General features: G+C 58.4%; 38 protein-coding genes (1 of these 38 running past the window's edge). 20 read left to right on the top strand and 18 right to left on the bottom strand.

The annotated features are described in order from the left end of the window. The 3 genes in view from ACUNV4_RS22555 to ACUNV4_RS22545 are tightly spaced (at most 30 nt apart) and all read right to left on the bottom strand, a layout consistent with a single transcriptional unit that may run on beyond the window. Positions 1–1201, bottom strand: partial view of an ATP-binding protein gene (locus ACUNV4_RS22555; RefSeq protein WP_430880890.1) — the 5' portion only. Its footprint begins 1556 nt before the window's first position; only the first 1201 of its 2757 coding nucleotides appear in the window; the start codon lies at positions 1199–1201; the stop codon falls past the left edge of the window. Further along, positions 1198–2184, bottom strand: coding sequence for a hypothetical protein (locus tag ACUNV4_RS22550; protein ID WP_430880889.1), 987 nt, complete (start codon positions 2182–2184; stop codon positions 1198–1200). The genes ACUNV4_RS22555 and ACUNV4_RS22550 overlap by 4 nt, the downstream gene beginning before the upstream one ends. A gap of 30 nt (positions 2185–2214) precedes the next feature. Next, on the bottom strand, positions 2215–4098 hold the full coding sequence (locus ACUNV4_RS22545; protein ID WP_430880888.1) for a TonB-dependent receptor plug domain-containing protein: 1884 nt from the start codon (positions 4096–4098) through the stop codon (positions 2215–2217). A gap of 512 nt (positions 4099–4610) precedes the next feature. Between ACUNV4_RS22545 and ACUNV4_RS22540 the strand changes: the two genes are divergently transcribed. From ACUNV4_RS22540 to ACUNV4_RS22530, 3 genes are all read left to right on the top strand, one after another. Next, positions 4611–5144: a molybdopterin-dependent oxidoreductase gene (locus tag ACUNV4_RS22540; protein ID WP_430880887.1), complete on the top strand. Its 534-nt coding sequence runs from the start codon at positions 4611–4613 to the stop codon at positions 5142–5144. A gap of 6 nt (positions 5145–5150) precedes the next feature. Continuing rightward, positions 5151–7208, top strand: a complete 2058-nt coding sequence (locus ACUNV4_RS22535; protein WP_430880886.1) for a putative bifunctional diguanylate cyclase/phosphodiesterase — start codon at positions 5151–5153, stop codon at positions 7206–7208. A 476-nt stretch (positions 7209–7684) separates the two neighbouring features. Further along, on the top strand, positions 7685–9181 hold the full coding sequence (locus ACUNV4_RS22530) for a DUF3179 domain-containing protein (RefSeq protein ID WP_430880885.1): 1497 nt from the start codon (positions 7685–7687) through the stop codon (positions 9179–9181). An 83-nt stretch (positions 9182–9264) separates the two neighbouring features. On the opposite strand, the gene ACUNV4_RS22525 is transcribed toward ACUNV4_RS22530, so the two are convergent. The 3 genes from ACUNV4_RS22525 to hisD all read right to left on the bottom strand — a co-directional run bounded on the left by ACUNV4_RS22525 (position 9265) and on the right by hisD (position 12402). Continuing rightward, complete coding sequence (locus ACUNV4_RS22525; RefSeq protein WP_430880884.1) at positions 9265–9771, bottom strand: CreA family protein; 507 nt, start codon at positions 9769–9771, stop codon at positions 9265–9267. A 99-nt stretch (positions 9772–9870) separates the two neighbouring features. Next, positions 9871–11070, bottom strand: a complete 1200-nt coding sequence (locus tag ACUNV4_RS22520) for a DegT/DnrJ/EryC1/StrS family aminotransferase (RefSeq protein ID WP_430880883.1) — start codon at positions 11068–11070, stop codon at positions 9871–9873. 24 nt (positions 11071–11094) lie between these two features. Next, a complete protein-coding gene (gene hisD, locus ACUNV4_RS22515) occupies positions 11095–12402 on the bottom strand; it encodes a histidinol dehydrogenase (RefSeq protein ID WP_430880882.1) in 1308 nt (435 codons plus the stop codon). Positions 12403–12653: 251 nt separating this feature from the next. Between hisD and ACUNV4_RS22510 the strand changes: the two genes are divergently transcribed. Both ACUNV4_RS22510 and ACUNV4_RS22505 read left to right on the top strand, forming a co-directional pair. Continuing rightward, on the top strand, positions 12654–13592 hold the full coding sequence (locus ACUNV4_RS22510) for a LysR family transcriptional regulator (RefSeq protein ID WP_430880881.1): 939 nt from the start codon (positions 12654–12656) through the stop codon (positions 13590–13592). A gap of 117 nt (positions 13593–13709) precedes the next feature. Then, positions 13710–15137 carry a pyridoxal phosphate-dependent decarboxylase family protein gene (locus ACUNV4_RS22505; RefSeq protein WP_430880880.1) on the top strand — a complete coding sequence of 476 codons (1428 nt, stop codon included), beginning with the start codon at positions 13710–13712 and terminating at the stop codon, positions 15135–15137. A 118-nt stretch (positions 15138–15255) separates the two neighbouring features. On the opposite strand, the gene ACUNV4_RS22500 is transcribed toward ACUNV4_RS22505, so the two are convergent. Next, positions 15256–16143, bottom strand: a complete 888-nt coding sequence (locus tag ACUNV4_RS22500; RefSeq protein ID WP_430880879.1) for an NAD-dependent epimerase/dehydratase family protein — start codon at positions 16141–16143, stop codon at positions 15256–15258. A 230-nt stretch (positions 16144–16373) separates the two neighbouring features. Between ACUNV4_RS22500 and ACUNV4_RS22495 the strand changes: the two genes are divergently transcribed. Together ACUNV4_RS22495 and hrpB are read left to right on the top strand one after the other, a co-directional pair. Beyond that, positions 16374–17171: a YdcF family protein gene (locus ACUNV4_RS22495; protein WP_430880878.1), complete on the top strand. Its 798-nt coding sequence runs from the start codon at positions 16374–16376 to the stop codon at positions 17169–17171. After that, entirely contained in the window at positions 17168–19633 is a 2466-nt protein-coding gene (hrpB, locus tag ACUNV4_RS22490; RefSeq protein ID WP_430880877.1) for an ATP-dependent helicase HrpB, read from the top strand. The genes ACUNV4_RS22495 and hrpB overlap by 4 nt, the downstream gene beginning before the upstream one ends. Before the next feature lie 11 nt (positions 19634–19644). Here hrpB and ACUNV4_RS22485 read toward each other — a convergent pair whose 3' ends face one another. After that, positions 19645–21456 carry an SLC13 family permease gene (locus ACUNV4_RS22485; protein WP_430880876.1) on the bottom strand — a complete coding sequence of 604 codons (1812 nt, stop codon included), beginning with the start codon at positions 21454–21456 and terminating at the stop codon, positions 19645–19647. Between the two features lie 286 nt (positions 21457–21742). Here ACUNV4_RS22485 and ACUNV4_RS22480 point away from each other — a divergent pair, with 286 nt between their 5' ends. Then, positions 21743–24892, top strand: a complete 3150-nt coding sequence (locus ACUNV4_RS22480) for an ABC transporter transmembrane domain-containing protein (RefSeq protein ID WP_430880875.1) — start codon at positions 21743–21745, stop codon at positions 24890–24892. A 66-nt stretch (positions 24893–24958) separates the two neighbouring features. Further along, positions 24959–25417 (top strand): Crp/Fnr family transcriptional regulator, encoded by a 459-nt coding sequence (locus ACUNV4_RS22475; protein ID WP_430880874.1) that lies wholly within the window; start codon positions 24959–24961, stop codon positions 25415–25417. 14 nt (positions 25418–25431) lie between these two features. Here ACUNV4_RS22475 and ACUNV4_RS22470 read toward each other — a convergent pair whose 3' ends face one another. Next, on the bottom strand, positions 25432–26781 hold the full coding sequence (locus ACUNV4_RS22470; RefSeq protein ID WP_430880873.1) for a SagB/ThcOx family dehydrogenase: 1350 nt from the start codon (positions 26779–26781) through the stop codon (positions 25432–25434). 59 nt (positions 26782–26840) lie between these two features. Here ACUNV4_RS22470 and ACUNV4_RS22465 point away from each other — a divergent pair, with 59 nt between their 5' ends. The 7 genes from ACUNV4_RS22465 (at position 26841) to ACUNV4_RS22435 (ending at position 39832) form a co-directional block, all read left to right on the top strand. Continuing rightward, on the top strand, positions 26841–28169 hold the full coding sequence (locus ACUNV4_RS22465; protein ID WP_430880872.1) for a cytochrome P450: 1329 nt from the start codon (positions 26841–26843) through the stop codon (positions 28167–28169). Positions 28170–28455: 286 nt separating this feature from the next. Then, positions 28456–28680: a hypothetical protein gene (locus ACUNV4_RS22460; RefSeq protein ID WP_430880871.1), complete on the top strand. Its 225-nt coding sequence runs from the start codon at positions 28456–28458 to the stop codon at positions 28678–28680. Positions 28681–28696: 16 nt separating this feature from the next. After that, positions 28697–30988 (top strand): TOMM precursor leader peptide-binding protein, encoded by a 2292-nt coding sequence (locus tag ACUNV4_RS22455; RefSeq protein ID WP_430880870.1) that lies wholly within the window; start codon positions 28697–28699, stop codon positions 30986–30988. Between the two features lie 30 nt (positions 30989–31018). After that, a complete protein-coding gene (locus tag ACUNV4_RS22450) occupies positions 31019–31597 on the top strand; it encodes a hypothetical protein (RefSeq protein ID WP_430880869.1) in 579 nt (192 codons plus the stop codon). Further along, positions 31594–32928 carry an NAD(P)/FAD-dependent oxidoreductase gene (locus ACUNV4_RS22445; protein WP_430880868.1) on the top strand — a complete coding sequence of 445 codons (1335 nt, stop codon included), beginning with the start codon at positions 31594–31596 and terminating at the stop codon, positions 32926–32928. The genes ACUNV4_RS22450 and ACUNV4_RS22445 overlap by 4 nt, the downstream gene beginning before the upstream one ends. Beyond that, entirely contained in the window at positions 32925–34235 is a 1311-nt protein-coding gene (locus ACUNV4_RS22440; protein WP_430880867.1) for a tryptophan 7-halogenase, read from the top strand. Before ACUNV4_RS22445 ends, ACUNV4_RS22440 begins: the two co-directional genes overlap by 4 nt. Before the next feature lie 2 nt (positions 34236–34237). After that, the gene (locus ACUNV4_RS22435) at positions 34238–39832 is read left to right on the top strand and encodes an AAA family ATPase (RefSeq protein ID WP_430880866.1); all 5595 of its coding nucleotides are present in this window, start codon (positions 34238–34240) and stop codon (positions 39830–39832) included. 119 nt (positions 39833–39951) lie between these two features. On the opposite strand, the gene ACUNV4_RS22430 is transcribed toward ACUNV4_RS22435, so the two are convergent. Then, complete coding sequence (locus ACUNV4_RS22430; protein WP_430880865.1) at positions 39952–41331, bottom strand: adenylate/guanylate cyclase domain-containing protein; 1380 nt, start codon at positions 41329–41331, stop codon at positions 39952–39954. A gap of 104 nt (positions 41332–41435) precedes the next feature. Continuing rightward, positions 41436–42647, bottom strand: coding sequence for a DUF3095 domain-containing protein (locus ACUNV4_RS22425; RefSeq protein ID WP_430880864.1), 1212 nt, complete (start codon positions 42645–42647; stop codon positions 41436–41438). 533 nt (positions 42648–43180) lie between these two features. On the opposite strand from ACUNV4_RS22425, the gene ACUNV4_RS22420 reads away from it, so the two are divergent. Then, entirely contained in the window at positions 43181–45418 is a 2238-nt protein-coding gene (locus ACUNV4_RS22420; RefSeq protein ID WP_430880863.1) for an NADP-dependent isocitrate dehydrogenase, read from the top strand. Between the two features lie 92 nt (positions 45419–45510). Here ACUNV4_RS22420 and ACUNV4_RS22415 read toward each other — a convergent pair whose 3' ends face one another. The 7 genes from ACUNV4_RS22415 to ACUNV4_RS22385 form a co-directional block, all read right to left on the bottom strand. After that, the gene (locus tag ACUNV4_RS22415; RefSeq protein ID WP_430880862.1) at positions 45511–46044 is read right to left on the bottom strand and encodes a carboxymuconolactone decarboxylase family protein; all 534 of its coding nucleotides are present in this window, start codon (positions 46042–46044) and stop codon (positions 45511–45513) included. A 256-nt stretch (positions 46045–46300) separates the two neighbouring features. Beyond that, positions 46301–47755 carry a catalase gene (locus ACUNV4_RS22410; protein WP_430880861.1) on the bottom strand — a complete coding sequence of 485 codons (1455 nt, stop codon included), beginning with the start codon at positions 47753–47755 and terminating at the stop codon, positions 46301–46303. Between the two features lie 252 nt (positions 47756–48007). After that, positions 48008–48955, bottom strand: coding sequence for a carbon-nitrogen hydrolase family protein (locus ACUNV4_RS22405; protein WP_430880860.1), 948 nt, complete (start codon positions 48953–48955; stop codon positions 48008–48010). Next, a complete protein-coding gene (locus ACUNV4_RS22400; protein ID WP_430880859.1) occupies positions 48952–49755 on the bottom strand; it encodes an ABC transporter permease in 804 nt (267 codons plus the stop codon). The genes ACUNV4_RS22405 and ACUNV4_RS22400 overlap by 4 nt, the downstream gene beginning before the upstream one ends. Continuing rightward, a complete protein-coding gene (locus ACUNV4_RS22395; protein WP_430880858.1) occupies positions 49752–50654 on the bottom strand; it encodes an ABC transporter permease in 903 nt (300 codons plus the stop codon). Before ACUNV4_RS22395 ends, ACUNV4_RS22400 begins: the two co-directional genes overlap by 4 nt. A 35-nt stretch (positions 50655–50689) precedes the next feature. Next, on the bottom strand, positions 50690–51778 hold the full coding sequence (locus ACUNV4_RS22390; RefSeq protein WP_430880857.1) for an ABC transporter ATP-binding protein: 1089 nt from the start codon (positions 51776–51778) through the stop codon (positions 50690–50692). Then, the gene (locus tag ACUNV4_RS22385; RefSeq protein ID WP_430880856.1) at positions 51779–52867 is read right to left on the bottom strand and encodes an ABC transporter substrate-binding protein; all 1089 of its coding nucleotides are present in this window, start codon (positions 52865–52867) and stop codon (positions 51779–51781) included. 926 nt (positions 52868–53793) lie between these two features. On the opposite strand from ACUNV4_RS22385, the gene ACUNV4_RS22380 reads away from it, so the two are divergent. From ACUNV4_RS22380 to ACUNV4_RS22370, 3 genes are all read left to right on the top strand, one after another. Then, entirely contained in the window at positions 53794–55770 is a 1977-nt protein-coding gene (locus tag ACUNV4_RS22380) for a hypothetical protein (RefSeq protein ID WP_430880855.1), read from the top strand. A gap of 362 nt (positions 55771–56132) precedes the next feature. Beyond that, positions 56133–56630, top strand: coding sequence for a hypothetical protein (locus tag ACUNV4_RS22375; protein ID WP_430880854.1), 498 nt, complete (start codon positions 56133–56135; stop codon positions 56628–56630). Between the two features lie 22 nt (positions 56631–56652). Further along, on the top strand, positions 56653–57261 hold the full coding sequence (locus ACUNV4_RS22370; protein WP_430880853.1) for a ferric reductase-like transmembrane domain-containing protein: 609 nt from the start codon (positions 56653–56655) through the stop codon (positions 57259–57261). Positions 57262–57671: the final 410 nt, after the last annotated feature.

Genomic DNA, 57671 nt, shown 5'->3' with positions numbered 1-57671 from the left:
AAAGGTCCGGAAGGGGGGACACGTACAACTCGATACCCCGTTCCACCGCCTGCAGAGCCGCATTGCTGTTCAGTTCGGCCAGTATGTTCTCCAGGTTGCAACTGATGGACTCGACCACCAGGTTGCCCGACTCGATCTTGGATATATCGAGGATGTCCTCGATCAGATAGAGCAAGGTATTCGCCGATTCCTCGATCATGCCAAACTGGTCAATCTGTGTGATATCCAGTCCGGTCTTGTTCATGACCGACAGGGTACCGATGATGGCGTTCAGTGGCGTTCTGATCTCATGGCTGACGTTGGCAACAAACTGCGACTTGAACGCACTGGCGGTTTCTGCGCTTTGTCGTGCCTGATCCAGTTCGGCATTCTTCGTTTCGAGCAGGGTCAGGGTTCTCTGCAGATCCATCGTTGCGAGACGGATTGCCTCGCTTTGCTGGGCGTGGAAACTCTGCAGCTCGCTGGATAGAAAATTGATTCCGCGTGCCAGTTCGTCGAGTTCACCACCGATGCCCACAGAGGGTACTTGGACATAGTCGTTTCTTGCCAGTGAACGAACGGAAGACGTCAGGGAGCGAACCGGCACGATGACGGATTGGGCCAGCCTGTAAACGGCTGCAAGCGTAATGGCCAGCACCAGCGCAACAAAGAGAAACGCCTGCTTGATGGCGTCGTATTGCTGTTTGTAGGCCAGTGACAGGTCGACATCCAGCTCGATCCGCCCGATGGGGTTACTCTTCACCGGGGACGGCGTGTTATCCAGAGGGGCGAACAAGGGATCTTCGTAAAGTGTCAGATCGGTACGCTGAATACTCGACTCTACCTGGCTGATCAACGGCTGTCGGGAGAGGAGATAGCGGGCGTAGGTTGCAAATGAGCTGATGTCGGCAATCTTGTGTTCCGGGTCGCTGACAAGCAGTATCAGTTCATTGTCACCGCCGAAGTATCGGACAGCGTAGATGGATGGCACATCCAGAATCGGTTGGGCGGCGTCTTCCAGAATGACCTGATTGTCGGTAGCCACGCCGAACTCGGTAGCACGCGACAGGCCACGGACCAGTGTCTGGGCGCGCTGCAGTTCCGTGAATTCACTGTGACGGACACTGTGAACAATGAAATAGAGGTTCATCAGGACACCGACCAGCAAGGCGGGGACGAAGGCGAGCAGTAGCAGGCGCGCTGAAAAGGACAGATTCTTCATGGTGTGAAGTCCTCATCGATCAGGGTCTGCCCATCGTCGTAATGCTTGTTGCGAATGAGGCCCAGTGATCTGGCTACGCTGGTATTGACGGTGACCGAGAAATACCTCGGATAACTGATGGTTGGCGCCTTCTCGGTTGGCACCGATGGCGAAGTCAACCTCTGTGCAACTTCACGCAGAATCTGGGAAGGCGTCGAGTAGGTGCTCATCAGAGCCCCGGCCTTGACATAGCCACGACTGAAGCCAATGACGGGCTTGTGGTATCCATAGGCCGTCAACAACACGGTAGACAATGTTGACGCGTTGAAGATACTGTTGTCCGATGTGGCAATCAGCGCGTCATGTGAGCTCAGTGCATCGCTCAGTTGAGAGGGGAGAGAGACTGACACATTGAACGGGAATCCGTCGACAGCCAGGGCATTCTCGCGCTCATCGTTGAAGAAGCCTGAGCTGGAGAAAACCGAGAATCGTGCAAGGGAAGGGTAGATCCGGTGGGCGACTCTGGCCTGGCGGATGACCGGTTGATCGATGACCAGCACGGATAGTTGCTCTTGTTCGAACCTGTCGGCCTGCAGACCCAGAAACCCTTCTTCAGTAAGCAGCGTGCACAGTATTCTGCGGTTCTCGAGTGCTTCCAGTGCGATACGACAGCCCGACGTTCCTGTTGCCAGATAGACGTCCGCCTCCGGCCATTGATAGTCGGCAGATGCGGCAACATCGGTATATACCGACTCCACCTCCATTTCACCCAGTTCCTCGAATACCGATATCCTGACCAGCAGGTTGGCTTCCTCCCTCAAGCCCAGTATCAGCAGAACCTTCTGCTTCTCGGCGCTCGGCGGCGAAGCGATCACCGTGGCGCTGCTCTCGGTGGCGGCCATCAGGACGTTCGCTGAAGCGGAACCATGAACGGAAATGCTTTGTAGCAGGCACAGAAGACCCAGACAGTAGAGAGTCAACGATGTGAGAGACTTGCCACTCATGGTTTCACGCCGGTGATTGTCGTGAATGTGCTACGGCAATTCGATATTGAGTCTGGCGAAGTACAGATCTTCTATCTTGTTTCTTTCCAGGTAATCAACAGTGCCGCCCAGATCCAGTTCGGCTTGCAATGCAAACGACGCCTTCAGATTGGCCAGTCTCAAGCGTTTTTCCACTCTCAGGTCGAGTCGATTGAGCGTGGACTTGTCTCTGACATCGTCCCAAATCCAGTGGCTTGTGTAATAGAACTCGCTACTGAGCGAAATATCATTGCGCAAGCTGACGCCGCCGAACAATGTCAGTGTATTCTTTGGCAGCAGGCCACGTGGCCCTAAAGTCGGATCTTCGTCGAATGTATAGGCGTAGGCCACCCGGAACTGGCTGTGCTCCGTTGGCTTGTGATCGATCTGCAGCTCCAGCGAACTGAAACTGTAATTGAAACGGTTGCGGTAGGACCGGGCTGTCTGGTCGAAGGTATCACCATCGGTTTCATCCAGCAGTTGTGTGCCAATCAGTTTTTTCATGTCGTGATAAGACAACTTGGCATCGATGCTGAGGTTCCGTTCCGGGTTGGTATGGTAATAGCCGATATCGATGACATCAATCGTCTCGCGCTTGATGTTGCCATTGTTGACGATGAACTGATCGGTGACGATATCGCCGTTGCTGATGACATACTCCAGCGTAACCTCCCCTTCTTCCTCCAGCAGTAGAGGCGTTCGGGTGCCGCGAGAATAGCCCAGTCGAAAGTGATGACCTGGCGCATGGCGGTAGGTCAGACTCAGACGCGGTGACGTGGACACATCGCTGAGCGAGTTGTTTTCCACCATCACTCCGGAATTGAACAGCCAGTCCGGATTGATGTTGTATTCCGAGTGCGCGAAAATCCGCTGTGTCGCGACATATCGGGTCATCAGGTCATTGAACAGGAATCGTCCCTTGACGGAATCCTGTCTGAGCGCGCCGCCGAACACGATTCGGTGATTGTCCTGCAGTCGTTTCGTTCTCTGGACTTCCAGCTCATGTCGCGTTGAACGCGAGTCGCGATTGACCGGGGCGTCGATGGTCAGTCCCGCGTGCTGTGGATTTCCCGTGACATCCGGCAGATCGAACGTGGTGGTTGTGTCGTCCCTGATGTCGAAGTAATTGTAATAATACTGCAATCTGAGAGAGTCATCCGCAGCTCTGGCGCGTTCCCAGACTAGCTGGGTGTAGGCATTGGTCGTGTCCGTATAACCGACAAGATCGTTTTCCCTGACGACAGTGTCCAGCTCGGTATGACCGCCGTGCACGCCACCCACATCAATCGCCAGACGGTCAACCGGATTTATCTGCCAATGCGATCTGATAGAGGCCAGCTTGCTGCGCTCCCTGTCAGGAATGTTCGAGAATCCTTCATCGCGCTCACTCTGCAGCGTGACTCGGTAATGGGAATTCTGGCGCGCGCCATGGTAGGTCAGGGTTCCGGTGCGGAACTCATTGCCACCGGCTTCGGTATTGGCAAACCAGCCTGATCGGGCGGCTGGGGCTCGTGTGATGATACTGACCACTGCCGCGAACGAATTGGGACCGAACGTGGCTGCATTGGGTGCCCGGGTAACTTCCACGCGATCGATGTCGGTCAGCGCGACTGGCAATTCACTCCACGGAATTCCGCCATACAGCGGCACATAGGTAGGGCGGCCATCGACGATGAGCTGCAGGCGCGGATTGTACCGTTCCGAGGTGCCATTGTAGGTAGCTATCGGGTTGCCGTTGACCAGCCGTCCAACCTGAAAGCCGGGAACAAGACGCAATATATCGACAATGGTTCTGGCGCCACTGAGTCTGATCATCTCAGCATCAATGACCGTGATGGAAGCTGGAGAACGGGACAGTGGTTGAATCAGTCGCGAAGCCGACAGAACAATGGGCATCTCTTCATCGAACAGGTCGAGTTCGTCCTGACCATATGCAATATGTAACAGGCTTGATGCAGCGAAGAGAATCGAAACTTGCGAGGCGTCACAGACCGTTCTAGAAAAAGAAGCAAAACGCACGTAGTTGGGTCTCCGTTGGAACTGTTCCAGACAAGTCAGGCGGGAATCATGTTGCAGTAACGCAGCTGCAATCATGCAAGCAGGGTGTGCCGTGACTGAGCGGATGGACGGTGGGTATTCTCAGTCTGCGCAACAGCATCTTCACAGACCTGAGCATAGTTTGCCACGTCCGCGTAGTCGTGGAAACCGAGGGCTCGCGCCAGCGTTGTCAGTGTTTGAAATGCATCTGTGAGAGTGTGCGCAGATTCGAAAGGATTCCGCACCTGATCTGCGCTCTCGCCGGCAGCGGCAATAGTGCCGATGGTTCAAGCATCAGTGTGTACAGGTCGCTAGAGCAGAAAGGAAGAGAATCCGCTGACTGCCTGTTTGACGTCCAGACCCAATCCCCTATGAAATACACACGTGAATATCTGCGCGGTATCGTTTCTGCCCTGCGACTCGCCATCGGTATCCTGTCATTCTGCGCAGCCACGGTCTCGGCAGGAGAGCTGGCACAGCCGGAAGGAGAGGTCATCCTGGTGGTCAAGGGAAGCATTGCTCATACCAATGCACCCGGACAGGCCCGTTTCGATTACGCCATGCTGGCCGATCTGGGACTGGTATCCGAGCAGATCGATACGGAGTGGACACCCGCCGGAGCGGTGTTCGAAGGGATCAGGGCTCACAAGCTGCTGGAGCTTGTGGGGGCAAGCGGCAAGCGAATCAGGGTGACCGCGGTGAACGACTACTCGGTGAGTATCCCTTTCGAGGATCTGGCGGATTACGCTACGCTGTTGGCAACCAGTCGTGACGGAAAACGGTTGCGATTGCGTGACCAGGGGCCCCTGTGGTTGATGTACGTGCCCTACGATCGACCAGACGAGATTCAGACGATACTGAACCACCGAATGGTCTGGCAGTTGCAGACCCTGGAATTCGAGTAGGTTTTCATGTTCACGGGGTGGCGACTTCGGGGCTTCACGCTCGCCTGTGTGACGGGTCTGGTGCTCATCGTGATCACCTATCAGAACACTCAGGTGTCAGTCAGAAACTGGCTGAGCGTCCTGTCTGTATCCCAGCAGGAGTGGAACTGGAAGGCAACGGCTCTGGTTCGCGAACACCTGCGGTTCGTGATCGAGCTGGATAGCTACATCAATCAGGCTTCCGATGACCCCCTGGCGTTGAAGCAGGTGATCGATCGATTCGATGTGTATTGGAGTCGCTATACGGCGATGAATTCGTTTTTCACGAACTCCGATGCCAGAACCATGGAGTTGCTGTCCCGAATCGCCAGTTCTCCGGAGGATGTCGAAGAGCGTGTCAATGCAATCGTTGATGTTCTCAATGACAATGGTATTGCAACTCTGGAGAGGCTGGAGCCCGTCGTGATGACGCTTGCACCGGGGGATCGTGATGCCCATGAGCAGATAATGAAGGCACTTCGTCCCTTGGGTGACAAGGTTGTCGAGTTGGAAACGGCTCTGTTCGAGCGCAGCCGATTGTTGCAGTTCACGCAGAATCACCTGACCGAGATGCTCAATACCCGTTTGCGCATTGCCTACATCGGTCTGTGCCTGGTCATCTTCATTCTGGTCGTGGCAATCTACTCGTATGTCGCGATCAAGAATCGTGCGTCGCGGTCTCTGGAGAGTGTCAACAGAAAGCTCTTGTCGAAGATCTCGGAGTCCGAAGAGTTGACCATGGAGCTGAAGAGAGCGGCCAGCCATGATTCATTGACGGGACTGTTGAACCGGCATGGCTTCGAGGTTCTGCTGGAGAGGCTCTTTCTGGAGAGCACGCAGACGCATGGTCTGTGTTTCGTCGACCTGGACATGTTCAAGGTCGTCAACGATACCGGTGGACATGCGGCGGGGGATCGCCTGATACAGGAAATTTCCCGCTTGTTTCTCAAGGAATTCGATGGTCATGGGCAGGTGGCGCGCTTTGGCGGTGACGAGTTCGTTCTTGTCTGGCCGAATTGTGATGCGGAAGAATTCAGACAGGGTATTCTGGTCATCGCCAGCCAGCTGTCGCCGTTTCGCTTTCAGTACGATCAACACAGCTTCGAGATCAGCGGCAGCTTTGGCGCTCTGCATTTCTCTGCTGCAGGGCATTCGAAGCAGTCGGTCATGGCCATTGCCGATGCGGCCTGCTATGAAGCGAAGAACAGCGGCGGTGGACGCGTTCACTTTCATGATGGTGATGACAGCATCATCGCCTCGCGAAAATCGGATCTCTTCTGGATCAGTGCCGTACAGCAGGCATTGAAGGAGGATCGGTTCGTGCTCTTCCATCAGCCCATTGTCGAAATCTGCGAGCAAGGGGTTCGTTCCCATGGCTGGGAGATTCTGGTTCGCATGAGCGATGAAGAGGGTTCTCTGGTAGCACCGGGACAGTTTCTCGAGGTTGCAGAGCGTTATGGACTGGCACCCCGAATCGATCGCTGGGTCGTGCAGCAGGCTTTCGACTGGCTCAATCATCATTCGCTCGATGATTTCGAGCTGGATTGCCTGAATGTCAATTTGTCAGGCCTTTCCGTGAGTGATCTCGAGTTTCTGAATTTCATCGAGGAACTGACAACGCAAGCCAGGTTCGATCCGCAGTGTATCTGCTTTGAGTTGACGGAAACCGCCGTGGCCGATCACCGCGCGCGTGAATTCCTGATGAGGTTGAAGAGCATGGGCTACCAGCTGGCGCTGGATGATTTTGGTAGCGGATTCTCTTCGTTCGGTTATCTGGAATCCTTGCCGGTGGACTACATCAAGATCGACGGACAATTTGTCAGGGATGTGGATACCAACTTCGTGCATCGGGAGTTCGTCAGGGCAATCGGCTCGATCGGACAGGCCATGGACAAGAAGGTCGTGGCGGAGTTCGTTGAAAACGAACGCTCATTGCAAATCCTGCGCGATCTGGGAGTCGATTTTGCACAAGGCTATCACCTCGCCAAACCGTCGAGCATACCGGATGACCGCAGCCGGGAAGAGCATCTGCGTTCCGCGGCCTGAAACCCGGAGTCAGGAGTCAGGAGTCAGGAGTCAGGAGTCGGAGTCGGAGTCGGAGTCGGAGTCGGAGTCGGAGTCGGAAGTCTAAAGCTGGAAGTCGGAAGTCGGAAGTCGGAAGTCGGAAGTCGGAAGTCGGAAGTCGGAAGCCGGAAGCCTGAAGCCTGAAGCCTGAAGCGTCATGCATCCTGCGTCATATCTGATGTCTGCACTTTCAGTGGTGACCCCGCTATCCACTGGTAATGGCATTCCCGGATAGGCAATGCAAACTGTGCGACGTGTCAGAGTATGGCGCAAGCAGAGCGTCGCTCGGCCAAAGGTGAATGCCAGTCGTGGGTTCATGCCTCATGGCGTTGAGTATCTGCCTTGCACTGAAGATTGACTCTTCCGAGTCCTCGGAGGTCGCGACTGATGACGCGAATCAGGGAACTCAAACCGGCGTCTGCATCTCGAACAAGGACAATCACCCCCGAACGAGAGTCATGTCGTCATCGTATATTCCTGCCCCCCGTTTCGTGAGCCTGCATCATCTCTGCCGATGTACCGTACCTGTATTGTATGTGGTGCTTCTGTTTGGTGCAGTCACTGGCCAGGTGCACGCTCTGACCAAGCCATCTGATGAGCGGCGGGTCTCCGCCTCCCGGCTGGGTGACAGCGATTCCCTCGACAAGGAAGCATTGACCCCGGGGCCGGCTGATGCCGAGATTCCCGGAATTTTCGTCGGACTGGTGACAGGTGAATCAGGTGACGTGCAGGAGGATCTGCAGGCATTGCGTAGCCGCTGGCACCCCGGCATGGTTCCGATGGCGCTGGAATCCTTGCGATTCAGTCGTCATGGAGGCGTCAGCGCGGGACTGGTGGAGCTTCTGGAGGACAAGACAGGCCAGCGTTTCGGACGGGATCTGGACAGCTGGTATGTGTGGCTCTGGAAGCGAGAGGAGCAGGCTCATCCACACTATGCCGATTTCAAATCGATGCTGTACCGTAATCTGGATCCGCTGTTTGCAGGCTATTTCAGCAATGAGCGCAAGAGCACGATCCGGCTCGATGAAGTGCGCTGGGGCGGTGTGAGACAGGATGGTATTCCTCCGCTGCGTTCTCCCTTGATGATCGATGCGAGCGATGCCGACTATCTGGATGATGACAATGTGGTGTTCGGTATCGAGATCAACGGTGATGCACGAGCCTATCCGAAGCGGATTCTGGCATGGCATGAGATGTTCACCGATACCATTGGTGGAATCGACTACGCCGGAGTCTACTGTACCTTGTGCGGAGCCGTGATCCTGTACGAGACCGTGCACAAGGGTGTCCATCATGAACTGGGCACAAGTGGCTTTCTCTACCGATCCAACAAGGTCATGTACGACAAGGCCACCCAGTCGTTGTGGAATACCACCTGGGGGCAACCGGTGTCGGGGCCTCTGGTCGGCAAGGGTATTCAGCTCGAACGCAGCTACGTCGTGACCACTACCTGGGGTGAGTGGCGTCGCCGGCATCCGGATACCACAGTACTCTCGCTCGATACGGGCCATCGCCGCGACTATCGTGAAGGGGCGGCCTATGAAGACTATTTCGCGACCGATAGACTGATGTTCACCGTAGCCCACCGCGACGATCGATTGAGAAACAAGGCAGAGATACTGGCCTTGCAGTTTCCCGACAAGACGGACAAGAGGTTGGCGATCAGCGCGGATTTTCTGAGTGAAAATCCGGTGTATCACCACGAGCTGGGTGGTCAGGGGCTGGTGGTGCTGACGGACGGCAGCGGAGCCAACCGCGTCTATGACCCCGGGAATGTCACGCTGGTGGAATATGATGGTCAGGAATCAGTGACGGACGATCAGGGGCGCGTCTGGCGGTTGAGTGAAGATGCCTTGCAACTGGCAGGGCAGCCGCCTCTGGTTCGCTTGCCGGCACACAGGGCGTTCTGGTTTGGCTGGGTGGCAGTCTGGAACGATACCGAGCTGGTCATGTAGTGTGTCCACGCCTGTCTGCGCGGCATATCGTTCATCGTGCCTGCACCACCCCGCTTCGTGGTGGTGTCAGGTCACAGGGTCTGTCAGTCCTCCCAGGTCACGTCCTGACCGAACAGGGGGACCGTCGAGAGGGCCATCTTGGCAGAGCCATCCTTCACCTGGCTGGCGTGTGACAGGTAGATCAGCGTCTGCCGCTCTTCGTCATAGATGCGTGTGACCTGCAGTGACTTCCAGACCAGTGAGGTGCGCTTGGAGAAGACGTTCTCCCCGCCTTCGTCCCTGTCGATGTCCCCGATGACGATGGGACCGGTTTGCCGACAGGCGATCGAGGAGTTGGACGGGTCGCTGAATATCTCACCATTTCTTACCCGATCGATCAGACCCCGGTCGAAATAGGAAATATGGCAGGTGACACCCTTGACCTTGGGGTCCTCGACAGCTTCTATCTTGATGTCACCCCCCATCCAGTCCACATTCACGTCGCCGACCTCGTCAGCCTGAGTCGCTGACGTCAGAACGGCCGTGCTCAACAGGGTGGCAGCGACAATCGGTCGAGTGAAGCTGGCAGCGATGGTATTGATCAGGCGCATGTTGGAAGGCTTCAACGCAGGTGAATTCGAGCCCACAGCATAGCAACGATCGATGCCATCGCGCACGATCGTTGCGAGTTTACACAGCAGGCGCTCCGCTTACCCGTTCTTCTGCAGGGATTCGATCACCTCGACAATGACTTCCCCGATCAGCCGGCAATCGTCCGTGGTGAAGGTCAGGGGAATTCGCATGTCCAGCAAGGTCGAGAGAATGGCCTCGGTTCTGGGAAGCTGTGGCATATCGGCGATATAGCGCCAGCTGTCATAGCGACTGGTATAACCTTCCGGCTCTGCGCCACCAAACCACTTCAGAGCCACACCCTGGTCTGCACAGCGTCGCACCACCTGCTGTAGCTGTTCGGCACTCTGGCCGGGCAATGAGAACTGGATGGAACTGGCGACGAATTCCTCGGCATCGGGTCGCTCCGGAACCTGAATGAGCGAGCTTTTGCCCAGTTCCGTTTCCAGTATGCGATAGCGCTCGTTCCAGCGTTGGCACTGCCGGTCGAGATCCACCAACTGGGGACGCAGAATGGCGGCCCGCAGATTGTCCATGCGCCCGCTGTAGTTGGGTGTCTCGTAGCGGATCTGATCGAAAGTCTCGGCGGGTGGTGCCGCGTGGTGCCGGTCGAACAGCATGTAGGAGCCACTGTGCATGATGGCGCGCGCCATGACATCGGCGTGGCGTGTCGTCAGAAACCCTCCCTCACCGGAATTGATGTGCTTGTAGGTCTGTGCGCTGAAGCAGGCAATATCACCGAAGGTGCCGCTTTTGGTGCCGTTCCAGCTGGCCCCCATGGTATGTGCACAGTCCTCGATCAGAAACAGCTGGTGACGTTGGCAGATGTCCATGATCCGTTCCATATCGGCAATGTGCCCTCGCATGTGTGACAACATGAAGAAGCGGGCACCGCTACTGGCAGCCTTGGCCTCCAGATCGTTCAGGTCGATGCAGTAATCCTCGGCAACATCGACAAGGACGGGCACGGCGCCACTGTTGTGAATGGCACCGGGTACCGGTGCCAGGGTGAAGGCATTGCACAGGACCTGGTCACCGCGTTGCACGCCGGCCGCCTGCATGGCCACATGCAAGGCATAGCCACCGGAAGAGCATGCCAGGCAATACGGCACACCCAGGTAGGTCGCGAACTCGATCTCCAGCAGATCGGTTTCGCCTTTTTCATCGGGCAAGGTGTTGTACCTGTGCAACCGCCCCGAACGCATGACTTCGATGGCGGCATCGATGCCGGCTTCCGGGATGGCTTCCTGTTGGGTAAAGGACTTGCTGAATGATTTCATGACGTCTGTTCGTACTCCCGCTCGCTACTCGTAACGCGTCTGATCGTACACCTGAAAGTCCCACTGCCTTTCGGGAAAATACTTCCGCAGTCGCCAGTCACAGGCGCGGGCATGGCCTTCCATGCCTTCGACGCGTGAAATACGCGAGCCCACGGCACTGAACTCCAGATTGGCCTCCTCGCTGATTTCCTGATAGGTGAGAATCTTGAGGAACTTGTGCACGTTGAGACCACCGCTGTAGCGAGCCACGCGTCGCGTCGGCAGAATGTGATTGGTGCCGGAGCATTTGTCACCGTGAGTCACGGTAGCGCCTTCGCCAAGAAACAGTGAACCGTAGTTCTTGAGATTGTCGCGCCACCAATCGGTGTCCTCTGTGAGTACCTGCAAGTGTTCCGAAGCATACTCGTCACTGACGCGTACGCACTCTTCACGGCTGTCACACAGGATGATCTCCCCGTGTACATCCCAGGCTGATTGCACCACGTCGCGGTTGGGCATATCGGCGGCGACCTTCGGCATCAGCTCGGCGACCATCTCGCCAATGCGACGACTGGTGGTGAACAGCCAGACCGGCGAGTCATAGCCATGCTCCGCCTGTGACACGAGATCCACCGCAATGGTCATGGGATCGGCACTGTCATCGGCAATGATGGCTGACTCGGTGGGACCGGCAAAGACATCGATACCGACTTCACCGAACAACAGTCGCTTGGCTTCTGCCACGTAACCGTTGCCAGGGCCGACGAGTATGTCGGCGGCAACGCCGGTGAACAGACCCTTGGCCATGGTGGCGACCGCGTGAACACCGCCCATTTCCAGAATGATGTCAGCACCGGCAAGATCCATGGCAAAGACGATGGCCGGATGGATGTGGCCATCCTTCGGAGGTGAGCAGGCGATGATGGTTTCCACGCCGGCCACCTTGGCGGTGGCAATGCTCATCAGCGCCGAGGCCGCATGTGAATAGCGACCGCCAGGCACATAGCAGCCCGCGCAATTCACGGGAATCACTTTCTGACCGAGTCTGACACCCGGTGCCGATTCGATCTCGAATTCGGTCAGACTGGCGCGTTGTGCCTCGGCAAAGGTCTTGATCTGCTGATAGGCAAACCGGATATCCTCACGGGTCTGCTCCGGCACCCGGGCAATCAGTTCTGCGCGTTTCGCGTCGTCGAGAATGAAGTCCCCCTGCCAGTTGTCGAATTGCGCGGCATAGTCACGAACCGCGCTTTCTCCATCGGCCTCGATGCGCGCCAGCATGGTCTTGACGGTGTCCTGTATTCGCTCATCATTGGCGGCAACAGGGGCATTGGATTTTTTCAGGTATTCCATGAGTTCACCTTGAAGAAGGAGGGTGGCGCAGGTTGTTTCAGGCGGTGGATTGGTGCCGGTTTCGCCATCAGACCCTGCGGGCCGCAAGCTTGAATCTCCGCAGTCCGGTGGTTCGAGCGTGACGCCGATCATAGAAGCCACCGGGTTCCGTTGACCAATGCCATTTCCGATGCGACCGGTTACTTTTCGGTATAGGCTGAGCCGAGGCGATGGCTGCAGCGCCGCTGATGCAGATGAGTGACAGGTAAACGATGGAACTGAAATGGCTGGATGACTATATTGCGCTGGTTGATCTCGGGAGTTTCTCGAAGGCGGCCGAAGCACGCTTCGTCACGCAACCGGCATTCAGTCGACGCATTCGCTCGCTGGAAGACTGGCTGGGCGTCAGTCTGGTTGATCGCAAGCAATTTCCCACGGCGCTGACGCCGGCCGGCCAGGCCTTCGCGGAGCAGGCGCGTCTGTTGTCCGGCCAGATCCTGGCGGTGCGCCATCAGATGCAGGATATCAATGCCGCGCGCGCGCAGTTGGTCATCATCTCCCAGCAGGCCTTGGCCGTGTCGTTCTTTCCAGGCTGGATGCAGACACTCGAGGCCCTCTCAGGTGGGGCTCTGCTCAAGGTGGAAACCGGCCATCTGCCTGACAATATCGAGAATTTTCTGGCTGGCGATGGGGATTTCCTGCTGTGCTATGGCTCGGCAGACATCGCCTCCCGGCTACAGCGGGATGACGTTGAAAGCCTGCAGGTCGGGGTGGATCAGTTCATCCCGGTGTCAGCGCTGACTGCCGGGGGGCAGCCTCGCTTTGCCGGTTCGGCCGGTTCGGCCGGTTCGGCCGGTGATCCACTGAAGCTGCTGGCGCATCCGGCAGAGAGCTTCTTCGGGCAGATTCTGCAGCGTGACTGTCTGCCATTGCTGAACGAGCATCAGAGGGTTGAAGTGGCCTGTGAAAATGCGCTGTCGGAGGCCTTGAAAGCGCTGGTGCTCGAAGGCTATGGCATGGCCTGGCTGCCACGCAGCCTGGTTCGTCGAGAGCTGGATCGTGGTGACCTGGTCGTGCTGGATGAGGCGTTTCCCCGGGTGCATCTGGCGGTGAGCCTGTATCGTCTGCGTCAGCCACGCAGTCAATCGGCCAGGCAATTCTGGGATTATCTGCAGGACATGTACAACCAGAACCTGTCGACCGTGGGGTAGACGGTTCACGTCATGCCCAAAAGTAACTGATACCCAATAAATCAGCATTGGCCGTCGACCGATACGCATCCCTATACTGCGACATCTTCAGACAACAGGTCGACAGAGGCCAATACCATGCAAGATCAGCTGGATATCCTGACACGAGCCGTGAACGAATGGATGCCTGCAGAACGTCCGGTTTCCCAGGCACCGTCAGCGGCGGAACTCGAACGGATACTGGATGTCAGCCTCGGCAAGGAAGGTGCCGATCAGCAGAGCCTGGAGGAAGCCCTGAAGGCCTATCTGCATTACAACCCGGCGGTCTACAAGAGCGATTTCCACAAATTGCTGTATTCGGGGCAGAACAAGCCGGCCTTGCTGGGTGACTGGATCACCAGCCTGAGCAACGCCACCATGCATACCTATCAGGTGGGTCCTGTGCCGACTCTGATGGAGCTCGAGCTCATCCGTCAATGGAATGCACTGGTCGGTTTCGATCGTGATGGCAATCAGCCGGAAGGCGTCATGGTGGCCGGTGGTAGCCAGGCAAACCTGATCGGCATGATGCTGGCACGCCATCATGCCTGCCCGGATTACAAGACCCGAGGGGCCGGTGGTCGTACACTGGTGGCCTACGTTTCCGACCAAGCGCATTACTCCGGACAGAAGGCCGCCAATGTGCTGGGCATCGGTACCGATAATCTGGTGGCCGTTGCCTCCGATGATACCGGTCGTATCTGCCCGGTGGCTTTGCAGAGGGAAATCGACAGCAGTCTGGCAAAGGGGCATGTGCCGTTCTATATCGGCATCACGGCAGGCACCACGGTAACGGGCGCATTCGATTCCGTCGCCGATTGCAGCAGGATTGCCCGCCAGCACGGTATCTGGCTGCACATCGATGGTGCATGGGGCGCCCCGGTGCTGTTTTCGGAGGAGCACCGGCATCTGCTGGCCGATAGTCATCTGGCCGATTCCTTCGCCTGGGATGCGCACAAGATGATGAATGTGCCGCTGACTGCCGCCGTGATTCTGGTGAAGCAGCCGGGGGCCCTGAAATCCTGTTGTTCCGGTGGAGGTGGCGAGTACCTGTTTCATGCCGACGAGAATGCAGACTACAACCTGGGTGAGCGCTCGATCCAGTGCGGAAGACGCGCCGATTCCCTGAAAGTCTGGTTGAGCTGGAAGGCCATGGGCAATCAGGGCTTTGCCGCCAAGATCGATGATCTGCAAGCGCTGAAAACCACCTGCGTGAACCTGATCGAGGACAGCGAATCGCTGGAGATGCTGGCACCGGCTGCCTATGTGAATGTGCTGTTCCGCTATCATCCGGCGCAGCTGACCGACGAAGACGAGCTGCGGCAGCTGAACATCGCCATCTGCAAGCAGATGATGAACAATGGCGGCCCCTATGTGGACTACGCACAATACAAGGGGCGATACGGCATTCGTCTGATACTGGCCAATGACGAAGTGAGCGAGACTCAGCTGTCGTCGCTGCTGGCGCTGTGCGAGCAGACGGGAAGAGAGATGCTCGAGCTGCATCGACAAGTGGTCAACGGATGATCAAGTTGGGCCGGGAAAGCGAATCCCGGCCCGGCTTGCAGCAACGGATCCCGAGGTTCCGGGAGGGAGTTCGGGCAGCTTGTGAATGGCCCACCGAGCACCGCGTGACAGGGGGCGATCAGGAGGTCACATATTGTCGCCAGTTGTGTTCCTCGACGAATCCCAATACGTCACGAATCTTCCTGTTCGAGAACAGGGCTTCATGACCGACCAGCTCTCGCGTGAGTGCTACCCCGGGAAAATACTCGGCGGCCAGTTCAGCGGCGGACTGGTTTGCCACATTGGTGTCATTCCCGGCATTGAACACCTGATAGCCGAGTCCGTCGGCCTGCAGACAACGGTTCACGATCTGCCCCAGGTCACGAGCATCGATGTAGCCGAAGAAGCTGCGGCGACGCTGCCCGGGGTCTTGCAGAAAATCGGCAAAGCGGGCGTAATCATGCGGCTCCATCACATTGCTGATGCGCAGTGCATAGATATCGGCACCTGAGCGACGCTGGAAGGCACGGGCAGTCTGCTCGTTCAGGACTTTCGACAGGCCATAGCTGTCCATGGGGTTGACGTCGTAGTCTTCGTCGAGCGGCAGGCAATGAGGATCCGCTCGGCCATCGGCAAAGCAGACGCCATAGGTAGTCTCCGATGAGGCAATGATGATCTTGCGAATACCCATCTTCACCGCGGCCTCGATGACGTTGTAGGTTCCCATGGTGTTGACCCGGAAGGTCTCGTTGTCCGGGTTGATCAGAATGCGTGGTACTGCGGCAAAGTGGACCACGGCATCGTAAACCGGTACGCCGGTGCCAGGCTCCAGTTCGTCGAAGTTGGCGTAGGCGGACATGGCATTGAACATCTGTCCCGAGTCCGTGATATCCGCAATCAGATTGTCAACACCGGGCAGCTCCAGCGCGACCTTGTCGACATTGACGACTCGGTGGCCATTGTTCATCAGGTAGGGTACGACATGGCGTCCGGCCTTGCCGGCACCGCCCGTGAAGAGAATTCGCATGGTCTGATTGCTCTCGTATCTGTTCTCAAGGAAATCCAGCTGGCTGTGGTTCTGTGTCAGCGAGCCACAAAGGGGGCAGCCTGCCTGACTGCACCGTCAGGATAGTGTACCGGGGAAGAGTTCGTGACACAGGCCGGCAGACGCCGCCGGAGCGCAGGCGGCAGGCAGGCAGCCGCAGTGCCTGTGCACGGCTGACAGGCATCGTCTGTCGGGATTCCAGGCGTTGATGATTGCCGTACAATCACGCCCTTACCGCCAGCCAGTCCGGATTCACCATGGATGCCTTTCTGCTGAAGAAGGTCCTCAGCAATGTCGTACACATCATTCCCGGCGCCTTCGTGGCCCTGTTGATCGGCGTGGCATTGCTGGGACGGTGGCCACGCCTGGCTCGCCTGGGCATACTGCTGATCACCCTGTCGCTGCTGGCACTGTCCTCGGCGCCGGTGTCCAATACCATTCTGGGGTCGCTGGAAAACCGGTATCCGGTCATGCAGAGCCTGCCCGAGGATACCGAACTGGTTCTGGTGCTAGGCTCCGGTCATCACTGGGTACCGGATCGACCGCCCAACAGCATACTGATGGCGTCCGCTCTGTCGCGACTGAGTGAAGCAGTACGATTGTGGAAAACCCGGCCGCAGGCGATGTTGATGACCAGCGGTGCCAGATTCCGTAGCGAGCTCTCGCACGCACGCACCATGGGCAATATGGCGCTGGCTCTGGGTATGGATGAATCGCGGCTGGTTCTCTCCGAGGAGGCCCGCGATACCGACGATGAGATCGCGGCCGCTCTGCAGTGGATGCAGCACAACGGCACCGCGAGTGGTCGTCTGGTGGTGGTCAGCAGTGCCATGCATCTGCCCAGGGCGGCCATGCTGTTGAGTGGTCAGCCTGTGGCCTACAGCATGGCCCCGACCGATTTCCGCGTGGTCGATGCGCCTTGGTATCGATTCAACTCCCTGCACCTGTCGGATGCGGACTGGGCGGTGCACGAGTACGTCGGCATGCTGTGGTACCGCCTGTCACGATGAGCAAGACCTTGCCCAGTGCGTTGAGTTCGCTACCGGTTCTGGCACTGGCCGATGAGGTTGCGCAGGCTCTGTCCACTGGCAATGTGCTGCTGCGCGCTGAACCTGGCGCCGGCAAGAGTACCGGCCTGCCGCTGGCATTGCTGCTGCAGGGGGCGGTGGGTGGCAGGATCATTCTGCTGGAGCCCAGACGCCTGGCGGCGCGTTCGGTGGCAGAGCGTCTGGCTTTTCATCTGGGTGAGCCGCTGGGGCAACGTATCGGTCTGCGCATGCGTGGCGAGACGCGTGTGTCTGCTCAGACACAGCTGGAGGTGGTGACCGAGGGTGTATTGACGCGCCTGCTGCAGGAAGACCCGTCGCTGGACGGGATCGCCCTGGTGATCTTCGATGAATTTCACGAACGCAGTCTGCACGCCGATGTCGGTCTGGCACTGTGCCTGGAAGTGCAACAGGCACTGCGTGACGATCTGCGCCTGCTCTTGATGTCGGCAACTCTGCAGACCGATGACATCCAGACGCATCTGGGAGCTGCCAGACAGTTTCACTGCTCGGTACGCCAGCACCCGGTCGACATCATCTGGGTGGGGGAGCAGCGTGACCCATTGCCGCAGCGTATCGTCGGTACCGTGCTGCGTGCGCTGGCTGAACAGGAGGGCGATGTCCTGGCCTTCTTGCCCGGCGTGGCGGAAATCAATCGCACGGCCAATCTGCTGCAGGGCAGGTTCGACGAGGGGACGGTCCTGCATTGTCTTCACAGTGGGGTGAGTGCGGGCGAGCAGCGCAAGGCCACGGCACCGGCGACAGCGGGAGTTCGTCGGGTCATTCTGGCGACCAGTCTGGCCGAGACTTCCATCACGATAGACGGGGTTCGGGTTGTCGTGGATTCCGGGCTCGAGCGGCGCGGTCGTCTGGACAGCAGCACAGGCGCCCAGCGTCTGGAAACCGTCATGGCCAGTCAGGCCAGTGCCACGCAGCGAGCCGGGCGTGCGGGTCGGACCACGGCGGGTTGCTGCTACCGCCTGTGGAGCGAAGAAGGACACGCTCGGCGTGCCCAACACTGGCAACCGGAAATCCTGCGGGCCGACCTGGCGCCCCTGTTGCTGGAACTGGGATTGTGGGGTGCCGCGGTTGCCGATGAGCTGCCCTGGCTGGAACCACCACCGGCGGCGGCCCTGTCCAGAGCCGAGGATCTGCTGGTCAGCCTGGGGCTTTGGGACAGTGGCCAGTTGACACCACAGGGGCGTGCTGCGGTTGCCTTGCCAGTGCATCCTCGCCTGGCACACATGCTGTTGTGGGCGGCGTCAGCGGGTGGACTCGAGCAGGCCTGTCGACTGGCCGTGTGGCTGGAAGAGCCGCCGCGTGGTGCCAGCGGTGTGGATCTGGAAGCGGTACTCAAGCGCCGGCTGTCTGCCACGCAGCAGCGACGGGTGAGCCAGCTTGTGCAGAGACTGGCACCGTCGAGCACCGCAGCGACGTCGTCGGCACCCTCGTTGGCCGTGTTGTTGGCGCAGGCCTACCCGGACTGGATCGCGCAACGTCGCCCTGGCACACCGGGCAGGCTGCTGCTGGCCTGTGGCGCAGGCGCCGTTATCGACAGCGAGGATCCGCTGGCACACAGTCACTGGCTGGTGGTCGCGCAGCTGGGCGGCGCCGGTAGTCAGGCACGTGTGTTCAAGGCCGTGTCGCTGGACATGGATGAACTGCAGCGTTGCTGCCCGGAACTATTTGCGTCCGTATCGCATCTGGACTGGGATGAGCGGCAACAGCGAGTCCTGGCCGAGCGCCGCATCATGTTGGGCAAGTTGCTGATCGACTCACGTCCCATGAGTCAAATCAGCCCCGACGACCGCGCGGCAGCCCTGCTGGCCGGGGTCCGTTCGCAGGGCCTGGACTGCCTGCCGTGGACGGATGACTGCCGGGAATGGCAGGCACGGGTGCTGCGCATGCGTGAGCTCGGGCCTGCGGGAGCGGTGAATGAATTTCCGGCCGTGGACGATGAATCACTGTTACAGCAGCTGGAGAGCTGGCTGCTGCCCTGGTTGACGGGCCTGGGCACCATGATGTCACTGCGTCAGCTGGACCTGTCGAGAATTCTGCACAGTCTGCTGGAATATCCCCAGCAAGTCATGATGGATGAATGGCTGCCACGGCGCTACACGGTACCCAGCGGGTCGAAGATCAGTCTGAGCTATGTGCAAGCGGGCAATCCGGTATTGTCGGTACGCCTGCAGGAGATGCTCGGTTGTGCCGAAAATCCGACCGTGGCCAAGGGACGTATTCCGCTCAAGGTCGAACTGCTGTCACCGGCCAGACGTCCCGTGCAGATTACCGAGGATCTGGCCAATTTCTGGACGAGCAGCTACCCGGCTGTCAGGAAGGAGATGGCTGGACGCTACCCCAGACACGTCTGGCCGGATGACCCGCTGGCCGCCAAGCCGACGACTCACGCCAAACGTCGCAAGTAGCCAGCCGGTTGCTACAGGGGGAAGAACACGCTGATGGCCAGCAGTGCCACGACACCCACCACGATATTCATGGGGATACCGACTTTCAGATAATCACTGAAGCGATAGTTTCCCGCACCATAAACCAGGGTGTTGGTCTGATAGCCGATGGGGGTGGCGAAGCTGGCACTGGCGCCGATCATCACGGCGACGACCAGACTGCGGGCATCCACGCCGGACTGTTCGGCCAGACCGATGGCGATGGGGGTCAGAACCACGGCAACGGCATTGTTGGTGACCAGCTCGGTCAGAATCGATGCCATGACATAGATCAGTACCAGTGTGGCAAACGGTGGCAGGGTGGATAGCAGCGGCGCGACGGCATCGACGATCAGATTGACCGCTCCCGTGTTCTGCAGTCCCAGTCCGACCACCAGCATGGCACAGATGAGCACCAGCACGGACAGGTCCATCGAGGCCCAGGCTTCATCGTTGTCGATGCAGCGCATCAGCAGCAGAACCGACACCGCCAGCATGGCCAGAATGCTGATGCTCATGATATCGAAGGCTGCGAGCAATACGACGGCCATCAGGATCAGGAAGGCGGCCGGAGCATGATGGCGTCTGAAGGCGCGCTCATTGGTACGCGATATGGATGCCAGATCGCCTTTCATGGCCAGCGAGTCGAAGCCTGCCGGCGGACCTTCCATCAGCAGTCTGTCGGCGGCCTGCAGGCGTATCGTTGACAGGTCAGGGCCGGCGGCCTCGCCGTGGCGGTAGACCCCCAGAACACGCAGCCCATGGCGACGGCCGAGTGCCAGGTTCACGATGCGCTCGCCGCGAGCCGATCGCAGCGGTGTCACGATCGCCTCGGCAATCACGGGCTTTTCCGAGGACTCGTTGTCCTGAGTATGGCGCATGCCGACCCTCAGTCCTGCCTTGTTGCGCAGTGTCAGCAACTCGGAGGTTGAGGCGGTCAGGATGATTCGGTCGCCCGCGGCCACCAGGTGCTCGTTGTAGTGGCTGCGCATGATGAGACCGCCGCTGCGAACGCCCTTGATCTGTATGCCGGGTCGTTTGAGATCCGCCAGCTGGGACAGGGCCTTGCCCAGGTCCGGATGGTTTTCCAGTATTGTCACTTCCGACAGGAATTCGGATTCACTGATGTCCGATCCCTTCTTCCCCGCTGGTCTGTTGGGTAGCAGAATGGGACCAAGCAGCAGCAGCAACAGCCCGCCGGCAATGGCCACGGAGATGCCGACGGGCGCGATCTCGAACAGCGTGAAAGGCCGCAGGCCCGCTTCCCTGACCACACCGTCGACCAGCAGATTGGTCGAGGTGCCTATGAGGGTGCAGGTACCGCCCAGAACGGCAGCATAGGAGAGTGGAATCAGAAGCCGCGTCGACGCGATGTCCATGGATTGCGCCAGACGGATGACCACCGGAATGAGAATGAGCACGATCGGTGTATTGTTGATGAAGGCTGAACTTGCCATCGTGGCCAGCAGGAACAAGGCAATCGTGGGCAATGGTCGGTGGCGGGCGTGGTGGATGAACACGGTGGCAAGCGCATCGAGCAGTCCGGTTCTGACCAGGGCGCCGGAAATGACGAACATGGCAGCGATGGTGATGGGCGCGGGATTGGAGAAGACACTCAGGACGTCGTCCGTCGAGACAAAGCCCAGCAGCACGAAGACACTGGCGGCGGCCATGGCCGTGACTTCCGCCGGGTAGCGCTCCACGAAGAAGGCCACCAGCAGCACGATCAGTAGCAGCAGCGCGATGGCTGCCTGATGTGCGGCTATCCAGTTGCCGGGATGAAAAACGGGATCGAGATTCGACATGACCGATTGAGCGTCCTATACCGGACCTGGGAAATCGGCCAATGCTGCGCGGAAGCGGGTGGAATCGCAAGCGAAAAAGAGCAGACGAACCGAATTTCGTTTCTTGGTCAGCCCGCGGCAGACGGCTCATGCCTCCGGCAGGCCGAGACGGTCAATGATACAGGCTTGCGAGGGTCTGGTATGGTTGTGCGGCATGCCGTCTTGCCAGAGACGCGCGTGTCGCGGATGCAATGGTCGGTCTGAGTGCTGGCTGAATCGTACCAGGTCACTACAAGGGTTGTACTAGATGGAAGACGGCTTGTTTGCCTACATTCTCCGTTACAGCAAACGGCAGCAGATCATTCTGGTTCTGATGACCGCATTGTCGTTCCCCTTCTATTACCTGAGCCTGGACCTTCCCAAGACAATCATCAACGATGCCATCAGTGGCTCCGATTTTCCCGTTGATATCGCACTCGAGTTTGCCGGCTACACGTTCACCTTCGGATCGCTGGAGCAGGTGCCCTATCTGCTGTTCCTCTGTTTTCTGTTCCTCTTTCTGGTACTGGTCAACAGCGGCTTCAAACTGGTCATCAACATCTATCGCGGCACGCTGGGAGAGCGCATGCTCAGGCGAATGCGCCTGCAGTTGATCGAACGCATCATGCGATTTCCGCTGGCCAGGTTTCGCAGCACCAGTCAGGGGGAGCTGGTGTCCATGGTGAATCAGGAAACCGAACCTCTTGGCGGCTTCATCGGTGAAGCCTACTCGCTGCCACTGTATCAGGGCGGCATGTTGCTGACCATTCTGGTCTTCATGTTCGTGCAGGACTGGAAGCTGGGACTGGCTGCCATTGCACTGTACCCGCTGCAAGCCTGGTTGATCCCCAAGCTGCAGAAGAGAGTGAACCTCCTGAATCGCCAGCGCACGGTGCGACTGCGCAATCTGGCCGAGAACCTCGGAGAGGTTGTTGCCGGCATCAACGAAATTCACATCAACGACAACAGCAGTTTCTACAAGGATCACTTCTCCAAGCTGCTGGGCGGGATCTTCAACATCCGGGTGAAGATCTATCGGATGAAGTTCTTCATCAAGTTTCTCAACAACTCCATCGCCCAGTTGACACCGTTTCTCTTCTTTCTCATCGGCGGCCTGCTGGTCATCCGCGGAGAAATGACCATTGGCGCCCTGGTGGCCGCCGTTGCTGCCTACAAGGACCTCTCGCCGCCCTGGAAGGAGCTGCTGGCCTGGTATCAGGGACAGGCCGATGCACGCATGCGTTACACCATTCTCACCGAGCAATTCGCACTCGATGACGAACCGGTTGCCAGCGAAGAATCGTTCAGTCCGCAATGGCTGGAAGAGCTGAAGGAGCTGCCGGTTGCAGCAAGCAATGTCAGCCTCAAGCGGCATGACGGCATACGGGAGATCAACAATGTCTCGCTGTCCATGAACAGCGGAGACTGGATCAGTCTGGTGGGTACCGGCAACAGTGGCAAGAATGGCCTGGCACAGATGTTTGCCAGGCTGACCTACCCTTCCAGTGGCAAGATCCTGCTGGCCGATCAGGATGTCACCCGAATTCCGAGGGTCACCACGGGGCGTGCGGTGAGCTATGTCGGTCATGACTCCTATCTGTTTTCCGGATCGATCAGAGACAATGTACTGCTCAGCCTGAAATATCAGCCACAGGAAGGGCTGATCGATGACATGGTGATCGATGACGATATCTGTTTCAAGAACTGGCAGGAAGAGGCTCGCCTGTCGGGAAACAGCGACGTGGCCATCAACGCGGACTGGGTGGATCATCGCAGTGCTGGTGTCGATAACGCGGACCTGCTGACACAACGGCTCGATGAAATACTGCAGACCGTGGAAGTCGAGGAGGACCTGGTACGCTACGCCCTCGAGCGCACGATCGAGCCTGATCGGTTTCCGGAATTGACAGACCGGGTCATCGAGGCCAGACAACTGTTCAAGGAACGAGTGCAGAGTGACGGACTGGAGTCGCTGGTCGAATTTCTCGATCCCGAGCAGTACAACGACAACGCATCTCTGGCAGACAACATCCTGTTCGGGGCTTCCTGTGACGACAAGTTCTCGGCAGAGGGGCTGGCAGAGCATCCCGTCTTGCGTGCTCTGCTGGACGAATATGGCCTCAGCCAGACGCTGGATGAGGCCGCGGTCACGTCGGCGACCACCATCGTGGAGCTGTTCTCCGACCTGCCCCCGGGTCATGAATTCTTTGACCGTTACAACTTCATCGAAGCCGAGGACCTGCCCAGGCTCAAGCGCATTCTCGGGGTCATGGAAAAGAAAGGGGATATCGGTCGCCTGGATGCCGCTGATCGCAAGCTGCTGCGTTCTCTGCCCTACAATCTGATTCGTGGCCGTCACAGACTTGGCATTCTCGATGAAGCGGCCAAGGAAAAGGTTCTGATCTTGCGGCAACGGTTTGCCGGGGAGCTGGATGAGGCGTCGCGACAGCAGATCGATTTCTTCGCGCCCGATCGATACAACGCCAACGCGCCACTGGTGGAAAACATCATCTTCGGGCGTGTGGTATTCGGCCGTCTCGGGGCGGAAAACAAGGTGTATCAGCTCATCGTGGATGTACTGAGACACCTGAATCTGATTTCGCCGATCCTGGATATCGGTCTCTCTGCACCGGCGGGACTTGCCGGCGGATTGCTGCCGGTCTCGCAGCGACAGAAGCTGTTGCTGGCCAGAGCGTTACTGAAAAAGCCCAGAGTGCTCATCGTCAACGAAGGACTGGGCGGACTGGATAGCGAGGAGATGGAGCGAATTCTGGGGAATGTGAAACGACAGTACCCGACGCTGAGTCTGTTCTGGGTCGACAATCAGGCACGGTTTCTGCCCCTGTTTGATCGAGTAGCCTATCTGAAGTCCGGCAAGATCGACAAGATCGAGGAGGTGGGGACACAGAGCGACGATGAGCCAGTCGCCAGCGAGGAAGCCAATGCAGAGACGGCACGTCAGCCATTCACGGTCGAGGAGGACAAGAAGCTGGCCTTGCTCAAGAGCATTCCACTGTTTCGTCTGATGGATGATCCGCATCTGATGATTCTGGCTCGCCATTGTGATGCGATCGGGTTTTCCCGGGAAGAATACCTTTTCCGGCAGGGGGATGAAGCCGATTGTCTCTATGTCATCATGGAGGGCAAGGCGAAAATCCTGATTGCACAGGGCAGTTCGCACAGAGTGGTCAGGGAATGTGGCGAAGATGAGGTGATCGGGGAGCTTGCCATGCTCTCGGACGAACCCCGTACTGCCTCGGTACAGGCCGTGACCGATCTGGGTGTTCTGAGGCTGGAAAAGGACGCCTTCATGGATATGCTGCAGTCCAACAGTGCGATGGGGTATCAGGTATTGCAAGTCGTTGCGCAACGCCTGGTGAGTACGAACCGGGAATTGACCAACGTTCTCGCATCATGACAGACCGTCGAGGTACAGATAACCGGGTGACACCGGGCAGCAAGTCGACAACAGCAGGGTATTGCCATGAGTATTGATGACGAATATGAACTTCTCAGAAGCATCGAGCTTTTTGAAAGTCTCGATCCCATTCAGCTCAAGCGTCTGATCTTCGTCAGCCAACGCTATCAGCTGAAGGCTGGGGAGTATCTGTTCCATCAGGGAGACAACTCGGATAACGTGTTTGCCATCGTGCACGGCGAATGCGCGGTGCTGGTGGACTCCAGCAGCGGCGAGATATCCATTGCCCTGCAAGGCAGTGGCGAGCTGGTGGGTGAGATGGCCGTCATAACCGGTGAACCGCGCAATGCCTCCATTCGTGCTACCACCGATTGCGAAGTGATCGGTTTCGAAAGCGATCTGTTCATCAGCACGGTCATCAATGATCCGCAAACGGCTCTGTCGATGATGAGACTGTTGTCTGCCCGCCTGGTCAATCTGCGCAATCAGGTGGAAGCGTTGTCCAGGGACCGGATGAAACCCTGACACAGACGCCAGGCTCAGTCCCGATGGTCTGGCATCGACCCGAGCATCAGCTCGCCAATGGACGTCTCGATCTGCGAGTCGACCCCCAGCAGTTCGCTGAACAACAGGGAGTCACCACAGCCGAGCGGGCAACTGGCAAGCTCCATGGCGGCTGCGTTCGACATGGCCAGCTGGTAGATTGCTCCGACTTCCTTCAGCGCCAGCGCATAGCCCAGTTCCGGGTACCTGCCGTGCACCAGCGAGAAATCACAGGCAAGCACCAGCAGTACCTGAGGTGGTATGGTGATATCTGCGGTACGCGCAGCTCCTGCCAGCAGGCGCGTCAGTGAGGTGCCGGGGTGTGCGATGCTCACAAGTTCATGACGAAACGGTTCGTACAGGTAAAGACCTGCCCGAATGCCCCGGCATTGGCGTATGGCCACATAGGTCTTGATCGAATAGCAGCTGCCACCACTGGGGTAATTGCGTCGACCCTGTTGCTCGCCGACCGTGCGAAACAGAAACTCTGCCAGGCAGCCGCTGGTGATGGGAGCCTTACCTTGCTCTCGGATGGAACGGCGCTGGCTGATGACCGTGGCGTAGTCCGTAGTGGCCTTGTTGCAAGATTTCCTGGCGGGCCTGTCAAGCCTGGTGATCGGGGCACTCTCGAGGCGTTCATCGAGCGTGTCCGAGCGGAATGGTGTCGGGCCCGCCGTTGTGGATCGGCCGGGGAAACGCTGTGTATAGCCGGCGCGGGTTCGTGTATGAAACAAGCGCTCGTGAGCCGCCCCGGGGGGTTCCTGTGCGGCATGCAGCAGGCCGCACCAGTCGAACAGTCTGAGGATGGCTTGCATGGCCTGTGCGGAAAGGTCCTGCATCCGGGTGATGATCTGCTGAGCGCTCAGGCCGACCGACAGGTCATGCAGCAGACCGGACAGCGCTCTGTCATGCAGCTCCAGGTTGGCCCATTGCCCGGGATTTTCCAGACACAGGCAACCTCCGGTGCGATGCGCGATCGTGTAGCGCGAAAGCCTCAATCTGCCCTCGGGCAGGCACTGCGGCCATGGCGACGGCGCCGCTCGCAGCGCCAGGCAGCTGGCAAGCTGCCGGTCGGATTCACTCAGGTGCCTGTCGAGCGCTCCGAGGCGGTCCAGCTGATAGAGTATCGAGGCCGCACTTCCGGCATCGCCGCCAGCCGACAGTACCGATTGAAGTTGCTCTTCGCTGATGCGCTCGTCGACGAGCAGATCTCGTATGTGCGTGTTGCCCCCGGTGGCCACGCGGTGTTGGCCTGCGCTTGTTTGCAGAACAATACCGTGCGCATCCTCGCGGCTCGCAATATCCCGTGTCAGGGAGTATTGCCAGCACAGTGTCGAGGTGCTCATGTCTCGCTGAACTCGACACGCAGCGGGCGATACCTTGCGCGACGTTTCGGGCAGAGCGCATGACGCGCGGTTTGCCGGGCCCTGTCGGAGACGATGCCGGTGCTTTCAATTATCGTCTGTGGCAAGCGGATGCCTTCACCTTCCTGTCGGATCTTGCCAGGGCTTATGGGGACGTTGTCGGCTTTCATCTGGGGGACTCGGCTTGCGTTCTGGTCAACGGTGCGCCGGAGGTCCGTGAACTTCTGAAACGACAGGAAACGCATCTCTGCAAGCCCGAGTTCGTCAGTGAGTCCCATCGCGCAGACTGGGGAGATGGTCTGACATCGCTCGAGGCCGAGTCATGGCGCAGACGACGACAGGCTCTGCGCCCCTGTTTCACATCAGCCATGGTGTCGGCAGCCGCAGTATCGGTGACTCAGTGTACAACACAGATGCTGGATACCTGGCGTAATGATGCGGTGCTGGACCTGCGGCAGGAACTGCGATTGCTGGTTGCCCGCATAGCACTGAGGACAGTGCTGGATGCCGATATCGAAGGTATGCCGGATTGCCATGAACGTTCCGGGCTGGTGTCACGCACACAGGCCCTGGGCGAGGATCGCAGAAGCATTGATGGCGGTGATCCGTCAGCCCCCTTGTGGCAAGTACGGCCAAGGGCACCCTCGAACATGGATGCAATTGTATGCATCGTGGATGAAAGACTGTGCAGTGGTGAGACACGGGGTGATCTGTTGTCTTTGTTGCTGGCTGGCAGGGAAACGACTGAGCCGGGATGGGGGCGTGAGGCACTCATTGGCGAAATCATGCAGATGCTGTACGCCGGGCATCTGACGATTCCAGCCAGTCTGATGGCTTTCTGGCGAGAAGTATCGAACCACGTGGGGCGCGAAATATTGCTGGCTGAGGCCAGGCGTTTTTCCTCCGCTTCCTGCGGAGACGCAGTTGCAAGGCATGGGCCTCACTGCCTTGCCATGCTGAAGGAGAGCCTGCGGCTTCATCCACCGGCACCACTTCTGTTTCGTGAAGTCACGTCGGCCTTCGAACTGCGCGGCCATGCGCTGGATCGACAGATGCTGGTTCTGGTGAGCCCGCAGTTGCTGCATCGTGATTCGCGTTATTTTGCACAGCCGGAGCAGTTCATTCCCGCGCGTTTTCTCGGGAATGACAAGGACCCGATGGCGACGCAGTCGCAGGGCGGCAAGCCTCTGCAGGCAGTGTCCGGAAGTGCTGCGCCCTATCTGCCATTCGGCATGGGGCCACGCAGTTGCATTGCCAGCCACCTGGCCATGCAGCAGATGGCGCGGATTATCCTGCTGGTTGCCGACAGATTCATTGTGCAGCCCGTCAGGGGCGATAGCACTCGATTTATAGTGCAGGCAAGGCACTGATGGGAAGGGTGGTGTCGGCCGCACGGTTGCCAGAACTGGTCATGCGGGCGCCCATTCCTATACAAAAGCATCGTTTTCATCCTGAATAATACAATTCGGTCACATTGCGTGTCATTCTGACTCGGCACTGTCGCAGGTTTTTCACTTGCCTTGTGAGACTGTGCGCACGGAAAGCCGACTCGGCTTGCCGCCAGGTGGTTCGGGTCGAGAGCAAGAAGACAAGCCGTATCGTCAGAATGTTCATGCCGATGACGGTCTCACTCAGCGTTGTACAGGAGTAAGAAACATGGCTGCACCGACCAGGGAACAATGGAGTCACATCCATGCAAAAGCATGGAAGGAGCCGGAATTCAGGGCCCTGCTGGAGAGCGATCCATCCGCTGCTCTGGCGCAATATGGCGAGCAGACGGGTAACGAGTTCGACAAGGTTGTCGACATCGGGCCTCGACCAGAGGGCGTCGAGGATGAAGACCTGCACAAGCACCACAAGATTCCGCCCGCCTGCTGCTAGTTGCTGATACGTACACGTGGATGCCGAGGCGACCGCCTACCCCCGCTTCAAGTCCAGTGTAAACGCCATCGTCGATCCGGACGATGGTCTGTTTCTTCTTTGTGAAGGTCGGTACGCATGGATGCCCGAGCGCATATTCAAGGCACTGGCCCCCATGCTCAATGGCAATCACCCGGTCGAGTCCATTTTCAGCAAGCTGGCTGATACCCATGCAGCCCGCGATGTACTGGGCGCGCTGGATCGACTTCGCAAGGGTGGTTATCTGGCGGAGGATGCCACCGTTCTGGAGGCAGCGAACAGAGCCTTCTGGGAATTGTCAGGCACAGCGCCATCCCGGGCACTACACAATCTGCAGCAGTCCAGCCTCTCGATTCGATTGATCGGCACCACGATGGACCCTGCCACGGTCTCCATCCTGACGGAATGCCTGGCAGAGGAGGGCATCACCGTGCAGCAGGATGCCGATTGCAGCATCGTGATCACCGATGATTATCTGCACCCTGAATTGCAGAGCTGGAACGCCCAATCGCTGGAGAGCGGACATTCCTGGATCCTGGTCAAGCCGCGCGGACTGCAGTCCTGGATGGGACCTGCCTTCATGCCTGGCCGGTCTGCCTGCTGGCAGTGCCTGGCACAGCGCCTGCGCTGGCATCGGCGAGTGGACTGTTACCTCGGGGCTGCAGCGGAAACGCCGCCGGGCGCACCTGCCGCGGGCCTGAATTCCTCACTGCTCGCGCAATTGCTGGAAGTTGCCGCCGAGGTGACGCGCTGGTTGGCAACGGATCATTCCGCGCTGCTCGATCGTGTGGTGAGCACGAACCTTCTGACGCTGGAGCGCCGGCATCACATCCTGGTACGCCGGCCTCAGTGTCAGGCTTGTGGAAATGGTTTGGCAGATCTCGATCGCGAAGACGCCATGCCGCGCATTCGTTCGCAGCGCAAGGTGAGCAAACTGGACGGCGGTGGTTATCGTGTCATGAGCGCGGAAGCCATGGCCGCACAGCTGGAACACCATGTCAGTCCCATCACCGGCATTGTCGGCAATCTGGAAGTGGGCCGTCGGTCCGGGCCGACGACGCCGGTAGATCACTGGATGACTCCCACCTACTCTGCCGATCACAATTTCAACGACATGCACGATGGCGACTTCATGCTGTACGAAGGACTGCGTCGCCGTTCTGGCGGCAAGGGCAAGCATGCAGCCCAGGCCAGGGCCAGCGCAGTCGGCGAGTCTCTGGAGCGCTACAGCGGTGTGTTCGATGGTACCGAGGTCCGGCAGCGAGCCAGCTTCGATGCGCTGGCCGGCGAGGCCATCCATCCGAATGTCTGCATGGGCTACAGCCAGGAACAATATCGGAACAGGCAGTTGCACAATCAACGGCAACACAAGGCACACTGGGTGCCAGAGCCATTTGACAGCAGTGCGCAGATCGACTGGAGTCCGCTGTGGTCACTGACGACAGGGCGCCGCCGCTTTCTGCCGACATCATACTGCTACTTTGGCTACCGCAGTAGTGACTCCTTGTTTGCGCGGGCCGATTCCAACGGTTGTGCGGCGGGAGCGGTGCTCGAGGAGGCCATGCTGCAAGGGGTTCTCGAATTGATCGAGCGTGATGCCGTGGCCATCTGGTGGTACAACCGCATCGAAAGGCCAGCAGTGGATCTGCAGGCCTTGAAAGATGAATATGGTCGCGAACTTCAGAAACACTATCAGAGCCTGGGACGGGACTTGTGGGTTCTGGATGTCACCAGCGATATCGGTATTCCCGTCTACGCGGCATTGTCCCGACGCACCGACAAGCCGCAAGAGGACATCATCTACGGTTTCGGTTGCCATCTCGACCCGGAAATCGCACTGCTACGCTCCCTGACCGAACTCAATCAGTCACTGGAAGCCGTACCGATGGCGGCAGGCGAGGCGTCTTCACAAGAGTACCTTGGCACGGACGAAGCAATTCACTGGTGGCAAACCGTTCGGCTTGATGAGAACCCCTATCTTGGAATGCCTCGAGCATCGAGCGTGCGATCGCCAGGCTGCAGGCCGCATGAGAATCTGGCGTCCGGTGATCTCTCTCGGGATCTCCGGACCTGTGTGGATGCACTGGCGCACCATGGTCTGGACACACTGGTGCTGGACCAGACCCGGCCCGATGTCGGATTGCCCGTGACAAGAATCGTGGTCCCCGGGCTACGGCATTTCTGGGCGCGTTTCGCAGAAGGACGTCTCTACGATGTGCCGGTTCAACAGGGCTGGTTGCGCGAACCCCTGACGGAGAATCAGTTGAATCCGTTTGTCATTCAGTTCTAACCGCTGCCTGCGGCAGCAGAGGATACGCAGATGAGTGTCAGCAACGCCAATACCGGTTTTTCGATTCCGTTCGACATCATGGTGGGAGTCTGGACAGGGCATTCCATCATGTATGACGAAAAGGGTCAGTACCTGTATACCGGCCCGAGTCTGTGTGCCATCTACTGGAAGACGCCGGGCAAGCTGTTGCATTACTGGCAGAATGATCTGGGGAATCTGGATGAGGTTCTGGCGCATCCTGCCAGATCCGATCTTCGGAACGTGGTGGTCATTCGCGACTTCGACCTGCTGGTCGATGGCAAGTCATGTCAATCGGTCAAGACCCGACCGGCAGTCTCCGGAGTAGAGAGCATACCCGGCACCTACCTGTTCGATCTGGCACTCGAAGGTGGCCATTACTACAACAATCAGTATTTTCACAGCCCCAATGAGCGACACATCATCGGACCTTATGTCAAGGACGGTGATACCGGCATCAGTGCCGTGGTGGCTCAGACATTCACCCGGATATCCTATGATGTACCTCAACACTATCGGAGCATGCCGGGGGTGGGAAAGGCGTCGGAGGCGATCGCCCGGGAACACGAGAAGGCATCGGAGCCGGCGTGAGGCAGCACGCACTCATCATTGGTGGCGGTATCGGCGGATTGCTGGCGGCGCTTGCCCTGGAAGGGCAGTTTCAGCGTATCAGTGTGCTGGAACGCGGTGAGTATCCGGACTTGCAGACCGAAGGCAGCCCTGCCATGCGCCCGAGTGCTCCACAGAGTCGCTGTCTGCACGTGATGATGGCAGCTGGCGCCAGTGCGATGGACGAACTGCTGCCCGGCTGGCGCGCGCAGCTGCAGTCTCTGGGAGCTGTGCCGTTCGATGCCTCGAGAGATGCGGTGATGCGTCTGTCTGCCGGTTGCTTGCCACGTTCCTGCTCTGGCATCACATTGTATGCCTGTTCTCGCTCCCTGCTGGAACACATGCTGCGACTGCGGATCGGTTCCGCTCCGGGCATCAGCCTGTATACCCGACAAGAGGTGCGGGGTCTGGCCCATGATCGCTCTCGGCAGGCAGTCAAGGGTGTGTGGCTGCAGCAGCCTGCCACCGCTCAGTGCGATCTGATCGAGGCCGATCTGGTGGTCGATGCCAGCGGGGCTGCATCACGTCTGCCTCAATGGCTGGCGCAAGGGGCGAATGTCGCGGCAGGCACCGACAGTCCCGATTCGTCCGCTCATGGGTCCGTAGTACCTGTTCGTGAAACAGTCGTGTCACCCGGTCGTCGTCAGGTGTCCTGCTGGTTTCATATCGATCCCGAGGAGGCACCCGATTGGCACTGTCTGGCGTTGGCGCCGGACCCGTGCAATGCCTGGCGATCGCTGATGATGCTGCGAGCAGAACATGATCGCTGGGGGCTTGTCCTGGTGGACCCGACGCGGGAATCCCTGCCCAGAACGCCAGCCGCATTGAGGGAACTGGTCGCCCGGTTCAACGAGTGCCAGCTCAGCGGCATGCTGCAGCGAGCCACACCGGTATCGCCGGTACACCGCCTGTCGCCTTCGATCAATCGCTGGCGACATCATGAAGAGTCGGCGTTCTGGCCGAATGGTCTGGTTGCCCTGGGTGACTCGGCTTGCACACTCGATCCTTATGCAGGGCTGGGCATGAGCCTCGCGGCTCGAGCATCACTGCTGCTCAGGGACGAGATCTCCAAGAATCGCGAAAGCGCTCCGGAGTGCCGGCGATTTCAACAGGCTCTGGCTGAGCAGAACCGACCTGCCTGGGAGCAGACGACGGGCTGTGATGTTGAAGGTCATGCGCTGCGCGAAGACAGCCTGCATCTACGGCAGCTGTATGAGGCAGCGCCAGGCAGTCAGGCCATTACGCATGCCTTGCTGGCAGTGCAGAACCTGCTCAGCCCGCGCCAGTCACTGTCGAGCAGGGAATTCGCATGAGAATCGCTGTTCTGGGTGGTGGTACCGCCGGGTACATAGCCGCGGCTCATGTCAGTCACACTTTGCCTGATGCGCAGTTGCTGCATGTGTTCGATTCCAGCATACCGACCATTGGCGTCGGAGAGGGGACCACCCCACGATTTCCTATGTGGCTGAAGGAGATTGCGGGCCTGGACTTCGTCGATCTGGCACAACGCTGTAATGCAACCCTGAAGACAGGTGTGCTGTTCGAAGGCTGGGGGAGGGCCGGAAAGCCGTTCTTCAATCGGTTTCAGCCGTCGACCCTGATCGGCTATCACATCGATGCGAGTGAAATCGTGCAGATCATTGCCGAGCACGTCAAGGCCTGTCAGATCGATGGATTCGTTGAAGCAATCGAACACGCGGAGGACGAGGTGACTTTGCGTCTGGCAGGGGGGAGTTGCATGGCCTGCGACTTTGTCTTCGACGCCCGGGGATTCCCCCGAGAGGAAATCAACACGGCGCAGAAGGCTGGAGATATCGTGAGCCTGAACTGGATCCCGGTCAACCGCGCGCGGCTGCGCTGGCTTGCTCCGAGCCCGGAATGTACCGAGTCTCGAGCCATCGCCAGAGCGCATGGCTGGATATTCCAGCTGCCACTGCGTGATCGAATCAACTGTGGCTACGTATTCAATTCGACGATCAGCTCCGAAGAGTCCGTGGAACAGGATTTCGCGGCCTTTCTCGGTGATGAGGGCGTAACCGATTGGCAGGAGCGAGGCGCGCTGGATTTTCCGAATTTCATGCGGCGAACCCTGTGTGATGGGCGGGTCTTCCGGATCGGCAACACCGCCTCGTTCATCGAACCGCTGGAGGCGACCGCCATCGGTACTGCCATCGTCCAGGTTCGGGCGGCGATGGAGCTGATCGGTCATTGCCCTCCTGCCACTGCAATCGAGCGGGTACTGGTGGATGATTACAATGCGTCGATGTGCGCCTATACCGCGCGCAATTCACTGTTTGTCGGCTGGCATTACAGCTGTGGTTCACAGTGGCAGAGTCCATTCTGGGATCACGCTGTGGAGGGCTTGCAACGCGCCGCCGGCAATCCTCTGGTAGCGAGCGATCTCCAGCTGATGTGTGATTACATCGACTCGGCACGATGTCTACCGGTGGACAGGCTGACGGCATGTCACGATCAGGCGCAGTGGAACCGGGACGTCTTTCCGTTGATGTCCCGGTATCTGCCCTTCGGCAATTTCTCCGAACTCAATTTTGCGCAAGTCGGGCACGGTCTCGGGTACTACCCATCGAGTCCGGTCACACACAGCGCATACTCGAATTGATCATGTCATTCATACCCGGATTCCAGGCAGGAGAACGACTATACGAGAGCAGGAACTCCCTGATTGTTCGCGCCAGTCGAGACAGCGACGGACTGCCGGTGGTCATCAAGATATTGAAGAACGACTATCCGTCGCCGGAGGAGCTGGCGCGCTATCGTCGGGAATTCGAGATTACTCGCAGTCTGGATCTGCCGGGAGTCATTCACAGTTACGAGCTGCGACGCCACGAAAAGACCTTGCTGATGGTGCTGGAGGACTTCGACGGTATGTCCCTTGCCGATCTCATGGCCAATCGATCACTGTCGCTCGATGAATTTCTGGATGCTGCCATTCAGCTGGTCGAGGCATTGAAGCACATTCACCAGGCCGGCATCGTCCACAAGGATATCTGTCCGGCCAATCTTGTCATCAATCCGGGCACCGGCGAGATCAAGTTCATCGATTTCGGGATAGCCACGCGATTTTCCAGTGAACAGCCGGTGTTGAGTAGCCCGGAGGTTCTCGAAGGAACGCTGGCCTACATGTCGCCGGAGCAGACCGGCCGCATGAACCGGACGCTGGATTATCGCAGCGACTTCTATTCGCTGGGAGCCACTTTTCATGAAATGCTGACGGGCGTTCGCCCTTTCGAAAACGTCGACTTCATGGAACTGGTGCACAGTCACATTGCCCGGGAACCGGTACCGGCACACCGATGCAAGGCGGATGTGCCCCTGCCGCTGTCCAAGATCGTCAGCAAGCTGATGAGCAAGAAGGCCGAGAACCGCTATCAGAGCGCCATGGGTCTGCTGGCAGATCTGGAAACGGTCAGGGAGGGTGAATCACTGGAACGGTTCGAGGCTGGTCGCAGTGACTACTCGGCGCATTTCCACATCCCCGAGAGGCTCTATGGTCGGGACAAGGAAGTGAAGGAGCTGCTGGCAGCGTTCGACAGAGCCAGCGACGGGCGTGCCGAGATGATACTGGTCGGTGGGTATTCGGGCGTTGGCAAGTCTGCACTGGTTCGCGAGATACACAAACCGGTGACTGCCGCTCGGGGCTATTTCATCGCCGGGAAATTCGATCAGATGCAGAGCAATACGCCGTACTCGGGAATGGTGGCCGCGCTGCGAGATCTGGTCAGACAGATTTTGACAGAGAGCGTCGATGGGCTGGAGCAATGGCGCGCGGACCTGCAGGCAGCGTTGTCGCCCAACGCCCAGCTCATTCTGGATGTGCTCCCGGAACTGGAACTGGTCATCGGGCCCCAGCCGACGTTGCCCGAGCTGGAGTTTGCGGAAACCACCAATCGCTTCAAGCGAACCATCAGGCAGTTCCTGCTGACGCTGTGCAGTCGGGAGCGCATGATCGTTCTGTTTCTGGATGATCTGCAGTGGGCGGATTCGGCGACGCTGAGCCTGTTGGAGGCAGTCCTTTGCGATGAGGCACTCAGGCATTTGCTGTTGATAGGCGCCTACCGAGACAACGAAGTGGATGGACAGCACCCGTTGAGTCTGGCCTTGCAAGACATACAACAGGGCGGCGGTCACCTGCAGTTCATGACCGTGGCACCGCTGACACTGACGGATATCGTGCGCCTGCTGGCGGACACCTTGTCTGCCGACAGAGGCCAGCTGACGTCACTGGCCAGACTGATCGTGCAGAAAACGCATGGCAACCCCTTGTTCGTGCGTCAGTTTCTACTGGATCTCGAGCGTGCCGGATTGCTGACTCAGGAGGCCTCCAGTGTCTCTGAGCGGGCACGTTGGCAGTGGGACCTTAACGCGATCAAGGCAGCTGGCATTACCGACAACGTCATCGACCTGCTGCTGGGTAAATTGCAGCGCCTGCCGCTGGAGGCTCAGGAAGCCCTGCAACTGGCGGCGTGTATCGGTAACCAGTTCGATATCGATACGCTGGCGTTGATACAGCATTCAACGCGTGAGATGGCGTTCGAGAGTCTTCGTCCGGCCTTGCACGAAGAGCTGATCCGGCCACTGACGCAGTTGACCACCTCTGATGAGGACGATGTGCTGTCACCGCTGGTGGTACGCGACTGGTGTTTTCAGCACGATCGCATTCAACAGGCTGCCTACAGTCTGATCGAGAAGAACCGGCAGAAACAGGTACATCTGGCCATTGGCCGACGCCTGCAGCAGACCCTGTCGCCGACGGCACTGAAGGAACGAGTGTTCGAGGTGGTGGATCACCTGAACTACGGCTGCGAACTGATCGGGGACGAACAGGAAAAACTGGCACTGGCAGAACTCGACCTGATGGCCGCAGGCAAGGCGGCCGATGCGACTGCCTATCAGTCGGCGCTGGCCTTGATCGTGACAGCCCAGGATCTGGTCAATGACCCGGACTGGACGCGGCACTACGAGCTGACCTCGGAGATCGTTCGCCAGCGGGCTAAGCTGGAATACCTGAACGGTCACTTCAATCAGTGTTCCAGGCTGGTTCTTGAATCATTGGAGAAATCGCGCAGCGATCTGGAGAAGGCGGAGGTCTGTTTCACGCGTATTGCGCAGCATACCTTGCTCACCGAATACCAGGAGGCTCTGGAAGCTGGCTGCCGGGCCCTGCAGTTGGTGGGCGTGGAGTTGCCGCTGGACGATGTACAGACGGCCGGTGAACAGGCCATCGCTCGAGTCGTGCAGCTGATGGAAGGTGTGGATATCGATTCCCTGATAGACAGGCCGGTCGTGGACAGCGCCGAGATGGCCCTGGCGCAGCGCTGCCTTCGCCATCTGACCATTGCAGCCTTTCTGTCCAATCAGCAGCTGTTTCCGCTGATCGTCGGTACTTCGGTCGGCATATCACTGGAACATGGGAATGCGCCGACCTCAGCCTTGTCATTTTCCAACTATGGTCTGATCATCGGTGCCTATATGGGTCGATTCCGTGAGGGCTATCAGTTTGGAGAGCTGGCCTTGCGTCTGTGTGACAAGTTCCCGGGGAAGGCACCGACTGCCACAGTCTGCCTGGTACATGGCATCGAGCTGATGCCGTGGGTCAGACACATCCGGCACTCCAGGCCGGTGATCGACCGAGGCTATCGCGCAGGGCTGGATTCCGGCGACATTCTCTGGGCCGGTTATCTGGTCATGTATCGAGTCATGCTGGATTCCTTCGCCGGCAAGCCCCTGGACGATATCATCGATGGCATACCCGATCAGCTGGCTTTCAACGCCCGCACCAGAAACCCGGGGGCGACCGCCTGCATCGTTGCTCATCAGATCGTTCTGTCCACACTGGCGGGTCGTAGCCGATCCAGTGCAGACTTTTCGGCCGGCGAGATCGACGAGAGCGCTTTCCTGAAATCCTGTGAAGAGCATCAGATTGCCATGGCACTGTGCTTCTACAGGATCCGCAAGGCTCAGGCCTTGTATCTGTTCGGCAGGCCTGCGGAGGCCCTGGAGGAGACACGGGCGATCGAGGACAAGCTCAGTTATATCGTCAATCACCCGAATCTGGCCGAGCGGCTGCTCTATCAGTCACTGGCGCTCAGTGCGCTGGCGGCAGGCCAGGACGATGACACGCGAATGCGGACGATGGATCAACTGTCGGACAACCTTGCGCAGTTGACTTTATGGGCGGAGCATTGTCCCGAGAACTTTCTGGCCAAGCGCTTGATGGTGGAGGCCGAGATTGCTCGGCTGGATGATCGGGATGCCGATGCCCTGGAGTTGTACGATCGCGCCATTGATGCGGCACACGAAGGCCAGTTTCTGCAAGACGAAGCGCAGGCGAACGAGCTGGCTGCCAGGTTCTGTCTGGACAAGCGCACGAATTCCCGCGCCGGCGCCATGTACTTGCGAGATGCGAGATACGCCTTACAGATGTGGGGAGCCAGTCGCAAGGTTGAGGAGCTGGAGCTGGAGTTCCCGCAGCTGCTGACCGAGTATCGAGATGCCCGTACCGCCTCGGCCGGCCAGACAGCGGCGACTTTCGGCACACGTGATTTCTCGACCCGGCAACTGGCCATGGCAAACCTGGATCTGAATACCCTGGTCAAGGCCGGAGAGACCCTGTCGGGCGAGGTGGTACTGGCCAGATTGCTGGATCGCCTGCTGGGTATCGTCATGGAAAACGCAGGGGCACAACGTGGCGTGCTGCTGTTGTCCAGAGACGGTGAATTGTTCATCGAGGCCGAGGCCAGTGTGCTCTCGGAGCAAGCCTCCGTTCTCATGTCCATTCCGATCGATTCGGTCGACGGCAGTACACTGGTACCGGCAGGGGTCATACACTTTGCTGCGCGCACCGAGAATGTGGTGGTCGTGGCGGATGCGCAGATCGATGAGCGATTCATGGCAGATTCCTATGTGCAACGCAAGGGTTCACGCTCTCTGTTGTGCCAGCCGATTCTCAGTCAGGGCAAGTTGCTCGGCCTGGTCTATCTCGAAAACGAACTGATCAGTTCGGCATTCACGCCGGAACGAACCCGCTTGTTGTCGCTGCTTTCCGGGCAGATCGCGATCTCGATCAACAATGCCGAGCTGGTGGAAAACCTGGAGGTCAAGGTACGGGAACGAACCCGTCAACTGGAGCTTCACTCGCGATTCATCGAGCAGACCTTCGGACGTTACCTGTCCACCGAGATTGCCGACAGTCTGCTCAAATCCACCGATGGCCCCGATTTCAGTGGTCGCAAGACCACAGTGACGGTGCTGATGTCCGACTTGCGGGGCTTTTCGACATTCTCCGACTCATTGGATCCTGAAACCATCGTCAAGCTGCTGAACAATTACCTGAGCGAGATGACCACGGTCATTCAGAAATACAACGGCACGATAGACGAATTCATCGGTGATGCCATCCTGGTGATCTTCGGAGCACCCTTCCAGCGTGCAGATGATGCCGAGCGAGCCGTGGCCTGCGCGTTGAAGATGCAATTGATGATGGCTCGTGTGAATGCCTGGAATGTGCTGAATGGGCTGCCCGAGCTGGAGATGGGCATTGGCATCAATACCGGTGAAGTGGTTGCCGGCAACATCGGGTCACGGAAACGGGCCAAGTACGGAGTCGTTGGCAGCAACGTCAACATGGCTGGCAGAATCGAAGGTCATACCGTGGGTGGTCAGGTGCTGATCTCGAAGTCGACCCGGGATGCTGTCCAGTCGCCCTTGCAGTTGGTCGATATCGGTAGCGTCGAACCCAAGGGGGCCACGAATCCGGTGCAGCTGTTTGATGTCAGGGGACTGCTGGGCAACCACGATCTGCGACTGCCGGAGCCGTCGGATGCCTGGGTAGAGCTGAGCCGGGGGTTGCCGCTGGGTTTCCGCCATCTGGAGGGCAAGATGCTGGAAGGGCGCACACGGCGGGGTGTCATGATGGGTCTGTCTGCCCGGGAAGCCGAGATCCAGTGTCGCTCGATGCCGCCGCCTTTTACCGATCTGTGGCTGGAACTGGACGCCGCTGACGATGCACCGATGATTACCGGAATTTACGGCAAGGTGCTGCGGCGATCGTCCCGGGCAGGGCGATTCATTCTGCGTTTCACCGCCATGCCTGCAGAGGCCCAGCGACGCCTGCTCGGCGTCAGGACGCGTCGTGCCGTCAACCTGTCCGATCATGAGGAAAGTACCCGGCTGGTTCCCGAGGAGGGGCAAACCTGAGGCAGGTTCCCGCACAGCTCACCGGACACAGTCTGACCTGAGGGCAACGCTCGGGAGCGCCGCAGGAGATTCCCCTGCGCTCATGATTCTCCCGGCAAGTGGGTCTGCAGGCCCCGGATTCAGGGGTGCCGTTTGCGTGCTTCGTAGATCTTGACCGGCTTGCTGCGACCTCTGAGTATTTCGCTGCCTTTTCGGGTAAACCGGAATATCTTCGGGTCGCACAGTTGCCGTGTTCTCGACGAGATCAGATTGTTGGCGTCGTACTGCTTGCCCAGTTGTTGCAGTCTGGCGGCGATATTCACATCGTCACCATAAACGGTGTAGCTCAAGCGGTCCGCTGTGCCGATGAATCCACCAACGATGGTGCCGGTATTCACCCCGGCACGTATCGAGAGCGTGATACCACCGGTAAATCGGTGCCGTTGCAGTAATTCCTGAATTTCAATGGCCGCTCTGACAGCATGCGTCGCGTGGTGCAGATCACGGGTTGGCAGATTGAAGCTTGCCAGAATGGCGTCCCCCTGGAACTGATTGATCACTCCATGATTGCGTTCTATCGGCTCCGAGATGAGGCTGAAGAATTCGTTCAGTGTGCTTATCAGGGTCTCCGGTGGCAGGCGCTCGGCCAGGTTGGTGAAAGAGACAAGATCGACAAACAGAATGCTGGCTTCACGCGTTTCGGTCTGAGCATCGATCAGTGGTCCACTGGTCTTGGTGATCTGCTCTGCCACTCCCTGTGGGACAAACAGTGACAGACTCTCCGCCGTGCGGCCTTCCACGATGGCCTGAATCAGCAGTCGCCTGCCTCGGGCAACGGCCAGTGTCAGGATGATGGTCACCATGAGGATCGAAATGATCTTGTCCAGCTCGCCGCCGATCAGAACCTGGTTGGAGGTCAGATAGACCACGTAGTCGCGGGTCACGATGGTTTGGGGCGACTCGGCGATGACCGCCAGCAACACCAGCAGGGACCAGCCAAGCGCTGCCACGATACCGGATATCAGTACGAAGCCAGGCTCGAATCGCAGCGCACGCAAGGCAATGAAGATGAAGACATAGAGCAGAGTCGGCGATTTCAGGTAGAAGGAGGGAGGCTGCATGTACTGCAGGTGAAACGACCAGATCAGGCCCATCAACAAGGCCATGTCAACCAGTACCGAGATGACCAGCAAGGGGTAGTTCAGACGAATCTTGTAGGTCAGATACAGACGCGCGCAGGCAAACAGACACCAGGCACTCAGGAAGATCGGAACCGGCTCGAATTTGCCGTCGACGGGCAGGGTATTGGGCGCTGCCGCATACAGCGTGGCGAAGACCAGCAGAATGGACAGCTGAATCCAGCTGATCAGCCGTTCGCTGCCGTGCTGCTGCTCTTCGATGGCGGTGCGCAGGGACTCGGGCAGGGCTGCATACTCTCTGCCGCTGAAGAACCAGACATGTTTCGACCTGAAGCTGTCAAGCAGACTGCGGGCAGCTGATCTGTAAGAGTTATCCGGCAAATCAGGTTTTCCTGTTACGGTCCGATCGGTCCACGAGCCAAGTGTGGCACGAATGCCGGGTCATGCGAGGCGTGGGCGTGTCGTACGGGCAGGGGGGCTGACCATCATGAGTCGACGGACTCGCCAACTGCATGGCCTGGCGTTGGTTCATGGGAGCTCACTTGCAACTTGTATTCCTTTGCGGCGGACCAGAATCCGCCATTGTCCCCGTCGATGAAATGCAGGTGCTGACTGGATTCCAGATCGAACAGCAGGCAGGTCATCAACGCCTTCTCGGTCTCGAAGATACCGAAGTCGATCTGCCCGGCGGCGTGCATTCTGTCCAGCAGCTGACGTATGCCGGCCACCTGCTCCTCGGTGCAATCGAGCACCATTCGCAGAACATCGTCGAATTTGCAGAAATCACTGTTGGTACGGATCTCCTCGCGGTACCGAGCGGGATTGTAGTTTCCACCCTGGCGACCGAACAGTTCCATGATCCACTGCAGGAAACTCTGAACATAAAGTTGTGCCAGTCGACGTCCATAGGATTTCTTCGCCCGTGTGGCCCTGGCTTCCGCCGCCAGACCCTTGGGTGGCCAGCGAAATCGCAGCGACCCGACACTGACGGGGCTGGCCTGGTCGAGTTCGGGGCCAATGAGTGCCGCGAGATTGTCGAGAAATGCCGAGGTGATCGCTTGCCGCTGTTTGAAGTCGGCAGCCTGGGATTTCACCAGCAAACAGACAATGCGACCTTTCTGCGAGTGTAGAGGTTCCCAGCGACAGGAAAGGCCGGTCAGGTCAGGCAGGCCGGGTAGCGAGTATTCAGGCACGACATAGCGTGACGATGTCTGTTCGTTCTTGATCAGTGCTTCGGCCAGTTCGACACCGCCTCCTCCGAACAGGGCCAGTGAGTTTCCCGGAGAGACTTCGTGCCGCGCGACCAGAACATCCCGGCCGCGTTGGCGAACCTCACGAATCGGGACGAAGGCGATGCGCAGGTCCAGCTGGAAATCGTCTCTGGCAAGGGAACGGGTACGCACCAGGGCAGCCTCGACATCGGCCTGGTAGGCGGAATCGAGCAGCAGGGTGGCACCGTCTCCGCCAAAGACAAAGGGCCAGTCACGCAAACCCGTGGCGTTGCGCACGGCGCAGATGGCCGCACCACCGATCATGTTGACATCCTTGTAGCGACCTTCGGCGACTGCGCGAGTCGAGCTGCGAATGTCCGTGATGACGATGACCCAGTTTTCAGGCGCAGGAAAGAAGTTCTTGCCGTCCACCACACCGGTGAAGTGAGAGGTCCTCGGGATGCTGTTGAAGAATCCGGTATTCACCGCAGCGTTCTGCCAGCTGTGAGTGAAAGAGCTGGAGGGTGATCCAACCGCCGGGTGCCTGCTTCGGTGTGAGGGGTCATGGGCTCAGTGTTCCTTGAGTGCGACAGTGTTGCTGCCGATACGAAGGACAGCGCGGATCGGAGCTTGTCCAGCCGCCCTGATCGAGCGTGATTCAGTCATGGTGAGGCACGACAATGGCAGATGGTCATTTTTCTGGCACCGGATTCGCTGGAATTTCCGTGGTCGTGCAACGCCGGCTCTGTTGCGGAAGCGTTGCACTGCTGCCTGTAAGGAAGGTGTCAACGAGACTGGTCCGACGCTGTTCAATGGGCGTCTTGAATGGAAAATGATACGCGAAATCAATGACATGGCCGAGTTCGTCTGCAGGTCGAGACAAGTCTTGTTGATATCCATCAACGATCAAGGGCTCCCCATCGCCTAGACTGGGGTCCGGCACGAAGCGGGTCGGATTCTGTCTATACTATGCGCTTCAGAACAATCTCTATTGGCTAGTGATCGAGGATCTCAAACAAATGTCAGAAAAATCGCAGAAAATAATCTATACCTGCACCGATGAAGCTCCTCTGCTGGCTACTGCCTCCCTGCTCCCGATCATTCGAACCTTCACCTCGGCAGCTGGCATCGAAGTCGAATCCAGCGATATTTCGGTGGCAGCCAGAGTGCTGGCCGAATTCCCCGAATGTCTCAGCGAAGAACAGCGGGTACCTGACAATCTGGCCGAGCTGGGCCGCCTGACGCAAGATCCAGACACGAACATCATCAAGCTGCCCAATATCAGTGCTTCCGTGCAGCAACTCACTGCCTGTATCAAGGAGCTGCAGGACAAGGGCTACGCGATCCCGGACTTTCCCTACGATCCGCAGACCAGCGAGGAGAAGGAATTGCGCAGCCGTTACGGCAAGATTCTGGGTAGTGCCGTCAATCCCGTACTGCGAGAAGGCAACTCCGATCGGCGTGCGCCCAAGGCTGTCAAGAACTACGCCAAGAAGCACCCTCATTCCATGGGCGAGTGGAAGCAGTGGTCACGTACCCACGTGTCGCATATGCACGGTGGCGATTTCTATGACGGCGAACAGTCCATCACGCTGGACAAGGCACGCACGATCAAGATGGAGCTGGTGACAGACAGCGGCAAGACCGAGGTGCTCAAGCCAGAGATCCCCTTGCAGGAAAGCGAAGTCATCGATCTCATGTTCATGAGCAAGAAGGCGCTGTGCGAATTCTACGAGCGTGAAATGGAAGATTGCCGCGAGTCGGGAATCCTGTTTTCATTGCACGTGAAGGCCACCATGATGAAGGTGTCGCATCCCATCGTGTTCGGACATGCCGTCCGGATCTACTACAAGGATGCCTTTGAAAAGCACGGTGATTTCTTCGACGAACTGGGAATCAATGTCAATAACGGCATGGCGACGCTATACGAGAAGATAGCCGAATTGCCTGCGTCGAAGCGTGAGGAAATCGAACGTGATCTGCATGCCTGTCAGGTTCACAGACCGCGACTGGCCATGGTCGATTCCAGCAAGGGAATCACCAACTTCCATTCACCCAGCGATGTGATCGTCGATGCATCCATGCCGGCCATGATCCGCTCCGGTGGTCAGATGTGGGGTGGGGACGGCAAGCTCTATGACTGCAAGGCTGTCATGCCGGAATCCACATTTGCTCGTATCTATCAGGAGATGATCAACTTCTGCAAATGGCATGGCAATTTCGATCCGACCACCATGGGAACTGTACCCAATGTCGGTCTGATGGCGCAGAAGGCCGAAGAATACGGCTCTCACGACAAGACCTTTGAAGCTTCGGAGCCCGGACTTGCGCGCATCACCGATGTGGATACCGGTGAAGTTCTGCTCGAGCAGCGTGTCGAGGAAGGCGATATCTGGCGCATGTGCCAGACCAAGGACGCACCAATACGTGATTGGGTCAAGCTTGCAGTAAGACGTGCCCGTGAATCCAATATCCCGGCAGTGTTCTGGCTCGACCCCTACCGCCCTCATGAGAACGAGCTGATCAAGAAGGTGGAAACCTATCTGCAGGACCACGACACGGACGGGCTCGATATCCAGATCATGTCTCAGGTGCGCGCCATGCGTTATACGCTGGAACGTGTTGCCCGAGGTCTCGATACGATCTCGGTCACGGGTAACATCCTGCGCGACTACCTGACCGATCTGTTCCCCATCCTCGAACTGGGCACCAGTGCGAAGATGCTGTCGATCGTGCCGCTGATGGCAGGCGGTGGCCTGTTCGAAACCGGCGCGGGCGGTTCGGCTCCCAAGCATGTTCAGCAGCTGGTTGAAGAGAACCATCTGCGTTGGGATTCTCTGGGAGAGTTCCTGGCGCTGGCGGTATCCATCGAGGAGCTCGGCCTCAAGTACGACAATGGCAAGGCCGCCATTCTGGCAACGACTCTGGATGCAGCCACCGGTCGTCTGCTGGACAACGGCAAGTCGCCGTCACGCAAGGCGGGTGAGCTGGACAATCGCGGCAGTCATTTCTACCTCAGCATGTACTGGGCGGAAGAACTGGCCAATCAGAAGGACGATGCCGAACTGGCAGCGCATTTTGCACCGCTGTTCAAGGCGCTCAGTGAGAAGGAAGCAGCCATCGTCGAGGAACTGACAGAGGTTCAGGGCAAGCCGGCTGATATCGGTGGATATTTCTTTACCGATCCGTCAGCCTGTGAAAAGGTCATGCGACCCAGCGCGACCTTCAATGCCATCATCGACGGCGCCGGCGCGTAGTCGGCAATGATTACTGACCGATAGCGAAAGTCGGTCGCAGCCAACCGGCCGGACATCGCAAGCTGCGATGTCCGGCCGGCGTACGCTGGATCCTAGAGCGATACAACCGGAAAATCGATATCGGTTCCGGCAATGTGATTGGTGTAGTTGGTCAAGGTGTTGAGCGCCACATTGGCAATGATTTCCATCACCAGACCGTCGTCCACACCCGCGTCATGGGCGCTTTTCATGTCGTCGTCACTCAGAACGCCACGCTGCCTGACGATTTTCACGGCCAGCGCTGCAATGGCGTTGTCCAGTTCGCCATCGGCTGCGCCAGTGCGAGCCCTGGCGATGGCTTCGTCGGACAGACCTGCTCCCTTGCCCATCAGGGTATGTGCCGAGAGGCAATACTGACAGGCGTTTGCCTGACCGACTGCCAGTGCCACGATTTCGCGCTGACTGGCGTTGAGTCTGCCTTTGCTCAGTTCCTCGGACAGACCCAGATAGGCATTCAGGACCGTGGGAGACTGGGCAAAGGTTGCGAACAGATTGGGGATCATTCCGATCTTCTTGTCGACAGCGCGCAGAGTGTCTGCGGTTGCCTGATCGGCGTTTTCAAGTTTGACTGGTGCAATTCTGGCCACAATGAAATCCTCGTTGATTGAGAGTTGATACGCGTTGAGAGTCCTGCCGCTGATGACAATGCCGATTCAGCGTTGCTCATCAGCGGCAGGCCATGGACGTATTGTTGTGGCTTTTCGGTATTTGAAAGTCTTGATACGTATACCGATCGTATCTATCTGGCGTACGGTGGCACCGGAAGGAAGGCTTGCCAGACGTGCTGGAGGGTGAGTGGAGCTGCCAGGCTCACCCAGCCTGACAGCACCGCCGTTTCTGCAATCAGTCGCCGTTGACACCCTGCGCAATGCGGTCGCCGACATCCTTGTCGATATTGCGCCAGTAGTCGAACGCTCTGTGCAGAACCTTTTCGGAGACACCTGCCTTGAGGTGACCCACCACATTCGACACCAGCCGATCACGTGCAGCGTCATCCATGACCTCTCGCACCAGCGTACCGGGCTGGCTCCAGTCGTCGTCGTCCTCACGCAGGGTGTAGGCGCTTCTGACCATTTCTCCACTACTGGCCCAGACAGCATCTTCCGGGTAGCGTTGAGGATCTGCCTGAGGTCCTCCGTAGGAATTCGGAGCGTATACCGGATCGGAGACCTTCTGCATGCGCATGGCGCCATCCTTCGAGTAGCTGTGAACCGGTGCTACAGGCTGGTTGACCGGAATCTGCTTGTAGTTGACACCCAGGCGTGCCCGGTGGGCGTCGGAATAGGAAAAACCTCGAGCCAACAGCATCTTGTCCGGGCTCAAACCGATGCCGGGTACCAGATTGTTCGGTTCGAAGGCTGCCTGCTCGTTCTCCGAGTGATAGTCACTGAGATTGCGATCAAGCGTCAGCTTGCCGACTTCGATCAGTGGGTAATCCGAGTGGGGCCAGACCTTGGTCAAGTCGAAGGGATTGTAGCGATAGCTTGCCGCCTCCTCGAATGGCATGATCTGCATGTGCAGGGTCCAGCTCGGGAACTGACTTTCCTGAATGGCGTTGAACAGATCACGCTGATGGTAATCGGCATCGGCTCCTGCCAGGCGGTCGGCTTCATCCTGGGTCAGATGGTCCACGCCCTGGTCGGTCTTGAAGTGATACTTGACCCAGAAGCGCTCACTGGAGGCGTTGACCCACATGTAGGTATGGCTGGAATAGCCATTCATGTGACGCCAGGACTTGGGGATACCACGATCACCCATCAGCCAGGTCACCTGATGAGCTGACTCGGGCGAGAGCGTCCAGAAGTCCCACTGCATGTCGTGATCGCGCAGATTGTTGTCTGCACGCCTCTTCTGTGACCTGATGAAATGCTGGAATTTCATCGGATCGCGGATGAAGAACACCGGGGTGTTGTTCCCGACCATGTCGTAATTGCCTTCCGAGGTGTAGAACTTGATGGAAAAGCCTCGAGGATCACGCCAGGTATCCGGGCTGCCGCGTTCGCCGGCGACCGTCGAGAACCGCATGACAACGTCGGTTTCCACCCCGGGCTGAAACAGCGCCGCTTTGGTGTACTGGCTGACATCGGCTGTGGTCTTGAAGCTGCCGAAGGCACCACCTCCCTTGGCATGGGGCTGCCGCTCGGGAATGCGTTCGCGATTGAAGTTGGCCATCTGCTCGATCAGATAATGATCCTGCAGCAGCAGCGGGCCGTCCGGTCCGACCGACAGGGAATGCTCGTCGCTGGCAACTGGTATTCCGGCATCGGTTGTGGTGGGTTTGGGTGTCTTGTCTGACATGTCCGTTCGCGCCTCTTCTGTTTCCGTGGTTTCGATCGGACTACCGGCACAACCGGATCAGAAGTGTCAACAGTTCCCCTGCCACCTGGTGAGAGCGTCGGGGCGAACTGCTGATCGGGATACTGGACAGTCGTGCAATGTAGCCTTGACGTCATCGCCCGTGCCAGGGGCGACGATCAACGGCTAACGTAGCGTATCGACACGCAGGGCCGGCAGATGATGCAAGAAGTACACGGTCGAGCAGACGGCCTGTCAGCCCGGTTCGTCGGCGGTTCTGACGTTGCGCATTTCGGCAAGGTTCACGGTCATGCTGAGCAGATCGGGCCGAGCGTAGTGTCCGACTACATCGGAATAGAACTTGCCGCGTACGATCGCCGACAGGTCAATGTCTGCATACAGGATGGTTTCGCCTTCGTGGTCAGGGCCAGCCAGAACCTTGCCGAAGGGATCGACAATGCAACTCCCTCCGTGGCTGACAATGAAATCGGTGTCGTCCGACGGAAAGTTGCCGTAGTCGGCGGGAAAGTCACCTCGCCTGGTGAATTGATTGGCGGACAGGACGTAACAGCGACCTTCCATGGCAATGTGCTGCATGGTGGCTGTCCAGCCGGGCTCGTCGTCAGCCGTGGGGGCGCAATACAGCTCGATGCCCTGCTGGTACATATGCATGCGCAGCAACGGCATGTAGTTTTCCCAGCAGATCACCGAACCCAGTTTTCCCAGCGGTGTCTCCACCGCGGCAAGCGTTGATCCGTCTCCCTGGGTCCAGACGAGTCGTTCAGCCACGGTCGGCATGATCTTTCGGTGCTTTCCCAGAAAGCGGCCATCGGCGCCGAACATCGCCGATGTGCAGTACAGCGAGGCTTGCTCGCGCTCGATGACGCCAACCACCAGGTGCAGACCTGTCTCTCTGGCAATACGGGACAGTTGTACGTGACCTTGCTCATCAAGTTCGATCGCCGAGCGCCAGTAGCGTTCGTAGTCGGCGGCGGCGACGTCTTCGCGGATGGCAGCGGACTGACCGCCCCAGTCCAGGCTCGATGGGTAGCCGGATAGAAAGGCTTCCGGAAATACGGCAAGTCTGGCGCCGTTGTCCGCCGCTTCCCTGGCAAGGGATTCCAGCTTGTCCAGTGAGCCTTGCAGATCGAAACAGACGGAAGCCGCCTGCACGACCGCAGCGGTAAAGGTCTCGCTGCTCATGCGTCGTCCTTGCTCTTCCAGGCACCCAGCAGCCGTGGCAGATCACCGAACAGGCTGATCAGCCCGAACACGAGTGCTGTGACCACGGCAAAAACGATGGCAACCGCAGTCATGGCGGGCGTGTAGCCGTAACGCAGGCTGTTGAATATCCTGATGGGCAGTGTTTCAACGGTGAAGCCAGCCACCATGTAGGCAATGATGTATTCGTTCAGGCTCAGCACGAAGGCAAACGCGGCGCCTGAAATGGCGTAGGGGATCACCTGCGGCAGGATGATGGTGCGCAAGCGGTCGGCAGCGTCGGCTCCCAGTGTCTCGGCCGCTTCCAGATCCTCCTTGTTGACGGCATCGAGTCCCAGCGAGATGGTGACCAGAGGCAGGGTGACCAGGAACACGCCATGCGAGATGACCACGCTGTAGAAGGCGCCGTAGCCACCGACGGCGATCCAGAAACTCAGCAGTCCGAGTGCGGTGATGACCGGCGGCAGGACAAACGGTGCGACACCGAAGGCATGAAACAGTCGCAGCCACACCGAGCGTCGGCGCCACAGTCCATAAGCCAGAGGCGCGGCAATGGAGGTTGCCAGCAAGGCCGCCAGGCTGGCAATCAACAGGCTGTTGCCGATTGCATTGAGCCAGCCGGGATCGTTCCACAGTTCCCGATACCATCGCAGTGACAGCCCCTGTGGCGGAAAGGCCAGACGTTTTTCCGCGTTGAGGGAGACTCCCAGCAGGATGATGATCGGCGAGGCCATGAACAGCCCGATGGCGCCCAGAAAGAGACGGTTCAGCAGGCGGTTCATGATTCAGCCCCCAATGCCTTGTCGGAGGTGGCGTCGGTGGCCTCGGAGCGTTCCTGCGTGCCTGTGCGGCCCAGCCAGCCGACACAGACCACCAGACTCAGACTGACGCCTAGCAGGAATATCGACATGGCGGCTGCAAAAGGCAGGTTGGACTGGAACAGGGCCTGATCGGCAATCAGTACGGGCAAGGTCCATTGCTGCGGTTTGCCCAGTAGCTGGGGTATCAGATAGGCACCCAGAGTGAAGACGAACACCATGATGAAGGCCGCCACCAGTGCCTTGGCAATATTCGGCAGAACCACGTTCATGAAGGCACGTCGAGGAGAGGCGCCCAGCATGCGAGCGGCTTCATGCAAGGTAGGGTCAAGTCGTGACAGCTGAGGAAACAGAATCAGCACGGCGTAGGGAAAGCCGAGGTAGCACAGGCCGGTCAGCACAGCCCCCAGACCCGGAGAGAGCTTCGGAGCTCTGTTCTCGATGCCCAGCCAGACGAGTATGTTGCCGATGCCCGTGGACCGTGACAGCAGCAGTGACCAGGAAAAACCGATGATCACCTCTGACAGCGACAGAATCGATAGCAGGGCAATCAGCCAGAGCACCCGATGATGATGACGCATTCTGCTCAACGTCCAGGTGAATGGCACTGCCAGTGCCAGACATAGCAGGGATGCCGATCCTGCAATCATCAGGGTCATGCCCAGCGACTTGATGAAAAAGGGGTCAATGAAGCGGGCGTAGCTTTCGAGGGTGAAACCGGGCTGGAAGAATCCGCCCGGGACACGCTCGAAGAAGCTGACCACCAGCATGGTGCCGAAGGGAATGACGAAAAACACGCCAAGCATGATCATGGGCCATGCCAGCATCATGGTCTCGCCTCGGGAGAAGCTCTGCTGGGGCATAGCCGATGTCCGAGCGGAGTTCAGGCCCATGGCGCTCATGATTCCAGAACGACAGTGCTGTCGGCAGCCAGCTGCACGCGAGCCGTGTCGCCGGATTGGAGGGACTGAACCTGCTCGCGGTTTACCAGAGCGACCAGACTCTGCGAGGGCAGGCTGTCTCGTGCCGGCAGTTCCAGATGCGCCTCTATGCTGGCACCGACATCGCGGATGAAGCGCACCTGCGCCTCCATGACGGCGGTGTCTGGCTGGCTGACCATGTCCGGTGGCAGCACGGTCAGGTCTTCCGGGCGAATGCTGAGCCAGGTCTGGTGTCCGTCGCGCTGGGTTGGCCGGTTGTCACGGGCAGCCTGGTCCGGGTTGAACAGCGTGTCACGGACGAGGAGCTGCTCGCCCTGCCAGCTGGCTGGCAGCAGATTGGTCTGGCCGATGAAACTGGCAACGAAGCGGTCTGCGGGACGGCGATAGACGTCGATCGGTTTGCCCATCTGGTGGATGGTGCCGCCATTCATGACAGCAATGCGATCGGCAACTGTCATGGCCTCACGCTGGTCGTGCGTCACCACGATCGTTGTGATGCCGAGGCGTTGCTGCAATTCGCGCAGTTCGATCTGCATTGTCTCTCGCAACCCGGCGTCCAGCGCTGACAAAGGCTCGTCCAACAGAAAGATTCGTGGTTCGATGGCCAGAGCCCGCGCAATGGCCACTCTCTGGCGTTGACCACCAGAGAGCATGGACACCGATCGCCTGGCCACGCCTGGCAGGCGAACCATGTCAAGCAGCTCGGCAGCACGCTGGCGACGCGCTGCGGCAGGCATCTTCCGCAGGCGCAAACCATAGGTGATATTGTCCTCGACCGTCAGATGCGGAAACAGCGCCAGTGACTGGAACACCATGCCGAAGTTGCGCTGATGGGCGGCCTGCTGCATGAGATCCTCACCGTCGAGCGTGATGCTGCCACGACTGGCTGACTCGAGTCCGGCGATGATTCTCAGCAGGGTGGTCTTGCCACAGCCGGATGGCCCCAGCAAACAGATAAGCTCCCCACTGGCAATGTCCAGAGTGACATCGCGCAGTGCGGCGTGTTTGCCGAAGTTCTTTCCGACTTCGGCTATCTGCAGGCTCATTCAGCTGGTCACCATTTCGGTCCACACCTGATTCAACCAGTCGGCTCGTTCATTGTGCATGGCGTATTCCGGAGTGATCGGGGTATCGACCGATGAGACGCTGGCAAACTCCTCATCGGTGAGATCCATCAGATCACGCTTGACCGTGGGTGAAGTGCCGACCTTGCGCGCTAGGGTTGCCTGTACATCGGGTCGACACATGTAATTGATGAAGGTATGGGCCGCTTCCTGTTTACTGCTGGCGCGGGATACTGCCCAGCAACCCGAATCCCGTACTCCACCTTCGACCGGGAATGTGGAACGAACCGGATGACCATCGGCTGCGGCGAGTCCGGCAACATCATGGTAGTACTGACCCATTGGAATTTCGCCGGATTGCAAGGCTTGCTGGAACTGTCCTTCATCGCGATACCACAGGGCAACATTGGGCTTGAGTTCGGCAATTTTGGCCAGAACCTTTTCGATTCCGGCTTCGCTCTTCAGGATTTCGGGGTCTTTGAAGAAGGTGGCGTTGGTGATTTCCAGCAGAAAGGAATTACTCGCCAGCGCCAGTAGTCCGAGACTGTCTTCATTGTCCGGATTCCACAGCTCTTCCCAGGATGAAGGCGCTTCCGGGTAGACATCGGTATTGCTGACCAGCGTCAGGTACCAGGCAACCGCTCCGATTCCATCCACGCGTCCGTCACTGTAGGTGTGGATGAAATCCGGTGTCAGTGAGGTGTGATTGGGCAGCTTTTCCAGGTCGAGAGGTGCCCACAATTCCGTGCTCTGACCCTTGAGCATGGCAGTCTGGGCAATCATGGAAACATCGGCCGGTGCGCTATTGGCCCTGGCCGCCGTCTCCAGCTGGATGAGCCAGGCATCGGAGGTGGGCTCCGGTACGGAAACGATCTCGATGCCGGTTTCTTCGGTGAAGGCCGGATAGATGATGGACTTGAAGCTGTCTTCGAAATAGCCCCCGTAGGTGGCGACCGTCAGCGTCTCGGCTGCCTGGGCGCGGCCGATGCCTGATCCGATCGTTGCTGCGCCAATTATGGCGGCGCTCTGTGCAAGAAAATGTCTTCGATTCTTCAGAATGTCGTGAGTCATGATGGAAGTGCCTGAGGTAGTTTCAGTCGATAGTCAATGTGTCAGTATACGTGCAAGCGACAAGCTGGCCCATGACGACGTACTCGATATCCGAATCACGTCGATGTGGACGGACGCCTTCGGACCTTCCCGGCAGCGCCGGACATCATCGAGCGCACTCTTTTTGTACGTTTTCAGCCGCTTGCACGATCAAGGTGCGTTCATGCCGCAAGATTGTGTCAGTGACGTTTGCGTGGATTGCCCCAAGGATTGGAGTTGTATTATCAAGGTTTTTCCGGTGGCCAATGCTGACAGATCGGAGCCGTTTGCGGTTGCAATAACCTGCATGGCAAACCGTGTTTCGTGACTGGTCTGGCCTTGCTCGAATCGGTTCCGCGTCATCTGCCGACAAGCACAGAAGACAGCAATGCAGAAAGTTCGTTCTGTGTCTGATCGTGACTTTGCAACAGCGTTCTTCGCATGCGCCCCGGGTGGCGATTTTTACAACAGCCGTGGTGACAAAGCTCTGACGTGTCTTCTGCGGAGGCTGCCGGGCACTGGGTTTCGGATCGTCGTACATCTATCCGGGAGTGCCGCAGGCCGTCAGTCTGGATGCGTCAGCAACGTCACAGGTTCGGGGCGTAGCACTTCAGCAGGCCCTTCGACAGGTCGACAGTCAACGGTGTCTACCGAATGTACGATTCGATAGGCAAAGTTCGCGACCGCTTCCACGAAGTGAGTAGTGGCCGGCTCTGCGTGGATGTACCCGGGAACGGGAACCTGATGCCGAACAGGGTCATATCGGCGCTCAAGACAAAAATATACCGGAAAACGGTATTTTCAGAATCCCATTCCTATTAGTATCTAGGACTATGTGCGTCCCTGCCCGAGTTCGATGGTGAAGGGGTCGTGATGAGATTTCATACAGGAACGGAGAAAATACGACGATGTGGAGGAAAGTAATTCCGATTGCCGCAGCCTTGATCTTGGCCTGGATCGGACTGAATCTTGTTTTTGACAACGAGCCAGAAGACACGGTAGCGCACGCTCCGGAAGAGCATTCGACTGAAGTCGCAGAATCGCCGGCAACAGACACGGCAGCAACCCAGGGCGTGGTTGACTCCACGGCCGCGGACTCGGCCGAGAGCGCCGAAGAGCCGGTCGCAGATGTCGCAGTGGGCGACACGGCAGAGTCGAGCGATGCGGCTGTCGCCGAGCTTGTTGATAGCACGGAAGAAGCCACGGACGAAGCCACGGACGAAGCCACGGACGAAGCCACGGACGAAGCGGCGGCTGACGCGGCCGAGAGCACCGAAGCATCCTCGGAGGAGGCTGTTGCGGATGCGACTGAGGAGACCGAGGCGTCGACCGAGGAAGCTGTTGCGGATACGACGGAGGAGGCCGAGGCGTCGACTGAGGAAGCTGTTGCGGATGCGACTGAGGAGACCGAGGCGTCGACCGAGGAAGCTGTTGCGGATACGACGGAGGAGGCCGAGGCGTCGACCGAGGAAACTGTTGCCGATGCGACCGAAGAGACCGAGGCGGCATCCGAGGAAGCTGTTGCGGACGCGACGGAAGAGTCTGAGGCGTCGACCGAGGAAGCGGTGGCAGATGCGTCTGAGGAGACCGAGGCGGCATCCGAGGAAGCTGTTGCGGACGCGACGGAAGAGTCTGAGGCGTCGACCGAGGAAGCTGTGGCGAATGACTCAAGCGGCGAAGCGGCATCCGATGAAGAAACGGCTGCCGACGACATTGCCTCATCCGACTCTCTTGACGGCGTTACAGCAGACGAGTCCTCTGGTGATTCCGCTGAGACCGAATCGGCTGTAGCCACCAGCGACGCGGAGGCATCTTCGGAGGATGCCGCAGCAGAAGAGGACGTTGCCGAGACTGCTGATGGTACAGCTGACGAGGTAGCTGAAGCCGAGTCCGATGGCCCGGCTGATGGCATGAAATCCATGCGTTATCAGACAGACCCGGTGACTGGTGAAACGCTTTATGACGAGGAAATGGTGGAAGTGGTCGACGAGGCGTCAGCTGAAGAAGAGGTGGTCGCCGAGCCATCCGCTGAAGAGGAAGCCGTTGCCGAATCTACCGCTGAAGGAGCGGGCGACAGCGGAAAATCCATGCGTTATCAGACAGATCCGGTGACTGGTCAAACGCTCTATGACGAAGAAATGGTGGAAGTTGTAACCGAACAGGCAGCCGAAGAGGAGACTGTCGCTGAATCAGATACTGATTCCACCACTGAATCGACTGGTGAAGCTGCAACTGACTCAACGGAGCGAGGTGCAACATCCATGCGTTATGCCGCGGATCCGGTAACCGGTCAGACTCTCTACGACGAGGAGATGGTGGAAGTTCCGGTTGAACAGCCTGCCGAAGAAGAAGCGCTTGCCGAGTCGGCCGATGTTGCGCCAACTGACGAGGAGGCAAGTGCAGAAGCCGATGTGTCGGCGGAAGAGGCCGGCGAGGGTGACGAGTTGGCGGATACTGCAGAGGAAAGCGCTGACGACACTGCCGATGCAGAGGTAGCGGACGCATCCGATACCGACTCCGCCAGCGACGCCATCGTGCAATCGGCTACTGCAGCCCGTGGGTCGATCAACCTGGCAGGGATCAGTCGCAAGCTGGGTGGTGTGTTCGGTACCACCTACTCGGTTCTGGCAAGTGCTTCGGATGAAGCATCCGCCAAGGCGGTGTTGCCTCGCCTGGAAGCAGCCAGTCAGGAGTTGGAGCAGATATCCGAGGAACTGGGTAAGGTTCCGGACTTTGCCAAGGCTCCCCTGTCTTCGGTCATCGACGGCGGAATTGCACGTCTCAAACCGCTGTCTGATACGGCATTGACCAAGGATGGCGTGGGTGCTGTATTGACACCTGTCGTTGCTCCCATGATGGAAACTCTGCGTGGCCTGGTGAAGTGAAGTAGCAGCCAACAGGGCTCGTGATCGGAGAAGGCGCCTGCGGGCGCCTTTTTCGTTTGAGCCTCAAACGTGCTCTGGATGGGGGGGCGAGAGGGAGGTGCCGCCGGGTTACAGTGACGGTCGTTGCCTGAATCGTGTGTTGCTTGCGAACATATCAGCTTGTTCGCAACCACGGTCGTTACCTGAATCGAGTGTCTGCTTGCGAACAAACCGGCTTGTTCGTAGTCAGAGGACGTGGACCCTATCGTTCAGCACTGATTCGGTTGCCGGCGTCGCCGAGTCTTGTGGTGTCAGAATGTTGTCAGGAAACCGCTGGCGGGCAGGCGCCGTACAATCGTAATCAGGAATCACAGGAGAGCACGATGGAATCTTCGACGTTCAGCAGGCGAGCATTTCTGGGTAGTGCCGGCCTGGGTGTGGCAGCGCTGGTCGCTGGCAGATCGGGGCTGATATCGTCGGTTCAGGCGAGCAATGGCCTGCCTCCCACCGAGTCGATGCGTGGCGGCAGCAACAATTACTCTCCCGGGGCACCGTTGGTCGATAATCTGGGGAGCGGATTTCTGGTTCATGGAACCGTGCGCCACGCCGGGGCTGGTGATCCACTGGCCAATGTACGAATTCAGATATGGGCCGCGACAGCTCGCGGTGGTGAGCGAGAACCCAGCAATCATGGCAGTGTACTGACGGCTGCCGACGGTTCCTTCCAACTCGAAATGTCTCAGATAGTGCCCAATTTCGGTCAACCGCATGCGCATCTGGCCTACGACGATGCCGACTTCAAGACGGTATTCCTCAGACCGGTCATGAGCAGCCCTCAGGACACCAGTGTGCAGGCACACTTCGTTCTCGTGGAAGCCTAGACGGCACAGGTAGTCATGCATCATGTGGAGACGTATCCGCTGGATTCTGTGGGGCGCGGCTGTGTGCATGCTTGTCCTTCCCTTGACACTCGCCATGCTGAGCCCACTACAGGCGGGCCGCGAATTCACCTATGTCACGGGGGCGCTGGCTGGTGTTCTGGCGCTTTCCCTGTTGTTTGTCCAGCCCATGCTGGCAGCCGGTTTTCTGCCCGGTCTGGGGACGTCGCGGGCAAGACGCTGGCACCGCCGCCTGGGCCTGGTCTTGCTGGCAGCGGTGGCGCTGCATATCCTCGGTTTGTATCTGGCCAGCCCGGATGACATGCGCGATGCCCTGTTGCTGGTAGCTCCGACGCCGTTTTCGCTTTATGGCGTCGTGGCTCTGGTGGCTGTTGCCCTGACCGGGTTGTCAGCAGCTCTTCGTTCGCGGTTTCGTTCAAGAATTCATCATTGGAACCGGATCCACAGCGCGCTGACTGTGGTAGTTGTCACTGCCACCCTCGTACATGCCTGGATGATAGACGGCACCATGAACGGGCTGTCAAAGATGATCGCCTGCGCAGTTATCGCCGTGGCAACCATTGCCGCACTGGTTTACCGGCAGTGGGTCAGACCGACTTCACGCGGCAACTGAACGAGAAGCGCTGGAAGTCCTTGTCCCGGAGGATGCATCGTCTCGGACTGTTCATCCGGGTTTGACGCAGGATTGACGGGTCCGCTGCCGAGACCCCAGGGTTGATGCAGGAATGATCCGTCGGGCACCTATACACCCGGGATCAACACAGAAATGATCAATCCGGCACCGATACGCCCGTGATCGATGCAGGAATGATCTGTCCAGAACCGACACAGCTGTCTGCGGATACAACGGCTCACTCTTGACCATCGTCAATGTCCAGCGGATGACCAGGTGCTACCTTGATGGCATTGATGGCATTGATGGCATTGATGGTATTGATGGTTTTGATGGTTTTGATGGTTTTGATGGTTTTGATGGTTTTGATGGTTTTGATGGTTTTGATGGTTTTGATGGTTTTGATGGTT

The organism is Granulosicoccus sp. 3-233, assembly GCF_052681095.1.
This window is presented reverse-complemented; position numbering and strand designations above follow the sequence as displayed.

Excerpts from the sequence above, each read along its gene's own strand:
- ACUNV4_RS22550 (WP_430880889.1), bottom strand. The coding sequence starts at position 2,184 with ATGAGTGGCAAGTCTCTCACATCGTTGACTCTCTACTGTCTGGGTCTT.
- ACUNV4_RS22545 (WP_430880888.1), bottom strand. The coding sequence starts at position 4,098 with ATGCCCATTGTTCTGTCGGCTTCGCGACTGATTCAACCACTGTCCCGT.
- ACUNV4_RS22540 (WP_430880887.1), top strand. The coding sequence starts at position 4,611 with ATGAAATACACACGTGAATATCTGCGCGGTATCGTTTCTGCCCTGCGA.
- ACUNV4_RS22535 (WP_430880886.1), top strand. The coding sequence starts at position 5,151 with ATGTTCACGGGGTGGCGACTTCGGGGCTTCACGCTCGCCTGTGTGACG.
- ACUNV4_RS22530 (WP_430880885.1), top strand. The coding sequence starts at position 7,685 with ATGTCGTCATCGTATATTCCTGCCCCCCGTTTCGTGAGCCTGCATCAT.
- ACUNV4_RS22525 (WP_430880884.1), bottom strand. The coding sequence starts at position 9,771 with ATGCGCCTGATCAATACCATCGCTGCCAGCTTCACTCGACCGATTGTC.
- ACUNV4_RS22520 (WP_430880883.1), bottom strand. The coding sequence starts at position 11,070 with ATGAAATCATTCAGCAAGTCCTTTACCCAACAGGAAGCCATCCCGGAA.
- hisD (WP_430880882.1), bottom strand. The coding sequence starts at position 12,402 with ATGGAATACCTGAAAAAATCCAATGCCCCTGTTGCCGCCAATGATGAG.
- ACUNV4_RS22510 (WP_430880881.1), top strand. The coding sequence starts at position 12,654 with ATGGAACTGAAATGGCTGGATGACTATATTGCGCTGGTTGATCTCGGG.
- ACUNV4_RS22505 (WP_430880880.1), top strand. The coding sequence starts at position 13,710 with ATGCAAGATCAGCTGGATATCCTGACACGAGCCGTGAACGAATGGATG.
- ACUNV4_RS22500 (WP_430880879.1), bottom strand. The coding sequence starts at position 16,143 with ATGCGAATTCTCTTCACGGGCGGTGCCGGCAAGGCCGGACGCCATGTC.
- hrpB (WP_430880877.1), top strand. The coding sequence starts at position 17,168 with ATGAGCAAGACCTTGCCCAGTGCGTTGAGTTCGCTACCGGTTCTGGCA.
- ACUNV4_RS22485 (WP_430880876.1), bottom strand. The coding sequence starts at position 21,456 with ATGTCGAATCTCGATCCCGTTTTTCATCCCGGCAACTGGATAGCCGCA.
- ACUNV4_RS22480 (WP_430880875.1), top strand. The coding sequence starts at position 21,743 with ATGGAAGACGGCTTGTTTGCCTACATTCTCCGTTACAGCAAACGGCAG.
- ACUNV4_RS22475 (WP_430880874.1), top strand. The coding sequence starts at position 24,959 with ATGAGTATTGATGACGAATATGAACTTCTCAGAAGCATCGAGCTTTTT.
- ACUNV4_RS22470 (WP_430880873.1), bottom strand. The coding sequence starts at position 26,781 with ATGAGCACCTCGACACTGTGCTGGCAATACTCCCTGACACGGGATATT.
- ACUNV4_RS22465 (WP_430880872.1), top strand. The coding sequence starts at position 26,841 with ATGACGCGCGGTTTGCCGGGCCCTGTCGGAGACGATGCCGGTGCTTTC.
- ACUNV4_RS22460 (WP_430880871.1), top strand. The coding sequence starts at position 28,456 with ATGGCTGCACCGACCAGGGAACAATGGAGTCACATCCATGCAAAAGCA.
- ACUNV4_RS22450 (WP_430880869.1), top strand. The coding sequence starts at position 31,019 with ATGAGTGTCAGCAACGCCAATACCGGTTTTTCGATTCCGTTCGACATC.
- ACUNV4_RS22440 (WP_430880867.1), top strand. The coding sequence starts at position 32,925 with ATGAGAATCGCTGTTCTGGGTGGTGGTACCGCCGGGTACATAGCCGCG.
- ACUNV4_RS22435 (WP_430880866.1), top strand. The coding sequence starts at position 34,238 with ATGTCATTCATACCCGGATTCCAGGCAGGAGAACGACTATACGAGAGC.
- ACUNV4_RS22420 (WP_430880863.1), top strand. The coding sequence starts at position 43,181 with ATGTCAGAAAAATCGCAGAAAATAATCTATACCTGCACCGATGAAGCT.
- ACUNV4_RS22410 (WP_430880861.1), bottom strand. The coding sequence starts at position 47,755 with ATGTCAGACAAGACACCCAAACCCACCACAACCGATGCCGGAATACCA.
- ACUNV4_RS22405 (WP_430880860.1), bottom strand. The coding sequence starts at position 48,955 with ATGAGCAGCGAGACCTTTACCGCTGCGGTCGTGCAGGCGGCTTCCGTC.
- ACUNV4_RS22400 (WP_430880859.1), bottom strand. The coding sequence starts at position 49,755 with ATGAACCGCCTGCTGAACCGTCTCTTTCTGGGCGCCATCGGGCTGTTC.
- ACUNV4_RS22395 (WP_430880858.1), bottom strand. The coding sequence starts at position 50,654 with ATGCCCCAGCAGAGCTTCTCCCGAGGCGAGACCATGATGCTGGCATGG.
- ACUNV4_RS22390 (WP_430880857.1), bottom strand. The coding sequence starts at position 51,778 with ATGAGCCTGCAGATAGCCGAAGTCGGAAAGAACTTCGGCAAACACGCC.
- ACUNV4_RS22385 (WP_430880856.1), bottom strand. The coding sequence starts at position 52,867 with ATGACTCACGACATTCTGAAGAATCGAAGACATTTTCTTGCACAGAGC.
- ACUNV4_RS22380 (WP_430880855.1), top strand. The coding sequence starts at position 53,794 with ATGTGGAGGAAAGTAATTCCGATTGCCGCAGCCTTGATCTTGGCCTGG.
- ACUNV4_RS22375 (WP_430880854.1), top strand. The coding sequence starts at position 56,133 with ATGGAATCTTCGACGTTCAGCAGGCGAGCATTTCTGGGTAGTGCCGGC.
- ACUNV4_RS22370 (WP_430880853.1), top strand. The coding sequence starts at position 56,653 with ATGTGGAGACGTATCCGCTGGATTCTGTGGGGCGCGGCTGTGTGCATG.